The sequence below is a fragment of the Amycolatopsis sp. NPDC048633 genome (assembly GCF_040650695.1).
Lineage (GTDB): Bacteria > Actinomycetota > Actinomycetes > Mycobacteriales > Pseudonocardiaceae > Amycolatopsis.
In genome coordinates this window covers 343,175-397,953 of the sequence record NZ_JBEZHS010000004.1, presented here as the reverse complement: position 1 = coordinate 397,953, position 54,779 = coordinate 343,175, and the positions used below count along the sequence as shown (strand labels likewise).

At 72.6% G+C, this 54,779-nt stretch carries 55 protein-coding genes (2 of these 55 running past the window's edge); 28 read left to right on the top strand and 27 right to left on the bottom strand.

All coding sequences use genetic code 11. The features are described from left to right. Positions 1-652, top strand: the 3' portion of a protein-coding gene (locus AB0C38_RS12455; protein WP_360670890.1) for an alpha/beta fold hydrolase. Its footprint begins 203 nt before the window's first position; the window shows 652 of its 855 coding nt (coding positions 204-855); its start codon lies beyond the left edge, outside the window; its stop codon occupies positions 650-652. Positions 653-718: 66 nt separating this feature from the next. Here AB0C38_RS12455 and AB0C38_RS12450 read toward each other — a convergent pair whose 3' ends face one another. The 5 genes from AB0C38_RS12450 to AB0C38_RS12430 all read right to left on the bottom strand — a co-directional run bounded on the left by AB0C38_RS12450 (position 719) and on the right by AB0C38_RS12430 (position 4,711). Further along, entirely contained in the window at positions 719-1,120 is a 402-nt protein-coding gene (locus tag AB0C38_RS12450) for a hypothetical protein (protein ID WP_360670887.1), read from the bottom strand. Continuing rightward, positions 1,120-1,938 (bottom strand): heavy metal-binding domain-containing protein, encoded by an 819-nt coding sequence (locus AB0C38_RS12445; RefSeq protein WP_360670885.1) that lies wholly within the window; start codon positions 1,936-1,938, stop codon positions 1,120-1,122. The genes AB0C38_RS12450 and AB0C38_RS12445 overlap by 1 nt, the downstream gene beginning before the upstream one ends. Positions 1,939-1,947: 9 nt before the next feature. Continuing rightward, the gene (locus AB0C38_RS12440; protein ID WP_360670883.1) at positions 1,948-2,745 is read right to left on the bottom strand and encodes a heavy metal-binding domain-containing protein; all 798 of its coding nucleotides are present in this window, start codon (positions 2,743-2,745) and stop codon (positions 1,948-1,950) included. A 218-nt stretch (positions 2,746-2,963) separates the two neighbouring features. Then, positions 2,964-3,686 (bottom strand): heavy metal-binding domain-containing protein, encoded by a 723-nt coding sequence (locus AB0C38_RS12435; protein WP_360670880.1) that lies wholly within the window; start codon positions 3,684-3,686, stop codon positions 2,964-2,966. Then, positions 3,686-4,711: a carbohydrate kinase family protein gene (locus AB0C38_RS12430; RefSeq protein WP_360670878.1), complete on the bottom strand. Its 1,026-nt coding sequence runs from the start codon at positions 4,709-4,711 to the stop codon at positions 3,686-3,688. Before AB0C38_RS12430 ends, AB0C38_RS12435 begins: the two co-directional genes overlap by 1 nt. 113 nt (positions 4,712-4,824) lie before the next feature. Between AB0C38_RS12430 and AB0C38_RS12425 the strand changes: the two genes are divergently transcribed. Together AB0C38_RS12425 and AB0C38_RS12420 are read left to right on the top strand one after the other, a co-directional pair. Beyond that, positions 4,825-5,568, top strand: coding sequence for a DeoR/GlpR family DNA-binding transcription regulator (locus AB0C38_RS12425; protein ID WP_360670875.1), 744 nt, complete (start codon positions 4,825-4,827; stop codon positions 5,566-5,568). Then, positions 5,565-6,845 (top strand): 6-phospho-beta-glucosidase, encoded by a 1,281-nt coding sequence (locus AB0C38_RS12420; RefSeq protein ID WP_360670872.1) that lies wholly within the window; start codon positions 5,565-5,567, stop codon positions 6,843-6,845. The genes AB0C38_RS12425 and AB0C38_RS12420 overlap by 4 nt, the downstream gene beginning before the upstream one ends. On the opposite strand, the gene AB0C38_RS12415 is transcribed toward AB0C38_RS12420, so the two are convergent. After that, complete coding sequence (locus AB0C38_RS12415) at positions 6,842-7,567, bottom strand: nucleotidyltransferase domain-containing protein (protein WP_360670869.1); 726 nt, start codon at positions 7,565-7,567, stop codon at positions 6,842-6,844. The genes AB0C38_RS12420 and AB0C38_RS12415 overlap by 4 nt on opposite strands. Positions 7,568-7,577: 10 nt before the next feature. Further along, positions 7,578-8,291, bottom strand: coding sequence for an SDR family NAD(P)-dependent oxidoreductase (locus AB0C38_RS12410; protein ID WP_360670866.1), 714 nt, complete (start codon positions 8,289-8,291; stop codon positions 7,578-7,580). 205 nt (positions 8,292-8,496) lie between these two features. On the opposite strand from AB0C38_RS12410, the gene kstD reads away from it, so the two are divergent. Then, the gene (gene kstD, locus AB0C38_RS12405; RefSeq protein WP_360670863.1) at positions 8,497-10,230 is read left to right on the top strand and encodes a 3-oxosteroid 1-dehydrogenase; all 1,734 of its coding nucleotides are present in this window, start codon (positions 8,497-8,499) and stop codon (positions 10,228-10,230) included. Here the strand turns inward: kstD and AB0C38_RS12400 are convergent. From AB0C38_RS12400 to AB0C38_RS12380, 5 genes are all read right to left on the bottom strand, one after another. Beyond that, positions 10,227-11,255 carry an LLM class flavin-dependent oxidoreductase gene (locus AB0C38_RS12400; RefSeq protein ID WP_360670860.1) on the bottom strand — a complete coding sequence of 343 codons (1,029 nt, stop codon included), beginning with the start codon at positions 11,253-11,255 and terminating at the stop codon, positions 10,227-10,229. The genes kstD and AB0C38_RS12400 overlap by 4 nt on opposite strands. Before the next feature lie 334 nt (positions 11,256-11,589). Beyond that, complete coding sequence (locus tag AB0C38_RS12395) at positions 11,590-12,759, bottom strand: Glu/Leu/Phe/Val dehydrogenase dimerization domain-containing protein (protein ID WP_360670858.1); 1,170 nt, start codon at positions 12,757-12,759, stop codon at positions 11,590-11,592. Continuing rightward, the gene (locus AB0C38_RS12390) at positions 12,756-13,370 is read right to left on the bottom strand and encodes a TetR family transcriptional regulator C-terminal domain-containing protein (RefSeq protein WP_360670855.1); all 615 of its coding nucleotides are present in this window, start codon (positions 13,368-13,370) and stop codon (positions 12,756-12,758) included. Before AB0C38_RS12390 ends, AB0C38_RS12395 begins: the two co-directional genes overlap by 4 nt. Positions 13,371-13,409: 39 nt before the next feature. Next, positions 13,410-14,249: a hypothetical protein gene (locus AB0C38_RS12385; protein ID WP_360670852.1), complete on the bottom strand. Its 840-nt coding sequence runs from the start codon at positions 14,247-14,249 to the stop codon at positions 13,410-13,412. A gap of 684 nt (positions 14,250-14,933) precedes the next feature. Beyond that, positions 14,934-16,631, bottom strand: coding sequence for a TIGR03086 family metal-binding protein (locus AB0C38_RS12380; protein WP_360670849.1), 1,698 nt, complete (start codon positions 16,629-16,631; stop codon positions 14,934-14,936). 83 nt (positions 16,632-16,714) lie between these two features. Between AB0C38_RS12380 and AB0C38_RS12375 the strand changes: the two genes are divergently transcribed. Further along, positions 16,715-17,344: a helix-turn-helix domain-containing protein gene (locus AB0C38_RS12375; RefSeq protein WP_360670846.1), complete on the top strand. Its 630-nt coding sequence runs from the start codon at positions 16,715-16,717 to the stop codon at positions 17,342-17,344. 176 nt (positions 17,345-17,520) lie between these two features. Continuing rightward, positions 17,521-18,348 (top strand): hypothetical protein, encoded by an 828-nt coding sequence (locus AB0C38_RS12370; RefSeq protein WP_360670996.1) that lies wholly within the window; start codon positions 17,521-17,523, stop codon positions 18,346-18,348. Between the two features lie 72 nt (positions 18,349-18,420). Here AB0C38_RS12370 and AB0C38_RS12365 read toward each other — a convergent pair whose 3' ends face one another. Then, positions 18,421-19,164 (bottom strand): trypsin-like serine protease, encoded by a 744-nt coding sequence (locus tag AB0C38_RS12365; RefSeq protein ID WP_360670843.1) that lies wholly within the window; start codon positions 19,162-19,164, stop codon positions 18,421-18,423. A 103-nt stretch (positions 19,165-19,267) separates the two neighbouring features. Between AB0C38_RS12365 and AB0C38_RS12360 the strand changes: the two genes are divergently transcribed. Beyond that, complete coding sequence (locus AB0C38_RS12360; protein WP_360670840.1) at positions 19,268-20,047, top strand: alpha/beta hydrolase; 780 nt, start codon at positions 19,268-19,270, stop codon at positions 20,045-20,047. Here the strand turns inward: AB0C38_RS12360 and AB0C38_RS12355 are convergent. Then, a complete protein-coding gene (locus tag AB0C38_RS12355; RefSeq protein ID WP_360670837.1) occupies positions 20,034-22,772 on the bottom strand; it encodes an AAA family ATPase in 2,739 nt (912 codons plus the stop codon). The genes AB0C38_RS12360 and AB0C38_RS12355 overlap by 14 nt on opposite strands. Positions 22,773-22,883: 111 nt before the next feature. Here AB0C38_RS12355 and AB0C38_RS12350 point away from each other — a divergent pair, with 111 nt between their 5' ends. Together AB0C38_RS12350 and AB0C38_RS12345 are read left to right on the top strand one after the other, a co-directional pair. Then, a complete protein-coding gene (locus tag AB0C38_RS12350; protein WP_360670834.1) occupies positions 22,884-23,453 on the top strand; it encodes a hypothetical protein in 570 nt (189 codons plus the stop codon). Further along, positions 23,450-23,950 (top strand): YceI family protein, encoded by a 501-nt coding sequence (locus AB0C38_RS12345; protein WP_360670831.1) that lies wholly within the window; start codon positions 23,450-23,452, stop codon positions 23,948-23,950. The genes AB0C38_RS12350 and AB0C38_RS12345 overlap by 4 nt, the downstream gene beginning before the upstream one ends. On the opposite strand, the gene AB0C38_RS12340 is transcribed toward AB0C38_RS12345, so the two are convergent. Beyond that, a complete protein-coding gene (locus tag AB0C38_RS12340; protein WP_360670828.1) occupies positions 23,943-24,599 on the bottom strand; it encodes a rhomboid family intramembrane serine protease in 657 nt (218 codons plus the stop codon). The genes AB0C38_RS12345 and AB0C38_RS12340 overlap by 8 nt on opposite strands. Before the next feature lie 94 nt (positions 24,600-24,693). On the opposite strand from AB0C38_RS12340, the gene folP reads away from it, so the two are divergent. Next, positions 24,694-25,572 carry a dihydropteroate synthase gene (folP, locus tag AB0C38_RS12335; protein WP_360670826.1) on the top strand — a complete coding sequence of 293 codons (879 nt, stop codon included), beginning with the start codon at positions 24,694-24,696 and terminating at the stop codon, positions 25,570-25,572. Here folP and AB0C38_RS12330 read toward each other — a convergent pair. Further along, positions 25,562-26,614 carry a class I SAM-dependent methyltransferase gene (locus AB0C38_RS12330; RefSeq protein ID WP_360670823.1) on the bottom strand — a complete coding sequence of 351 codons (1,053 nt, stop codon included), beginning with the start codon at positions 26,612-26,614 and terminating at the stop codon, positions 25,562-25,564. The genes folP and AB0C38_RS12330 overlap by 11 nt on opposite strands. A gap of 195 nt (positions 26,615-26,809) precedes the next feature. Here AB0C38_RS12330 and AB0C38_RS12325 point away from each other — a divergent pair, with 195 nt between their 5' ends. From AB0C38_RS12325 to AB0C38_RS12315, 3 genes are read left to right on the top strand one after another with little or no spacing between them, the layout of a single operon-like run. Further along, a complete protein-coding gene (locus tag AB0C38_RS12325) occupies positions 26,810-27,937 on the top strand; it encodes a hypothetical protein (RefSeq protein ID WP_360670820.1) in 1,128 nt (375 codons plus the stop codon). After that, positions 27,934-28,845 (top strand): ABC transporter ATP-binding protein, encoded by a 912-nt coding sequence (locus tag AB0C38_RS12320; RefSeq protein ID WP_360670817.1) that lies wholly within the window; start codon positions 27,934-27,936, stop codon positions 28,843-28,845. Before AB0C38_RS12325 ends, AB0C38_RS12320 begins: the two co-directional genes overlap by 4 nt. Continuing rightward, on the top strand, positions 28,842-29,684 hold the full coding sequence (locus AB0C38_RS12315; RefSeq protein ID WP_360670814.1) for an ABC transporter permease: 843 nt from the start codon (positions 28,842-28,844) through the stop codon (positions 29,682-29,684). The genes AB0C38_RS12320 and AB0C38_RS12315 overlap by 4 nt, the downstream gene beginning before the upstream one ends. On the opposite strand, the gene AB0C38_RS12310 is transcribed toward AB0C38_RS12315, so the two are convergent. From AB0C38_RS12310 to AB0C38_RS12300, 3 genes are all read right to left on the bottom strand, one after another. Continuing rightward, a complete protein-coding gene (locus tag AB0C38_RS12310) occupies positions 29,674-30,480 on the bottom strand; it encodes a lipase (RefSeq protein WP_360670811.1) in 807 nt (268 codons plus the stop codon). The genes AB0C38_RS12315 and AB0C38_RS12310 overlap by 11 nt on opposite strands. 148 nt (positions 30,481-30,628) lie before the next feature. After that, a complete protein-coding gene (locus AB0C38_RS12305) occupies positions 30,629-31,066 on the bottom strand; it encodes a hypothetical protein (RefSeq protein WP_360670808.1) in 438 nt (145 codons plus the stop codon). Further along, positions 31,063-31,623 (bottom strand): sigma-70 family RNA polymerase sigma factor, encoded by a 561-nt coding sequence (locus tag AB0C38_RS12300; RefSeq protein WP_360670805.1) that lies wholly within the window; start codon positions 31,621-31,623, stop codon positions 31,063-31,065. The genes AB0C38_RS12305 and AB0C38_RS12300 overlap by 4 nt, the downstream gene beginning before the upstream one ends. Before the next feature lie 198 nt (positions 31,624-31,821). Here AB0C38_RS12300 and AB0C38_RS12295 point away from each other — a divergent pair, with 198 nt between their 5' ends. Next, positions 31,822-32,001 (top strand): hypothetical protein, encoded by a 180-nt coding sequence (locus AB0C38_RS12295; protein ID WP_360670802.1) that lies wholly within the window; start codon positions 31,822-31,824, stop codon positions 31,999-32,001. On the opposite strand, the gene AB0C38_RS12290 is transcribed toward AB0C38_RS12295, so the two are convergent. The 3 genes from AB0C38_RS12290 to AB0C38_RS12280 all read right to left on the bottom strand — a co-directional run bounded on the left by AB0C38_RS12290 (position 31,998) and on the right by AB0C38_RS12280 (position 35,565). Next, complete coding sequence (locus tag AB0C38_RS12290; protein ID WP_360670799.1) at positions 31,998-33,191, bottom strand: glycoside hydrolase family 64 protein; 1,194 nt, start codon at positions 33,189-33,191, stop codon at positions 31,998-32,000. The two genes, AB0C38_RS12295 and AB0C38_RS12290, sit on opposite strands and share 4 nt — an antisense overlap. Positions 33,192-33,300: 109 nt before the next feature. Continuing rightward, a complete protein-coding gene (locus AB0C38_RS12285; protein WP_360670797.1) occupies positions 33,301-34,245 on the bottom strand; it encodes an MBL fold metallo-hydrolase in 945 nt (314 codons plus the stop codon). A 60-nt stretch (positions 34,246-34,305) separates the two neighbouring features. Then, entirely contained in the window at positions 34,306-35,565 is a 1,260-nt protein-coding gene (locus tag AB0C38_RS12280) for a ricin-type beta-trefoil lectin domain protein (protein ID WP_360670794.1), read from the bottom strand. A gap of 513 nt (positions 35,566-36,078) precedes the next feature. On the opposite strand from AB0C38_RS12280, the gene AB0C38_RS12275 reads away from it, so the two are divergent. Genes AB0C38_RS12275 through AB0C38_RS12260 form a run of 4 tightly spaced genes read left to right on the top strand, consistent with a single transcriptional unit; the run spans position 36,079 to position 39,892 of the window. Next, complete coding sequence (locus AB0C38_RS12275) at positions 36,079-36,555, top strand: PTS sugar transporter subunit IIB (RefSeq protein WP_360670791.1); 477 nt, start codon at positions 36,079-36,081, stop codon at positions 36,553-36,555. A 6-nt stretch (positions 36,556-36,561) separates the two neighbouring features. Further along, entirely contained in the window at positions 36,562-38,178 is a 1,617-nt protein-coding gene (locus AB0C38_RS12270) for a PTS system mannose/fructose/sorbose family transporter subunit IID (RefSeq protein WP_360670789.1), read from the top strand. Positions 38,179-38,189: 11 nt separating this feature from the next. Further along, entirely contained in the window at positions 38,190-38,573 is a 384-nt protein-coding gene (locus tag AB0C38_RS12265; protein WP_360670786.1) for a PTS mannose transporter subunit IIAB, read from the top strand. Beyond that, positions 38,570-39,892, top strand: coding sequence for a hypothetical protein (locus AB0C38_RS12260; protein WP_360670783.1), 1,323 nt, complete (start codon positions 38,570-38,572; stop codon positions 39,890-39,892). Before AB0C38_RS12265 ends, AB0C38_RS12260 begins: the two co-directional genes overlap by 4 nt. Here the strand turns inward: AB0C38_RS12260 and AB0C38_RS12255 are convergent. After that, complete coding sequence (locus tag AB0C38_RS12255) at positions 39,864-40,631, bottom strand: GntR family transcriptional regulator (protein WP_360670780.1); 768 nt, start codon at positions 40,629-40,631, stop codon at positions 39,864-39,866. The genes AB0C38_RS12260 and AB0C38_RS12255 overlap by 29 nt on opposite strands. A 75-nt stretch (positions 40,632-40,706) precedes the next feature. Next, on the bottom strand, positions 40,707-43,790 hold the full coding sequence (locus AB0C38_RS12250; protein WP_360670777.1) for a BTAD domain-containing putative transcriptional regulator: 3,084 nt from the start codon (positions 43,788-43,790) through the stop codon (positions 40,707-40,709). 85 nt (positions 43,791-43,875) lie between these two features. On the opposite strand from AB0C38_RS12250, the gene AB0C38_RS12245 reads away from it, so the two are divergent. Continuing rightward, positions 43,876-44,490 (top strand): thioesterase domain-containing protein, encoded by a 615-nt coding sequence (locus AB0C38_RS12245; protein WP_360670774.1) that lies wholly within the window; start codon positions 43,876-43,878, stop codon positions 44,488-44,490. On the opposite strand, the gene AB0C38_RS12240 is transcribed toward AB0C38_RS12245, so the two are convergent. After that, entirely contained in the window at positions 44,439-44,612 is a 174-nt protein-coding gene (locus tag AB0C38_RS12240) for a hypothetical protein (protein WP_360670771.1), read from the bottom strand. The genes AB0C38_RS12245 and AB0C38_RS12240 overlap by 52 nt on opposite strands. A 138-nt stretch (positions 44,613-44,750) precedes the next feature. Between AB0C38_RS12240 and AB0C38_RS12235 the strand changes: the two genes are divergently transcribed. Beyond that, positions 44,751-45,731, top strand: a complete 981-nt coding sequence (locus tag AB0C38_RS12235) for a methyltransferase (protein ID WP_360670768.1) — start codon at positions 44,751-44,753, stop codon at positions 45,729-45,731. 19 nt (positions 45,732-45,750) lie between these two features. Beyond that, on the top strand, positions 45,751-46,995 hold the full coding sequence (locus AB0C38_RS12230; protein WP_360670765.1) for an MFS transporter: 1,245 nt from the start codon (positions 45,751-45,753) through the stop codon (positions 46,993-46,995). A 424-nt stretch (positions 46,996-47,419) separates the two neighbouring features. Here AB0C38_RS12230 and AB0C38_RS12225 read toward each other — a convergent pair whose 3' ends face one another. Further along, a complete protein-coding gene (locus AB0C38_RS12225; RefSeq protein WP_360670762.1) occupies positions 47,420-48,139 on the bottom strand; it encodes a TetR/AcrR family transcriptional regulator in 720 nt (239 codons plus the stop codon). Between the two features lie 119 nt (positions 48,140-48,258). Here AB0C38_RS12225 and AB0C38_RS12220 point away from each other — a divergent pair, with 119 nt between their 5' ends. The 3 genes from AB0C38_RS12220 to AB0C38_RS12210 all read left to right on the top strand — a co-directional run bounded on the left by AB0C38_RS12220 (position 48,259) and on the right by AB0C38_RS12210 (position 50,369). Continuing rightward, positions 48,259-49,635 (top strand): serine hydrolase domain-containing protein, encoded by a 1,377-nt coding sequence (locus AB0C38_RS12220; protein ID WP_360670760.1) that lies wholly within the window; start codon positions 48,259-48,261, stop codon positions 49,633-49,635. A 123-nt stretch (positions 49,636-49,758) separates the two neighbouring features. Further along, entirely contained in the window at positions 49,759-50,088 is a 330-nt protein-coding gene (locus AB0C38_RS12215; RefSeq protein ID WP_360670757.1) for a hypothetical protein, read from the top strand. Positions 50,089-50,099: 11 nt separating this feature from the next. Beyond that, a complete protein-coding gene (locus tag AB0C38_RS12210) occupies positions 50,100-50,369 on the top strand; it encodes a hypothetical protein (RefSeq protein ID WP_360670754.1) in 270 nt (89 codons plus the stop codon). A 4-nt stretch (positions 50,370-50,373) separates the two neighbouring features. Here the strand turns inward: AB0C38_RS12210 and AB0C38_RS12205 are convergent, their stop codons facing one another. After that, a complete protein-coding gene (locus tag AB0C38_RS12205) occupies positions 50,374-51,282 on the bottom strand; it encodes a kelch repeat-containing protein (RefSeq protein ID WP_360670751.1) in 909 nt (302 codons plus the stop codon). Positions 51,283-51,634: 352 nt separating this feature from the next. Here AB0C38_RS12205 and AB0C38_RS12200 point away from each other — a divergent pair, with 352 nt between their 5' ends. The 4 genes from AB0C38_RS12200 to AB0C38_RS12185 form a co-directional block, all read left to right on the top strand. Beyond that, entirely contained in the window at positions 51,635-52,609 is a 975-nt protein-coding gene (locus AB0C38_RS12200) for an ABC transporter substrate-binding protein (RefSeq protein ID WP_360670748.1), read from the top strand. 333 nt (positions 52,610-52,942) lie between these two features. Continuing rightward, positions 52,943-53,764: an ABC transporter ATP-binding protein gene (locus AB0C38_RS12195; RefSeq protein WP_360670993.1), complete on the top strand. Its 822-nt coding sequence runs from the start codon at positions 52,943-52,945 to the stop codon at positions 53,762-53,764. Beyond that, positions 53,757-54,464: an ABC transporter ATP-binding protein gene (locus AB0C38_RS12190; protein WP_360670745.1), complete on the top strand. Its 708-nt coding sequence runs from the start codon at positions 53,757-53,759 to the stop codon at positions 54,462-54,464. The genes AB0C38_RS12195 and AB0C38_RS12190 overlap by 8 nt, the downstream gene beginning before the upstream one ends. A 39-nt stretch (positions 54,465-54,503) precedes the next feature. Then, positions 54,504-54,779, top strand: the 5' end (the start) of a protein-coding gene (locus AB0C38_RS12185) for a branched-chain amino acid ABC transporter permease (protein ID WP_360670742.1). It continues 576 nt past the right edge of the window; only the first 276 of its 852 coding nucleotides appear in the window; the start codon lies at positions 54,504-54,506; its stop codon lies beyond the right edge, outside the window.

Here is a 54,779-nt window from a genome sequence, read left to right as displayed (position 1 = left end):
GCCGTCGGTGGACGAGTTCGCCTACACCTTCGACGCCCTCGCCGAGCTCACCCTCGGCCTGCTCGACGAGATCGGCCTGGACCGCTTCGCGCTCTACATCCAGGACTTCGGCGCCCCGGTCGGCCTGCGCATCGCGGCCGGGAACCCGGAGCGGGTCACCGCGATCGTCACGCAGAACGGCAACGCCTACGTCGACGGCTTGGGCGCCGGGCTGCCGCAGCGGCTCGCGGCCGGCACGCTGACCGAGGAGGACCTGCGCGGCATGGTCAGCCTCGAAATGACCAAGGCGCAGTACCTCGACGGCGTGCCCGACCCGGAGCTGGTCAGCCCGGACGTCTGGATCCACGACCAGGCCCTGCTCGACCGGCCGGGCGGCGCCGAAATCCAGATGGCGCTGCTCGCGGACTACCACCACAACATCGGCCTGTACCCGAAGTTCCACGAGTACTTCCGGACGAGCCAGGTCCCGGTGCTGGCCGTCTGGGGAGCCAACGACGGCATCTTCATCGCCGACGGCGCCCGCGCCTACGCCCGCGACCTGCCCGACGCCGAGATCCACCTGCTCGACTCAGGCCACTTCGCGCTCGAAACCCACCAGGACGCCATCGCCGGGTATGTCCGCGGATTCCTCGGGAGGGTGTTGACGCACTGAAATCCTGTACGTGGCTTGCCGGCGCGGCACGCGGCCGGCGAACAAGATCCTGCGGGTGACGGCGAGCTAGCCGCCGAGGAGACGCGAGAGCGCATCCCGTGCTCTCGCGTCCTTCGACGCCAACGTGGTCAGCGCCTGCGCCAGCGCCGCGAGCCAGTCGTCGACCGCGGTCTCCTTGCGGCTGATCACCACGCCCCGGACGACCTGGTGGATCTCCGCCGCGACCCCGCCGTGCTTGCCCGTGCTCAGCACCAGCACCCGGTCCGGGGTGTTCACGCGCACCGCGACCGCCTGGCCGTCGCGGCCCGCGACGCGGTCGGCGAACGTGCGTCGCCGGTCGACCTCGACCATGCCCGCCGGCAGCGCGTTGCCCAGCGTCTCGGACAGGACCCGGTGGTACGACTCGACATCCGCGCGGTCCGTACGCAGAGCCGCCACCAGCAGGTGGAAGTCCAGCTCGCTGCCCATCAGTCGGTCAGGGGCAGCACGAGCTGCGGCTTGGCGATGTGGTGGTCGGCGCGCAATGGCTTCACCGCCGTGCCGATCGCGAAGAACTCCGTCGTGTGGCCGCCCCAGCGGTGCGGCAGCGACAGCAGCTGCACCCCGACGATGCCCTCCGCCTCCAGCTGTTCGGCTTCGGTCTGCATCCGCGACATCGCGAGCTCGCGCGCGTCGTACAACGCCTCGGTGTACTGCGGGATCTCGACGTTCTGGCCGATGTTGCCCATCATCTGCCGGAACCGCTGGTGCGCGATGTGGTAGACGCAGGTGCCCATCACCATGCCCAGCGGCGCGTAGCCGGCCTGCACCAGCGTCCAGAAGTCCTGGCCGGACAGGTCCGAGGTGAACGGCTTCCCGGTGTTGTTGCGCCATTCGCCGGGTTCGTCGGCCTTCACCGCGGTGCCGACGGCGATGAACTCGGCGAGGTCGCTGCCGAACTCCTTGAACTCGATCTCCAGGCGGACCGCGACGATGCCGTCGGCGCCGAGGACGTCCGCCTCCGCCTCCATCCGGGACATCGCGAGCTCGCGGGCGTGGTACATCGCCTGCGAAAGCCTGTCCAGCTCCTGGTTCTTGTTCCACCGTCCCATCTGGAACCCGACGTGGTAGATGCTCGAGCCGAGCACCAGCCCGAGCGGCCGGAACCCGGCTTCGCGCACCAGGAGGAACTCGTTGACGCTCAGGTCGGACGTGAACAGGCTGGTCTTCTGGCCAGGTCGCATCTCGGCGAGCCGGCGCATCGCATCCTCGGGGATGTGCTGCGCGGAGGGGTCCGCGGTGGTCACTGAGCCTCCTCAGGAACGGTTCAACGGCAGGATCTTGAGCGCGCTGGTCGGGGCGGCGCGCCCGGTGTGGAAGCGGGCGATCGCGGTGCCGGTCACGCTGGCGATGCCGACGACCGCGAGCTCCTGCACCGGCCACGTCCGCAGCCGCATGTCGGAGACGATGCCGCCGTCGGCGCCGCTGTCGCGGATCGCGCGGGCGAACTCCGCCCGGGCCGCGGCCCGGACCTCGTTGACGACTCTCGTCGGTGCGTCGACTTCGGTGTTCCCGGCCCAGTTGCTGGTCTGGTACTGCATGTTGTAGTCGAACTCGCCGCGCGCGGCGACGCCGACCGCGACGCGCACCGGCACCCACCCGGCCTGCATCAGCTTGCCGACGTCCTGGCCCGGCAGGTCGGTGGTGAACAGCCGCCGCGGCCGTTGCGTGGTTTCGGCGCGCACGGCCGTGCCGAGGGCGACGAACTCCTGCGCCACGCCGTCGAGCGGGGTGATCGTGAACCGGATGTCGAGGACGCCGTCGGCGCCCAGCGCGGTCGCTTCCTGGCCGAGCCGGTCCAGCGCGGTCGCGTAGCCCTGGCGGAGCATGTCCGCCATCTGCCGGACCTGGTCGGCGGCCCACTGGCCCAGCGAGGTCCAGCCGACCTGCTGCACGACGCACCCCATGACCTCGCCGACGGGGGTGAAGCCGGCCGCTCCGGCGCCGACGGCACCGGGCACGCTGAGCAGCGACGTCTTCAGCCCGGACGCGGCATAGCGCTCGACACGAGCCCGCGCGACGGGCGGCAGGCCACGACCGTCCCATTCGGGCACTGGCTGACCTCCTTCGACCGGCTCTCGTCCCCATCGTGGCACGGATCCGCGCGGGCAGGAGGTGCGCGCGGGGTGATCAACGGGTATGTCCGGAAGGTCCGGTCGCAAGGGGCGCAAGGCGGACCGGACGCGGCGACGTGGCGCGGATCAACGCGCGGTGATGCGGGCGACCAGCGAGTGCGAGCGGGTCGCGGCGTCGACCGGAACCGCGGGAGCGCCTAGCGACCCGCGCCCGGCGGATTCCCGTCCAGCGGCAGCACCGGGAGCGACACCGTCGGCGCGGGGCCGGCGCCGAACCGGGCCACCGCCGTGCCGAACACGCTCGACACCGCCGTCGCTCCCGTGTGGCCCAGCGCCCAGGCCCGCAACGTCGTCGACGTCACCAGGCCGCCGTCCGCGCCCGACTCGCGCACCGCCGACAGGAACTCCGCCCGCGCCGCCGCCCGAACCCGGGTCACCAGCTCGGTCGGCACCGCCGCCTCCGCGCCCGGTCGGTCCGTCATGGCGATGTCGAACGCCGTCGCGCCGTCGATGCCGATCGCCAGCGTCACCGGGACCCAGCCCGCCAGCAGCAGCTTCGCCACGTCCGGACCGGATAGTCCTGTCGTGAACGGCCGGGGCGGGCGGACACCGCGGAGCGCGCGCACCGCCGTGCCCAGCACGACGAACTCGTGGACCGCCGCGCTCACCCGGGTCACCGTGCAGGCGATCGCCAGGACGCCGTCCGCGCCCAGCGCCGTCGCCTCCGCGCGCAGCCGGTCCAGCGCCGTCGCGTAGCCGCGGCGCAGGCCCGATGTCACGTCCTCGTGCCGCGACACCACGCAGCCCATCACCTCGCCGATCGGCCGCAGCCCCACCGCTTCGGCACCGACCGCGCCGGGCACCGAGAGCAGCGACGTCCGCAGTCCCGACGCCGTGTAGCGGCCGACGCGGGGGTGCACTAGCGCCAGCTGTCGTCGCCGAAGCCGAGCGTCACCGGGCCCCGGCGGGATGTCTCGGCGATCGTTTCGGCGGGCAGGACGTCGTCGAGGAACGCGTAGTCCGGGCGCCGGTTCCGCGCGTGCCACTCGGCGATCTCGTGCCAGCCCGGCGCGGCCAGCGCGCCGCCGAAGTGCTGGACCGACAGGCCGGCCGTGAGGCCGGCGAACCGGAGCCGGTCGGCCAGGGACCAGCCGGTCAGGGTGGCGGCGACGAACCCCGCGCCGAAGACGTCGCCCGCGCCGGTCGCGTCGAGCACGTTCACCGGCAGCGCCGGGATGTCCGCCGTCTCGCCCGTGGTGCCGTCGACGGCGAGCACGCCCGCGGCGCCGCGGGTGATCACCGCGACCGGGACCAGGTCGGCGAGCTTGGCCAGCGCCGCTTCCGGGGTGTCCGTGCGGGTGTAGCGCATCGCTTCGACGTCGTTGGGCAGGAACGCGTGGCAGCACGCCAGCTGGTCGAGCAGCGCGGCCGACCACGCCTCCGAAGGGTCCCAGCCGACGTCGGCGAAGACGAGGCTGCCGGCCTGGTGCGCGGTGTGGACCCACTCGGCCGTGTCGAGGCCGATGTGCGCGACGGTCGCGCGGCTCGGCGGCGGGGAGCCGGCCAGCTCGGCGACCGGGACGGGCGGCGGGTGGCCGTGGGTGACCATCGCCCGGTCGCCGGCGTAGGCGAGGGAGACGGTGACGGGGGAGTGCCACTCCGGGAACCGCCGCGACGGCGACAGGTCGATGTGTTCCTGCGAAAGCACGTCCCAGCAGTAGCGCCCGTACACGTCGGTGCCGAACGCGGCCGCCAGCGACGTCCGCAGGCCGAGACGGCTCAGCGCGACCGCGAAGTTCGCGATGCCGCCCGGGCCCGAGCCCATGCCGCCCGTCCACACCTCCGTGCCCGGCTCCGGCGGTCCTTCGAGCCCGGTGAAGACCAGGTCGAAGAACAGCAGGCCGGACAGGAAGACATCGGTGTCGGGGACGGAATCGGCCGGCACGGGCGCCTCCCGGAATCGAGGATGCGCACGAGCGTGCTTCAGATGCGCGGAATGCGCAAGGTTCGCTCAAACTCGTTCGCCGGTTGAGCGAGTTTGACTGCTATCGTCCCGGCATGCTGCCCCAGCGTCGTCACGAGCTGATCTTGCGGGCTCTCCGCGCGGAGGGCCCGGCGCCGGTCGGCGTGCTGGCCGAGCGGCTCGGCGTCAGCCAGGCGACCGTGCGCCGCGATCTCGGGCAGCTCGACCGTGAAGGCCGGCTGACCCGCGTCTACGGCGGGGCAATGGCGGCCGACGACGAGCCGTTCGCGCGCGTGGCCGCGGAGCGGGCCGACGACAAGGACGCCGTCGCCCGGCGCGCGGCCGGCCTGGTCGCCGACGGCGACACCGTGCTGCTCGACATCGGCACGACCGCGCACCGGCTGGCGCGGCACCTGCGCGACCGCGCGCTGACCGTGATCACCAGCAGTCTCGCGGTCTACGACGAGCTGAAGGACGCCGACGACGTCCAGCTCGTCCTCCTCGGGGGCGTGGTCCGGCGCAGCTATCACTCGATGGTGGGATTCCTGACCGAGGACGCGCTGCGCCAGGTGCACGCCGACACCGTCTTCCTCGGCACGAGTGGCGTCCGCGGCGACGGCCACGTGATGGACGCGACGGTCGTCGAGGTGCCGGTCAAGCGCGCGATGGTCGCCGCGGGCGACCGCGTGGTGCTGCTCGCCGACGCGGGCAAGTTCCCCGGCACCGGGCTGGCCCGGGTCTGCGGGCCGGACGCGCTCGACGTCGTCGTCACGACCACCGGCGCCGACGAGCAGACCTGTTCGGCCCTGTGCGAGGCCGGCGTCGAGGTGCTGCGATGAGGCTCGCGATCCTGGGCGGCGGCGGGTTCCGCGTGCCGCTCGTGCACGGCGCGTTGCTGACCGGCGGCGGGGTCACCGAGCTGGTCCTGCACGACGTCGAGCCCGGGCGGCTGACCGCGATCGAACGGGTTCTCGCCGAGCAGGCCGCGGGCGTCCCGGGCGCGCCGCGCGTGCGTACCACGACCGACCTGGCCGACGCACTGTCCGATGTGGACTTCGTGTTCTCCGCCATCCGCGTCGGCGGGCTGCGCGGCCGCCGTCTCGACGAGCAGGTCGCGCACGCGGAAGGCGTGCTGGGCCAGGAAACCGTCGGCGCCGGCGGGATCGCCTACGGGCTGCGGACCGTCCCGGTCGCCGTCGATCTCGCGCGAAAGATCGCCGAACTGGCGCCCCGGGCCTGGGTCATCAACTTCACCAACCCCGCCGGGATGGTCACCGAGGCGATGGCCGCGCACCTCGGCGGGCGGGTGCTCGGCATCTGCGACTCGCCGGTGGGGCTGTGCCGCCGTGTCGCGCGGGCCCTCGGCGTCGACCCGGCGACGGCGTGGTTCGACTACGCCGGCCTCAACCACCTCGGCTGGCTTCGCGCGGTGCGCGTGGGCGGCGAGGACGTCCTGCCGAAGCTGCTCGCCGACACCGATGCGCTGGAGTCGTTCGAGGAGGGGAAGCTTTTCGGCGCGGACTGGCTGCGTGCCCTCGGTTCCCTGCCCAACGAGTACCTGCACTATTACTACTTCGCGCGCGAAGCCATGAGCCCGCAGTCGCGCGGCGCCCAGCTGCTGGAGCAGCAACGCGGGTTCTACGCGGAACCTTCGCTGGCGTCGTGGGAGCGCACCCGCTTGGAGCGCGAAGCCACGTACATGGCCGAAACGCGTGAAGGAGAGCGTGACGATCTCGAAGGCGGCGGCTACGAGAAGGTCGCCTTGGCGTTGATGCGGGCCATCGCGCACGGCGAACGCGCGACGCTGATCCTCAACGTCCGCAACGGATCCGCACTCCCGGGCGTGCCGGAAGACGCGGTCGTCGAGGTGCCGTGCGTCGTCGATGCGAACGGTGCCCGGCCGCTGGCCACTGGGCCGTTGCCCGATCACGCGCTGGGCCTGGTGACGGCGGTCAAAGCCGTCGAGCGGGCGACGATCGAAGCGGCGACGACGGGCTCCCGCGCGTCGGCGCTGCGGGCGTTCGCGCTGCACCCGCTGGTCGACTCCGTCTCCGTGGCGCGGCGGCTGCTCGACGCCTACGTCGCCGCGCACCCGGAACTCGCTTACCTGGCTTAGGAAATCTCGCGCAGGAGGGGAGTCAGCCGGGCGGTCAGGTCCGCGTCGACGAGCTCGATCTCGCCGATCAGCAGCTCGGTGACGGCGTGGAACGGCCCGGCGAGGTCCCCGAGCCCGCCGACGAGCGTTGCCTCGAAAGGCCCTGTGACGTCGGCGGGCAGCTGGTCCAGGCCACGTCCCTCGCCCGCGGGCACGCCGTGCCGCACGCAAGCCAAGGCCAGCGCGTACTCCCGAACTCGGCCGATCATGTACTCGGCCTGCCAGCCCCGGCCGCGTTCGATGCTCGACCGCGCGTGCAGGGCGTGCAGCCAGGCCAGGTCGATCAGCCGCCGCGCGTCGGGAGGCGGCGACTGCGGACGGTCCTGCGGCGTGCCGAACAGCAGCCGGAACTTCGGCGTCGTCGCGCCGAAGTCCGCTTCCGGCCAGAACGCCAAGTCGACCTGCAAGGTGTTCGCCAACAGGAAGACGCGGAACACGGTCCGCTCGAACACGACATCCATGTGGTGCACCGCGCCGTGCTCGCGGTACATCCGCGCGGTGAAGTCCGCGAGCACCGGCTCGGGCTCGCCGGCGACGGCGAAGGCGAGGTCGATGTCCGACCACGCGTCTTCGGCGCCGAGCGCGGCCGAGCCGGTGAGCGCGGCGCCGGTGACGCGCTCGTCCGACCGGGCCGCCTCGACCAGTGCTTCGCGGAGCAGGGCCCGATCCCCCGGGGTGAACATGATCTCCAGGCTAGACCGCGGCCATCGCGTTGAACTCCGCTTCGGCTTCCTCACGGTCGTTGTACAGCGACCACGCCCGGTCCGCGATGTCGTCCGGGTCGAGGGTGCCCACCTTGAAGCCGTGGTCCTGCTTGGTGAACTCGCGGTGGATGTCGCCGCGCTCGATGAGGCCGCCGATCGTCAACGTTCCCGCGTAGACGCCCGTTTCGCGCAGTGCCGCGTGGAGCGTGAGGACGTACATGCGCAACGCCGCCGATGCCGGCGCCAGGCTGCCGAGCATCGCCATCGGGTACTTGCCGCTCAGGCCGCCGGCAAAGAGCAGCGAACCCGAGCCCCGCTTCAGCATGTCCGGCAGCACCGCTTCGACGAGCCGGGCCGCCGGGGACACGATCGCTTCGAACGGCGTGCGCAGGGCGTCGGCGCCCGCTTCGGTGAGCGGGGTGATGCCCGGTCCGGACGTCGCGTCGGCCGGGCCGAAGTACACCGTGTCGAGCTCGCCGGCTTCGGCCGTGATGCGCGCTAGAACCGCTTTCAGCTGAGCGGGGTCGGTCACGTCCGCCGCGTAGGTGTGCGTGGGGGTCCCGCCCAGGGACGCCCGGTAGCTCGCGTGCCGGGTGTCGGTGCGCGAGACCAGCGCTGTCGTGAAGCCTTCGCGGCCGAAGCGGCGGGCGATCGACAGGCCGAGCCCGGGTCCGACACCCAGTACGGCGATGACTTTCGGCAAGGGATCCTCCTCGAGAGAAATTGAGACTGTCCTCAAGTTATCCATAAGGTGAGGATGTCGTCAACTTGCTTGCCGGGTGCGGCGAATGTCGTCATGGGTTCGGATCAGTGGCCTACCGGGCTGCTCCAAGCGGGTAGAACATGTTCCAGTTTCCGGAGTGGACCGACACCATGACCTTCGCCGTTCCGCGAGCGAGGAGTGCGCCATGGATGCCGACCTGACCCGCCGCCAGATCCTGCGCGGCACCGCGGCGGGCGTGGGCCTCGCCGTGACGTCCGGGCTCGCGACGGCGCCGGCCGCCGGCGCCGCGCCCCTCGTGGGGGAGTACGACGTCGTCGTGGTCGGCTCCGGCGCGGCCGGGATGACCGCCGCGCTGACGGCGGCCAAGCGCGGGCTCAGCGTCGTCGTGGTCGAGAAGGCGCCGACGTTCGGTGGGTCCGCGGCGAGATCCGGGGCCGGGATCTGGATCCCGAACAACCCGGTGCTGCTCGCCGCCGGCGTGCCGGACACGCCGGCGAAGGCCGCGCAGTACCTCGCCGCCGTCGTCGGGCCGGACGTGCCGGCCGCGCGGCAGCAGGCGTTCCTGCGCAGTGGCCCCGAAATGATCGCGTTCGTCATGGCGAACAGCCCGCTGCGGTTCCGGTGGATGGAGGGCTACAGCGACTACTACCCGGAGCTTCCCGGCGGGTTGCCGAACGGTCGCTCGATCGAGCCGGACCAGTTCGACGGCAACCTGCTCGGCGCCGAGCTCGCGAACCTGAACCCGGCGTACCTCGCGACGCCGCCCGGGCTGGTCGTGTTCAGCGCCGACTACAAGTGGCTGAACCTGGCCGCGGTCAACGCGAAGGGCGCGGCGGTCGCCGCCACCTGTCTCGCCCGCGGCACGGCTGCCGCGCTGGCCGGGCAGAAGCCGCTCACCATGGGGCAGTCGCTCGCCGCCGGCCTGCGGGCGGGCCTGCTCGCGGCGAACGTCCCGGTGTTGCTGAACACGCCGTTGCTGGACCTGAACGTCGAAAACGGTGCGGTCACCGGGGTTCTCGTGCCGGGCGGAGTGGTGCGGGCCCGGCGTGGCGTGATCGTCGGCTCCGGCGGGTTCGAGCACAACGCCGCGATGCGCGCGCAGTACCAGCGGCAGCCGATCGGCACCGCCTGGACCGTCGGGGCCAAGGAGAACACCGGCGACGGCCACCGAGCCGGGCAGCGCGCCGGCGCCGCGCTCGACCTGATGGACGACGCGTGGTGGGGCCCGGCCATCCCGATCCCCGGCGACCCGTACTTCTGCCTGGCCGAGCGGACGCTGCCCGGCGGGCTGATCGTCAACCAGGCCGGAAAGCGGTTCGTCAACGAGGCCGCGCCCTACAGCGACGTCGTGCACACGATGTACGACAAGAACCCGACGGCGCCGGACATCCCCGCGTGGCTGGTCGTCGACCAGAGCTACCGGAGCAAGTACCTGTTCCGCGACACCCTGCCGCTGCTGCCGCTGCCGGACTCCTGGTACGCCGCCGGCGCGGTGGTCAAGGCGTCGAGCATCCAGGCCCTCGGCTCGGCGATCGGCGTGCCATCCGCCGCGCTTAAGTCCACTGTGGACCGGTTCAACGGCTTCGCCTGGTCCGGAGTGGACGGTGACTTCCGGCGCGGCGCGAGCGCGTACGACCACTACTACACCGACCCGCTGGTGCTGCCCAACTCCTGCCTCGCGCCGCTGTGGGCACCGCCGTTCTACGCGTTCAAGATCGTGCCCGGCGACCTCGGCACGAAGGGCGGCATGCGCACGGACGCCCGGGCGCGCGTGCTCCGCCCGGACGGCTCGGTGATCCCCGGCCTGTACGCGGCCGGCAACGCGAGCGCGGCGGTGATGGGGCACAGCTACGCCGGCGCCGGCTCGACCATCGGCCCGGCGATGACGTTCGGGTTCATCGCCGGGAACGACGTCTAGAACTCCTTCTGTACCAACGGAAGGACTTCGGTGCCGAGAAGTTCGATGGCGCGCATGACGTCCTTGTGCGGCACGCCCGACCAGTCCATCTGCAGCGCGTAGCGGTCCGCGCCGGTGAGCTTGCCGACGGTGATCAGGCGTTCGGCGATCTCCTGCGGGCTGCCGACGAACAGCGCTTGCGCGTTGTGGGTGTACTGGTCGAACTCGGCGCGGGTCGGGACCGCCCAGCCGCGGGCCTTCGCGCCGTACTTCATCGTTTCGAGCCAGTACGGGTAGAACTTTTCCTTGGCGTCCTGCGAGTTCTCGGCGATGAAGCCGATGGCGCTCATGGTGACGTGCAGGTCTTCTTTCTTGTGGTCGCCCGCTTCACCGGCCTGGCGGTAGAGGTCGACCAGCGGGGCGAAGCGCTCGGGGCGTCCGCCGATCACGGCGTACACCACGGGCAGGCCCAGCAGCCCGGCGCGGATGGACGACTCGGGGTTGCCGCCGGTGCCGATCGAGATGCGCAGGCGGTCGCCGTACGGCCGGGGCAGGATCCGCGCGTTCTCCAGCGGTGGGCGGAACTTGCCGGACCAGGTGAGCGGGTCTTCGCGGTCGATGCGCAGGAGGAGGGCGAGCTTCTCTTCGAAGAGTTCGTCGTAGTCGCCGAGGTCGTGGCCGAAGAGGGGGAACGACTCGGTGAACGACCCGCGGCCGGCGAGCAGTTCGGCTCGGCCGTGGCTGAGCTGGTCGAGGGTGGTGAACTGCTGGTAGACGCGGACCGGGTCCTCGGTGCTCAAGACGGTCACCGCGGAGCTCAGGGTGATCTGGTCGGTGATGGTTGCCGCCGCGGCCAGCACTGTGCCCGGGTTGGAGATCGCGTACTGGTCCAGGTGGTGCTCGCCGAGGCCGTAGAAGCCGAGGCCCAGCTCGTCGGCGAGTTTGATCCGCTCGAGGGTGTTGGCCAGCGTCTGCGCTACGGACGGTTGGTCGCCGGTGCTCGGGTCCGGTGCGCGGTCGCCGAAGCTGTAGATGCCGAGTTTCATAGAGCGTTCAACTATCTGGGGGCCGGATTCGTTCCCGGGTTGGCGGGGGCGAACGATCGTTCTTGTGGTGGGTGGGCGCGAACGGTCCGTTGGTGTCGCGAGAGGGCGAACGATCGTTCTTTCCGTGAGTGAGCCTGAGCGGTCGCTGCGGGTCGGAGGAGGGCGAACGATCGTTCTTTCTGGCGGGGTCGCGAGGTGTCCGGCGGAGCCACTGGTGAAAGGAAGAGCGAACGATCGTTCTTTCTGTTGAGGCGTGCGAACGATCCGCGGGCGCCGCCGGGTAGGGCGACCGGTCGTTCTTGCTGGGGGGCGCGCGAACGGTCCGTTCGCGCGCTCAGCCGAAGCGGGCCTGGATGGCATCGAGGTTCTTCTCCGAGAGCTGCAGGGCGGCGGCGCGGAGACTGAGCCCGTCGAGGGTGGCGCGCTCGAACATGCCCGTCACGAGTTCGCGCATCCGCGTCCGGACCTTGCCGAAGGCTTCGTCGGCGTCCGCGCCTACGTCGCCGAAGAGGGTCCACCACCACCAGGAGTTGGTCGCCGAATTGGCCACGAAGTCCGGCAGCACGCGGATGCCGCGGGCGTCGAGCAGGGCCTCGGCGTCGGCCGTCACCGGCATGTTCGCGGCCTCGACGATGAGCTTCGCGCCGATCTTGGCCTGGTTGTCGCTGTCGACGCAGTACGAGATCGCGGCCGGCACCAGGACCTCGGCCGGGACGTCGAGCCACGCTTCGGGCGGCAGGAGCTCGTCGCCCGGTTTGAGGTTGTCGCGGTCGATGCCGCCGAAGCGGTCGCGGTGGCGCAGCAGGTTCTCGACGTCGAGGCCGTCCGGGTTGACGATGACCCCGCGCACGTCCGAGACGCCGACCACCTGGAGGCCGGCTTCGGCGAGGAACCGCGCCGTGGCGCCGCCCATCGAGCCGAAGCCCTGGACGACGACGCGGTTCGGGCCGCCGAGCCCGAGCATTTCGAGCCCGGTGAGCGTGGCCTGGGCGACGCCGAGGCCACCGACCAGCTCGTCGAGCCCCAGGCCGCCGACTTCAATGCGGAAGGCGTCCGCCAGCCGTTCGGTCGCCGCCTCGCGGTCTTCGAGCAGCGGGTAGACCGCCTGGACCGAGCTGAGCAGGCCGATTTCCGTGATGACGCCGTCGATGACGTCCTGCCGCAGGCCGAGGTCCTCGCCCATGGTCCAGTAGCGCTCGATGAGCGGGCGCATGGCGTGCAGGTAGCGGGCGACGACGTCGCGGGCGCGCTCGTCGTACGGGTCGAAGTCGATGCCGCCCTTGGCGCCGCCGAGCGGGATGTACCGGCCGTGGGGGTCGTAGTTGAGGCCCTCCTTGAGGGTCATGCCTCGCGCCAGGCCCCGGACCTCGAAGAGCGTGCAGCCACGGCGCATCCGCAGGCCCCCGCTGGCCACGCCGCGGACCAGCCGGTCGATCACCAGGTAGCCCCGGCACCCGGTGACCGGGTCGGTCCAGGCCACTTCGAGCAACGCCGGCTCGGTCATCGGCCCTCCGCGGTCAGCGCCGGTTCGGCCTGGCCGAGCTCGTGGGCCAGCGCCTGGCCGACCCACCGGGCGCAGTCGTCGGCGGTGACGGTGCCCGCGCGCGCGACGAACTGCACGGCGAGCCCGTCGAGCAGGGCGGTCAGGCGCCACGCCGCACCGTACGGGTCCGGGCACCGGAACTCGCCGGCGGCGACGCCTTCGGTGATGAGCGAGACGACGGCGTCGCGCCACCGCAGGTCGAGCCGCTGGACGACGTCCCGCAGCTCGGTGTCGCGCATCGCGGCGGCGCCGGCCTCGATCCACAGGTGCCAGCCGGCGGTGGGCTTGGTCGGCCCGTAGAGGACGAGCACGGCGCGCAGCCGTTCACCGGCCGGGCCGGGGCGGGCGAGCTCGTCGCGCAGGACGGCGAGGTTGCGCTCGGCCGCGTGCCGGAAGGCCTCGATGATGAGGGCTTCGAGGGTGCCGAAGTGGTAGAAGACCAGCGCGGTGCTGACGCCGAGGTCCTTGGCGACGTCGGCGGCCCGCACCCCGGCGATGCCCCGCAGCCGGACCTGGTCGAGCGCGGCGAGCAGGATCTCCTCCCGCCGGACGGCGACCTCCTTGCGCTTCATGGGGTAACGGTACCTACCGCGGGAACACCCGGAAGTCGGTCAGGCACCCAGTTCCCGGACGAGCGCCCGCAGCCACGGCCCGGCGATCGCGGGTTCGGCGGAGATCGTCCGGACGAGCCGATCGCGCACCCGGTCGGACCGGCCGGCGTCGACGAGCGCGAACGCTTCGGCCAGCGCGCGGCGCGTCGCCTTGCCGTGGTCGGGGGTCCGGACGGTCTCGTCGGTCCAGCGCTGCCGCGGGAAGGACGGGGTCAGCTTCGGCTGGTCGTTGCCGAAGTAGAACCAGACGTCCCGCTCGAGCGACACGTTCCGAACAGCCGCGGCGGGCAGTTCGCGGGTCCAGGCGACGTCCTCCTGCCACCGCCAGACGTCCGGGCGGATCGGCTGGCGAAGGGTGACGCCGAGGAACCGCAGCTTGCGCCGGATGACGTGCCACGTTTCGCGGTCTTCGTCGATCCAGTCCCTGAGCTGGACGTACAGCTCGGTGAAGGTGTCGCCTTCGTAGACGAGGTCGGCGAACACGGTCGGCCGGGTCCCGCGGGCGAGCGAGTGGGGCGTGATCCCGGCGGCGGCAAGGTGTTCGCGCAGCAGCTGCACATCCCGGCGGCCGAACCCGTGCCGTGGCTTGAGAGAGAGCGGAAGCTGGTGCACGCGATCCTGCCACGACGTGTGTTCGAGGGCGCCGCCGAGCAGGTCGTGCATGCTGTCCAGCGACCGGCCGACGAAGTGGAGTTCGCCGTCACCGCAGCGGGCGAGGACCTTGGCGGTGCAGGTGGTGAGGTCGTCGAGGTACCAGAGATGCGGCTTTTCGGCGTTGTCGAGGAGCGACCCGACCTGGTCGGGACGCACCAGGTCCCACCGGAACGGTCGGTTCGTCATGGGGCCCAGGGTAGGTTCGGGAATTGTTGGGAGGCAACGGATTTTTGGGGGAGTCCGATGTGGTCGCCGCGGCAGGGATCGGCTTTCGGCTGCGGAGCGGTCGGGTGGGTTGAGGTGCCACTGCGGGAACGGTGAGCTATCGGCGGCCGCGGAAAGAACTCAGTGGAACGGTGGCTGCTGGGGGATTTGCATTGGTGGAAGGGATTTTGTGGTCGGGTGGCTCGGAGCGAAATCGCCGGGAGACCGAGAGAGTGAACAGCGGGGGAGGACTCGGCTGCGGTGGCGCTGGGTGGTCGCCGCTGCGGGGATTGCGGTGGCGGGGTGCTGCCGAGCGGGCCTAGGTGGGATCGAGATGACTAGCCGCGGCTGACAGCTGCCCGCCGGAGACGACAGTCGAGCCGCGGCGGGCGGTTCGGCCGGGACTGCTGGGCCGAGGAACCGCTCTCGCGGTTCCTCGGCCAGGGGCGTGGCCGCGGGTGGCGAGGCCCGGGGGCTGGGGGATGTGGCTGGGGTCCGGGAGGTGGGTCCGGAGGCGAGCCCCGGACGTGAGGCTCGGAGGCGGGCCCCGGTGGCCTCCGGAGGTGAGACCCTGGAGGCGGGCGCCGGAGGCAAGCCCTCGGAGGCGAGCGCCAGAGGTGATACCCCGGAGGCGAGCGCCGGAGGTTAGGCCCGGAGCCATGATCCTCAAGCCGTCCAGTTGGGGTTGCGGCCCAGGTAGCGCAGCAGCTCTGATGCCGCGTCGTCGGCTGCCGGGCCCTTCAGGGCCGGGGCGTACGCGAACCCGCGCAGGGGCTCCGCCAGCTCCTTTGCCGTCGGCAGCAGGGCTTCCGCCAGTTCCGTTGTCAGCGGGGACTTCTGGCCCGTTGCCGTCGCGATGTCCCATGCGTGCACCGCTGCGTCCAATGCCGCCGCTCCTACCGCCAGCGCCGCCGGGAGGGCGCCCTGCGGGAGGGGGGTCGGTACCGCCTGCGCATCCGGGGAGACCGTTGCGAATGCTGCGGCCGCCGCGGCCAGTTTGGGTTCCAGGAATGCCGGTACGTCCTCGAGCTCGCCCGACGGCTCGAACGGGTTGAAGTCCGGGCCCGGCTCTCCCGTGATGAATGCCGCGTAGCCCTGCTGGTCGCCGCCTGCGTGCTGGAGGACCTGGGTCACCGTCCACTCCGCGCACGGGGTCGGGAGCCCGCCGTCCGTCACGCCCGCCGCCGCTGAGCGCAGGGCCTCGTGGGCCGCCGTCAGGAGGGGCCAGGGCGACGACAGCCCCGCGAAGAAGCCGCGGATGTCCGCGACCAGGATTTCCGGTGCCTCGTGCGCCGAGTAGTGGCCGGCCGCGTCGCGGGGGCCGCCGGTGCCCGAGCGGGCGTCGTACCTGTTCCAGCTGACGATGTTCGCGTGGTCGCGCTCGGCGAAGCGGCGGATCGACTGGAAGTCGCCCGCGAACATCGCCAGGGCGGTCGGGACCGTGGTCGGGGCCGACGGGTGCGGCGGCGTCTGCGCGTCTTCGAAGTAGAAGCGGATCGACGAGCCACCCGTGCCCGTCAGCCAGTACAGCGCCACGTTCGCGAGCACGAAGTCCGCGTCGAGGTGCTCGCCGAACAGCTGGGCGTTCCACGCCAGCAGCGCCAGCGGGGAGTCGGCCAGCGCGAAGGCGAGGGTGTGCGGCTGCTGGCTGTGCAGCGTGTTGAAGGAGAACATGTTCTCGTAGAACCACTGCAGGTGCGCGAGCGCCGCCTGGTCGGCCTCGCTCAGGTCCGCCATCTCGGCCGGGTCGCCGGATGGGAACGAGAACAGCTGCGTGACGTGCACGCCAACGACCTTCTCCGGCGCGAGCCGCCCGATCTCCGGCGAGATCATCGAACCCGCGTCGTTGCCCGCCGCGCCGTAGGACTCGTAGCCCAGCCGGCTCATCAGCTCCGCCCACGCCGCCGCCGTGCGGTGCGTGCCCCAGCCCGCCGACCGGGTCGGGCCCGAGAACCCGAAGCCGGGCAGCGACGGGATCACCAGGTGGAACGCCGGCGCGGCGGCCGACTCCGGCTCGGTCAGCGGGCCGATGACGTCGAGGTACTCGGCGATCGAGCCCGGCCAGCCGTGCGTCAGCACCAGCGGTGTCGCGTCCGCCCGGGACGAGCGGACGTGCAGGAAGTGGATCGTCTCGCCGTCGATCTCCGTGACGAACTGCGGGTACGCGTTGAGCCGCGCCTCGAACGCCCGCCAGTCGAACTTCTCCAGCCAGTGTTCGGCCAGCGCGCGGACCCGCTCGTTCGTGACGCCGTACTCGGCGGGCAGGTCGTCCGGCCAGAGCGCCCGCTGGAGACGGCCTCGCAGGTCGTCCAGGGCGGACTGGGGGATCTCGGCGCGGAACGGGCGAAGGGCGGGGACCGTCATGACTGCTCCTCAAGGTGGAACGGAATGCTTCGTTCCGAACTGTACCAGAGCGGAATGATCCGTTCCAGTGCTAATCTCGACTCATGCCCGAGACCGCCTTGCCGGGTCGCCGCGCCCAGGCCGCCCGCAACGACTTCGTCATCCTCGACGCCGCCCGCCAGGTCTTCCTCGTGGACCCGAAGGCGCCGATCTCGCACGTCGCCGAGCGCGCGGGCGTCGGGATCAGCGCCCTCTACCGGCGGTACCCGAGCAAGGAGTTCCTGCTCTGCAGGCTCTGCCACGACGGCCTCCGCACCTTCATCGCCGAAGCCGAGGCCGCCGACGAGGAGCCGGACGGCTGGACGGCGCTCACCGGCTTCCTCGGCCGGGTGGTCGATGCCGACGTCCACTCGCTGACCGTCCACCTCGCGGGCACGTTCACCCCGACCGAAGAGATGGGCGCCGACGCGCGCCGGGCGAACGAGCTGTCGGCGGGCCTCTTCGCGCGGGCGCGCGGGACCGGGCGGCTCCGCCACGACGCCGTCACCGAGGACATCGGCATGATCCTCGAGTGCTGCGCCGCGATCCGCGTCGACGACGCCGAGCGCACCGCCGAGCTGCGCCGCCGCTACCTCGCGATGCTCGTCGAGGGGCTGGAAGCGGGAAAAGACCGCGACCTGCCGGGCCCGCCGCCGCGCCCGGGTGAGATGAACGGGCGCTGGCGACCGTCCTGACGGCCGTGCCGCGGCGCGTCCGGATGGCGGTAACGAATGCCGGTTTTGCGACGACTGATCAGCGTCGGCTGTCCACCAAGACCACGCAACATCTGTCAGAGCGGCATTCCCCGGACCGAAACGGCGAGATCACGACTATGCAACGTATCTGGCGAAGAACCACGATCCTGTCCTCGGTGGCCGCACTGGCCACGGCATTCATCGCGATGGCGCCCGCCGCACAGGCGGACGTGCCCTCCAGTTCCGTCGAAGTCAGCACCACCACGGTGCTCCCGGGACAGACGTTCACCATCTCGGAAACCGTGCACAACGACCGCGATTTCGCGATCAGCTTCGCCAAGGCGGCCCTTTACGGCACGCCGACCCCGATCACCGACATCGTCGACGTCGTTTCCTGCACCAACACGACGGCGGTCGGCTGTTTCCAGGCCGGGAGCAGCTACCGCGCCGCGTTCGGCGACCTCGAGGCGGGCGGCACGAAGACCACGGTGTGGACCTTGCGCGTCAAGGACACCGCCGCACCGGGCCCGTTCACGCTGCAGCACCAGTTCGTCGGCGACAACTACTCCTTCGACACCTACGACGGCCCGGTGATCACGGTCGGCAACCCGGCGACCAACGCCGACGTCAAGGTCGCGCTCGCCGCGACCGGCCACGGCGGCCTGAGCGCACGCATCGACTACACGGTGACCGTGACGAACACCGGCCCGTCGGCCGCGTCCGGGATCCGTGTCGTGGCAACGTATGCGTCGGGCCTGTCGTTCGGCAGCGCCACCGGCTGCACCCGCGTGGGCAGCACCCGGGCGCTGAACTGTGACGTCGCTTCACTGGCGTCCGGTGCTTCGGCGACGGCGAAGTTCTCGGTCAACGGCGGCCTGCTGGCGCTCGGCTCGTACACCACGACGGCGGTGCGCACGGCCAGCTCGCCGACGGATCCCAATGGTGCCAACGACAGCGCGTCCAAGACGTGCTCGGCGCTCACCGGGCTCATCGTGACCTGCTGAGGGCTCGCGAGAGGTGAACCGGGCTCGTGTCCTCCGCCAGGGACACGGGCTCGGTTCGCGTTTCCAGCCGTTTCAGCCGGTGACCGAGGCGTACAGCTTCGCGATGTCGTCGTCGAAGTACGCGCTGTAGGAGACGTCCGGGGTGTCGCCGCCGAGCTGGTAGCCGCCGATGACCCCGATGACCGCGCCGCCGGTCACCCACGGGCCGCCGCTGGTGCCGTCCGGGAAACCGGGGCACGCGACGCGCAGCTGGTAAGTCTCGAACCGGGTGGTGGTGCCGGTGCACACCACCGGGGAATCGGTGGTGTCGGGGTAACCCGTCAGGGTGATCGCGTGGTCGAATCCGCGGCCGGTACCGAGAACATTCGCGCCGGTCAGGCTTTCCAGCGAAGCCGGGTTTCCCGGCTGCTGAACGGTCAGGAACGCGAAGTCCAGATCCGGGTCGGCCGAGGACGTCCAGCCATCCGCGACGGCGACGCCGGTGACCGTCCACATTCCCAGCGGCGCGACGCCGTCGTGGTAACCGGGGGCGAAGGACATTCCGGATTGGACGCAGTGCGCGGCCGTCAGGACCAGGTCCCCGGCGCCGGAATGCACGACGCTCGCCGTGCAGAAATGGCTTCCGTTCGCGAACAAGGCCCCGACCGGGGAAACGGTTTTCGCCGATACCGGCGGAGTGGCCGAAGTGGACGGAGAACCGACCGCGGCATACGCGTCGTCGGCGGTCGTGTCCGTGCCCGCGACGAGGCCGGCGCCGAGCACCAGCACGGCCGCCGCGGCCGCGAGCGCGGGCCTCAGGAACTTGATCGCCACCACTCCAGATCACCACACCGCGGCCCGGATGGCAGCGCAACGAGGCGGATGCACAGCGACCTCACAGCGGCTGCCCGAACGCGGAGGCTTCGTTAGTGTCGAAGGCATGTCGAGTTCGGTCAGGTCACCCGACGGCACGGTCATCGGGTTCGAGACGCTGGGCGACGGCCCGCCGATGGTCCTCGTCCACGGCACCGGCGCGGACCACACCCGCTGGGCGGCGGTCCGCGAGCGGCTGGCCGAGCGGTACCGCCTCCACCTCGTCGACCGCCGCGGGCGCGGCCTCAGCCGTGACGAGGCTCCGGCGTACGACATCGGGCGTGAGGGCGAGGACATCGCCGCCGTGGCGGAGGCCGCCGGGGGCGGCGTCTACCTCGTCGCGCACTCCTACGGTGCTCTCTGCGCGCTGGAAGCCGTCCGGAAGACCGACGCCGTCACGCGGCTCGTGGCCTACGAGCCGCCCCGGCCGAAACCGGGCGAGCACGTGATCGGGCCGGACGCGCGCAAACGTATGCGAGCGGCGGAAAGTCCGGAGCAGGTCCTGGAGACCTTCCTGCGGGAGGCGCTCCGGCTGAGCCCGGCGGACGTCGAGGCGATGCGGGGCACGCCGGTCTGGCGGGCCCGGGTGGCTGCCGCCCACACCATCGTCCGGGAGCTGGACGTCGTCGAGAAGATGGTGTTCGACGAGCGCTTGGGCGAGATCGCGATCCCGGTCCGGCTCTTCGCCGGCACGGAGAGCCCGGAGTACCTGAGGCTCGCCGCCGACGCCGTGGCCGAACGCGTTCCGGGCGCCGACGTCGTGCCGATGCTCGGCCAGGCCCACCAGGCGATGGACTTCGACCCGGACCAGTTCGCCGGAGCGGTGTTCGGCTTCAGCGGGGCGTGAGACCGCGGCGGTGCGCCCACGCGGCGACCTCGGTCCGGTTCGCCAGCCCCAGCTTCGCCAGGACGCTGCGGACGTGGCTTTCCACCGTGCGCTCGGAAAGCACCAGCCGGTGGGCGATCTGCCGGTTGCTCAGCGCGTCCGCCACGAGCGTCGCGATCTCCCGTTCGCGCCCGGTCAGCGGGTCGGCCGCGCGGCGCACACGGTCCAGCACCGCCGTGGCGTCGCGCAGCCAGCCCGGCATCCCGAGCCGCCGAGCCTCGTCGGCGGCCTGCCGGGCCAGCGTCTCCGCCCGCTCCGGATCGCCGGTGGCCAGCTCGGTCGCCAGGTGGACGCGGTTGTGCACGACGTAGGGCCGGGCGCCGAGCCGCGCGTTCCACGCGATCGCCTCTTCGAAGAGCCGGACGGCGTCGTCGTGGCGCCCCAGCAGCGCGGCCAGGCGGGCCGACCAGTTGCTGGAGCAGTCGCTGCAGAACGTGCCCACGTCGCCCGGACCCCTCGGCGGGGTATCGGCCAGCTGCTCGGCGAGCCACGCCGCGGTGTCGATGTCGCCGAACGCCTCCAGCAGGGGCACCAGGTTCGGCCCGATCCCGGGTGAGTGGCCGATGAAGTCGGGGTCGCGCAGCCGCGGGCGCAAGGCGTCGTATCCGGCCTGGGCTTCGTCGCGCCGACCGGCGACCAGCGCGGTGAGCGGGCGGGAGATGATCGTGATCGGCAACGGCGGCGCGATCGCCAGCAGCTCCTCGTACCCCTCCGGCAGCTCGGCCGGGTCGCCGACGACGAGCGCCAGCTGGAGCGCGAACGCGAAGGACAGCCCGAGGGCGGACCGGTCTTCGGCCAGTTCGGCCATCGCGACCTCGTCGGCGAGCCGGTTCAGCGCACGGGCGTCGGCGAACGCGCCGCGGTAGGCCGTGACCGACGCCCGCAGCCGCAGCTCGTGCCAGCGGACCAGGGGCAGCCGGGTCGTCGCCGCGAGGGCCGAGATCGCGCCCAGCTCGGCGTCGACGACCGGGATCGTGCCGATCTCGAACGCCGCGTCCACCCGCCACTTGTGGCCCCACAGCGCCACCAGCGGCCGGCCGGTACCGCCGAGGGACACGGCGAGCGCGCCCAGCCGGAGCCGTTCGGCCAGGGCGAGCTCCGTCGGGCGGATCTTCAGCCGGGCGCGGACGGCGTCGATCCGCGCCTCCGGGTCCCCGGACAGTTCGGCGAGGTCCAGTGCTTCATCAGCGATCTTGACGGCTTCGGCCGTCTTCCCCGAGTCGGCGGCGACCGAAGCCGACTGCGCGAGCAGCTTCGCCCGCACGGCCGGGTCCGCGTCCGGGCCGATCGCGGCCAGCGCGGCCGCGGTCAGCTCGGCCATCCCGGGCAGCAGGTCGGGCGCGGCGGTGTCCCGGACGACGAGGGCCGCGGCCACGACCAGCGCCGGGTCGGTGGTCAGCCCGGCGGCCTCGCGCGCGTGCTCGAAGCCGCCGGCGAACCGGCCCGCCCGGTACTCCGCGGTCGCGAGCTCGACGAGCAGGGCGGCGAGGCCGTCCCGGCCGGCGCGGCGGCGGCAGTCGAGGGCGAGCGCCAGGAAGCGGGCGGCTTCGGTGAAGGCCAGCGACCGGGTGGCGTCGCGTGCCGCGGCCTCGGCCCAGCCCGCGGCCCGGTCGAGGGCGTCCGGCGTCACCGCGGCGCGCAGCCAGTGCCCGGCGACCACGCCGGCGAGCGCCGGATCGGGCCGCCGCTCCAGCGCCGCCGCCGTCCGGGCGTGCAGCTCCTCGCGGACGCCCTGGTCGAGGTCGGCGTAGATCCCGTCGCGCACGACCGCGTGCGCGAACCGCCGGGACCCGGCGTCGGCGGACAGGAGCACCCCGGCCCGCACCGCGCGGTCGAGCGCCGCGACGACGTCGGCGGCCGGCTGCCCGGCCACTTCGGCGACGACGTGCGCGTCGACCTCCTCGCCGAGCACCGAAGCGATCGCCAGCAGGTCACGCGTGCTCGGGTCGAGCCCGGACACCGTGGTGCGGACGAGGTGGCGCAGCTCGTCCGCGCCGCCGCCGGTCGCCGACGAGCGGGCGACCGCCTTGAGGTAGAGCGGGTTGCCGCCGGAGCGCCGCAAGGCGTCCCGGACGTCGACCTCCGCGCGGCCGGCCTCGGCGAGATACGCCCGGACGTCCGGCTCGGTGAGGGGCTCCAGGCGAAGGCTTTCTGTGCCCGGCCGACCCAGCAGGTCGGGCAGTGCCTCGAAAAGCGGCCCGGCCGAATCGGTGTCCCGGTACGTCGCGAGCACGGCGAGCCGCGACCGGCGCAGCTCGCCCGCGAGGTGCCGCAGCAGCCGCAGCGACGCCTCGTCGGCCCAGTGCAGGTCTTCGAGGACCACGACGAGACCGGCCGGCTCGGCCGCGGCGACCAGGGCGTCGGCGGCCAGCGCGACGAACCGGAACCGGGCCGCGACCAGGTCGGTGCCGTCGTGGTCGTCCAGGGCGGCGAGCGCCCGCGAGACCTCCGGCAGTGCCTGGAGCACCCGGCGCCACGGCCACAGCGGCGGGGCACCCGGGTCGTCGACGCACCGGCCCCAGACGGCGGCGCGGTCGGTGACGGTCTCGACCAGCCGGGTCTTGCCGATCCCGGCAGGCCCGCCGACGAGCACCAGCGCGCCGGAACCCGCGGCCGCCGCCGCGAGCCACGCCCGCAGGCCGGCCGCGGCACCGGCCCGCCCGACGAACGGCTCACTGCGCGTCACCCGAGCAGTATCCCCTCCGTGTCCGGTTTCAGTGGTGTCCTCCGTACCGGCACTGATGTCCGGCGCGCCGGTCGGGCCGAGAGTGGGCTCCACCAGCGGAAGGAGCACGTCATGCACGCCACCGTCCACCAGTTCCGGGTCCCGCTCGGGGCCGGGGCGCCGGAGCCCGATCTCGGCCCGGGCGCCCTCGGCGCCTGCACGCTCGCCCAGGTCGTCGGCCTGACCGGCGCCGTCGTCACCTTCTGGCCCGACGCCGCCACCGCGAGCGAAGCCGCCGCGCGGCGGCCCGCCGGGACCACCTGGCTCGACACCGGCGTCTACCGCGTCGCCGAGATCCAGCCGGCGTCGGCCGAGGCCGTCTTCGCCCAGGTGACCTGGTTCGACGGCCCGCGCGGCGCGGACCAGTCGGCCGCCGAGCTGCGCGCGGGCCGCGACCGGGTCTGGCCCGCCGTCCGCGCCCTCGACGGCGTCGGGACGACCTACGTCCTGCTGGCCGAGGACCGGGCGCTGGTCGTCGTCTCCTTCGCCGCGTCGATCGAGACGATCGAGGCGACGCACGTCGCGATCGCGAGCACCGAGCTGCTGCCCGGCGAGGACCCGGCGCTGCTGCCCGGCCCGGACCGCGTCGACCTGCACCGCGTGCTGCACGCGGCCCTGCCGGAGCCGGCGGGTGCGCGATGAGCCCGCACACCGTTCCCGCGCTCCGCGCCGGGACCTGGACCGTCCGAAGTGGACAGACGGCGGCGTTCGACGTCCGCAACTTCGGCTTCAACCACGTGCCCGGCACGATCCCGGTCCGCGCGGGCAGCGTCGAGGTGAACGCCGTCGGCGAGGTGACGGCGGTCCGCGCCGAGCTCGACCTCGGCGCGCTCGACACGGGGAACCCCAAGCGTGACGCGGACCTGCGGAAGCCGAACCTCCTCGACAGCGGCGCCCGTCCGGAGATGACGTTCGAGGCCACCGCCGTCCGGCGGCACGGCGACGGCTGGGAAGTGACCGGCGAGCTGCGGCTGCGCGGGACGTCCGGCCCGCTGACGCTCACCGTCGAACCGGTCGGCGAAGGCGTCCGCGCGACCGGGACCTTCGACCGGGCCCCGCTCGGCATCCGCGCGCCACGCGCGATGATCGGCCGGTACGTCCGGATCGTCGTCGACGCGGAGCTCGAACCGCCTAGGTGAGGTCCTTGGGCAGCAGGGCGGTCGCCGGGTCGGGGGTGGCGACCGCCTTGGGCCGCCGGTCGCGGAACAGCCAGCCGCCGACGATGCCGCCCACGAAGCCGAACATGTGGCCCTGCCAGCTGACGCCCTCTTCGGTCGGCAGCAGGGAGGCGAAGGTGTAGGCGAAGCACAGCGCCATCACCAGCCCGAGCACGATGTCGATCAGGTGCCGGTCGAACAGCCCGCGCACGATGATGTAGCCGAAGTAGCCGAAGACCAGGCCGCTGGCGCCGACCGTGATCGAGTTCGACGGCGAGATGAACCAGACGCCGAGCCCGCTGGCGACGATGATCAGCACGCTCACGCCGAGCCACTTCTTCACCCCGCGGTAGGCGGCGAGGAAGCCGAACACGAACAGCGGCCCCGAGTTGCCCTCGATGTGGCCCCAGCTGGAGTGCATGAACGGCGCGCTGAAGATCTCCGGCAGCGACGCCGGGTCGCGCGCCTCGATGCCGAACTCCCGGCTCAGGTCGTACCCGGTGGGGGCGTTGACGAGCTGGATCACCCACAGCACGGCGAGCAGGCCCACCATCACCCACAAGGCCTTCTTGGCTTCGGCGATCATCGCCTCGGCGTCGCTGCGGGCCGGGCCCTCGCTGGTCGTGCTCATGCTCTCCCCCTGCTCGGTCTGCGCCGAGGATAACCGGACGACGGGCGCGGACGCGGCGTTCCGGACCGACCCGTGACCTGGCAGGGTTGGGCGCATGACGTCACACCGGCCGGAGGTGGTCTTCCGCGGCCGTCGCATGCCCGGGGATCGCGCGCTGGTCATGGCCATCGTCAACCGCACGCCCGACTCCTTCTACGACAAGGGCGCGACGTTCGCCGGGCACGCGGCGCGCGACTCCGTCGACCGCGCGGTCGCGGCGGGCGCCGACATCGTGGACATCGGCGGGGTCAAGGCCGGCGAGGGGCCCGAGGTGGACGTCGACGAGGAGATCGACCGGGTCGTGCCGTTCGTCGCCGAGGTGCGGGAGCGCCACCCCGGCTTGGTGATCAGCGTCGACACCTGGCGGCACGAGGTCGGGCGCCAGGTCTGCGAAGCGGGCGCCGACCTGCTCAACGACACCTGGGCCGGCGCCGACCCGAAGCTGGCCGAGGTCGCCGCCGAGTTCGGCGCGGGCTACGTCTGCTCCCACGTCGGGGGCATGCCGGTGCGCACCGACCCGTACCCCGCGCCGACCCCGGACCGGCCGTTCTGGCCCCGCTACGACGACGTCGTCGCGGACGTGGTCGCCGAGCTGACCACGGCGGCCGAGCGGGCGGTCGCCGCCGGGGTGCCGCGCGGCGGCGTGCTCGTCGACCCGACGTTCGACTTCGGCAAGAGCACCCGCCACGGCCTCGAGCTGCTCCGGCACTTCGACCGGCTGGTGGCGACGGGCTGGCCGGTGCTCGTCGCGCTGTCGAACAAGGACCTGATCGGCGAGACCCTGGGTGTCGAGGCCCACGACCGCCTGGCGGGCACCCTGGCGGCGACGGCGATCGCGGCGCACGCCGGTGCCGCGGTGTTCCGCGCCCACAACGTCCGGGAGACGCGGGAAGCCGTCGAGGCGGTCGCGGGCCTCGTGTCCACTATGGACTGAGTCGCCAGAGTGACGTGACTTCGGCGGCCCGCGCCCGGTGCAGCGGGTCGGCCGGGTCGACGGCGCGGGGATGCCGGGCCGGGGTCTCGGTCCGGCCCGTGACCCGCAGGCCCGCCACCGCGATCCAGGCCAGGAGCTCCTCGCGCGTGCGCAACCCCAGGTGCTCCGCGAGGTCCGACAGCACGAGCCACGCCTCGCCGTCCGGCGTGAGGTGCCGGCGCGCGCGGTCGAGGAAGCCGCGCAGCATCCGGCTTCCCGGGTCGTACACGGCGTGGTCGAGCGGGGTGCGCGGGCGGCCCGGCAGCCACGGCGGATTCGTGACCACCAGCGGGGCCCGGCCGGGCGGGAACAGGTCCGTGCACACGACCTCGGTGCGGGCGCCGAAGCCGAGCCGGGCCAGGTTGTCGGTCGCGCACGCGGCCGCGCGGGGATCGGCGTCCGTCGCCACCACCCGGGCGACGCCGCGGTGGGAGAGCACGGCGGCCAGCACCCCGGTGCCGGTGCCGACGTCGAAGGCCAGCGAACACGCGGGCAACGGCGCCGCCGCGACCAGGTCGACGTACTCCTGGCGGATCGGGGCGAAGACGCCGTAGTGCGGGTGGATCCGCGCGCCGAGGGCGTCGACGGCGACCCCTTTCCGGCGCCATTCGGCCGCGCCGAGCACGCCGAGCAGCTCCCGCAGCGGTATCGCCGCCGGGTCCGTCAAGACGCCGTACACCGCGGTGCACGCGGCGGAGACGTCCGGCGCCCGGCGCAGCGGGATGACGTGACCGGCGTCGAGGGGCACGTAGAGGAGCGAGAGCAGCCGCGCTCGCGAAGCGCGATCGGCGCGGTAGCGGGCGTAGTCGTCCGGCGGGGGCGCCGGGATCCGCCGGTTCATGGCGTCGAGCAGCTGCCGGGCGGCCGGATAGCCGCCCTGCCAGAGCAGGGCGACGCCGTCGGACACCGTGCGCAGGGCGGCGTCGGCGGAGAGGCGGTCGTCGGCGAGGACCGCCCGCCGGTCAGGAGGGGAGAAGAGCCGGCGAGGGGGTTCGCCGGGCATGACGAGGAGAGCCACAGAAAGGGGGTTTCCGTTCTTGCCGCGGGCACGACTGGGAACCCGCGATAGGTGCGGGGGATGCGTGGGTTTCCGGAGCGGAACTAGCTCAGGACGGCGGCATGAACGGGGTTCGTCACCCGCCGACCATAGCCCTGCGCCGGGGGCCATGGCGTACAAAGGACGAAGAGGTGATGCCGGATGACGCCCTCGGTGGTGCGGCACGCGAAGCGGCGCCGATGGGCGGTCGTCGCCGCCGTGGCCGCGGTGCTCGTGTCCGTGCCGTCCGTCGTCGCCGCCCTCGCCCCGGCGGGGGAGCAGGTCGACGCGGGCCGGCTGCGCGAGCTCGTGCTGGCGTCCGCCGCGCGGCCGTACCAGGGCTACGCCGAAAGCGACGGCTCGCTCGCCCTGCCGGAGCTGCCGAACCTCGCGCCCGTCACCGCGCTCTTCTCCCTGCGGACGCCGATGCGCGCGTGGTACGCCGGGCCCGACCGCTACCGCGTCGACATCCTCGGCACCGCCGGCGAGCACGACGTCTACCGGCTGCCCGACGGCGAATACACGTGGGACTACGGCGACAACACGCTGACCGAGCTGATCGGCGATCCGGGCGTCCGGCTCCCGCGGGCCGGGGACCTGCTGCCACCGGAGCTCGCGCGGCGGATCCTCCAGGCGGCGAAAGGCGACCCGGTGAGCGCGCTGCCGGGGCGGAACGTCGCCGGCGTCGCCGCGTCCGGGCTGCGGCTCGTCCCCGCCGACCCGGCCACGACGATCGGGCGCGTCGACGTCTGGGCGGACCCGGTGACCGGCGTGGCCGTGCGCGTCGAGGTCGCCGCCCGCGGGCAGCAGGCCCCGATCCTGGTCACCGAGTTCCAGCAGCTCGAACAGACGACACCGGTCGTCGAAGCCCCACGGCCGGTGCTCGGTTCGGGCTTCACCGTGGCGAGCGCCCCGGACGTCTCGAACGCGCTCGGCGCGCTGGGCCAGGTGCCGCTGCCGGCGACGCTCGCCGGGCGCCCGGTGGTGTCGTCGAAGTTCGGCGGCGTGGAGGGCGCCGCGCTCTACGGCACCGGGCTGGCGGCCTTCGCGGTCATCGCCGTGCCGCGCGCGGTCGGGAACGCGGCGAGTGACGCCGCGGGGAAGGCCGGCGCGGTGCAGACCCGGCTTCCGGCAGGCACGGTGGTGCAGCTGTCGATCACGCCGTTGTCGCTGGCGATCGTCCGCGCTTCGGCCTTCCGCCGGTCCTACCTGCTCGCCGGCACGGTCACGCCGGACGTGCTGAAGACCGTCGCGGAAGAGCTGTCCACGGTGCGCCGGAGCGGCCGATGATCGTCACCCGCGCGCTGACCAAGCGGTACGGCACCACGGTGGCGGTCGACGCCGTCGACCTCGCGGTCCGCGAAGGCGACCGCTACGGCTTCCTCGGCCCGAACGGCTCGGGCAAGACCACCCTGGTCCGGATGCTGCTCGGCCTGGTCTACGCGACCAGCGGGGAGATCGAGGTGCTCGGGAAGCCCGTCCCGAAGCGGGTCGCCGAGGTGCTGCCGCAGGTCGGCGCGCTCGTCGAGGGCCCGGCCGCGTACCCGCACCTGTCCGGGCGCCGCAACCTCGCCCTGCTCGACGCCGCCGGGCGCGGCGGCGGGCGGCGTACCCGGCGGCGGCGGATCGACGACGTCCTGGAGCAGGTCGGGCTGGGCGCGGTGGACCAGCGGCCGGTGAAGGCCTACTCGCTCGGCATGCGGCAACGCCTCGGGCTCGCCGGCGCGCTGCTGCGCAAGCCCCGGCTGCTGATCCTCGACGAGCCGACCAACGGCCTCGACCCGCAGGGCATCAAGGAGATCCGCGAGCTGCTCGTCGAGCTGAACGCGGGCGGCACCACGGTGTTCCTGTCCAGCCACCTGCTGGCCGAGGTCGAACAGCTCTGCACCCGCGTCGGCGTCGTCGACCGGGGAAGGCTCGTGCTGGAGGAGGACCTGGAGACGCTGCGGGCGGCGACCGGCCGGGTGCTGGTCGGGACGCCGGACACCGCGGCGGCGGTCGCGGTTCTCGACGGGCAGCTCGAGTCCCGCGACGGCGACCGCCTGGTCATCCGGCACGGCGACCCGGCGGCGTTGAACGCGATGCTCGTCGAAGCGGGGGTGCGCGTGGCGTCGATCCACGCCGAGCAGCGGACGCTGGAACAGGTCGTCCTCGACGTGACGGGTCCGGGCTCGGACCGGTTCGGAGCCGCCGGATGATCCTCGTCGAGCTGCGCAAGCTCGTGCTGCGGCCGCGGGTGTGGGTCAGCGTGCTGCTGCTCTGCCTGCTGCCCGCGATCGTCGGCATCTTCCTGGCCACGGCCGACTTCGCGCCGCCACCCGGGCAGGGCGGGGCGTTCCTGTCGGCGGTCGTCGCCGACGGCGCGCTGTTCCCGGCGGCCGCGCTCGCGCTCGTCCTGCCGTTGTTCCTGCCGATCGCGGTCGCCGTCACCGCGGGCGACTCGATCGCGGGCGAGGCGTCCACCGGCACCCTGCGGTACCTGCTGGTGCGTCCGGCCGGCCGGACGCGGCTGCTCGCCGCCAAGATGGTCGCGCTCGCCGTGTACGTGACCGCGGCGATCGTCATCGTCGTGCTGACGTCGCTGGTGCTCGGCGTGATCCTGTTCGGCACCGGCGGGACGCCGGGCGTCGCCGGGCCGGGCGGGCAGCCGACCGGGGTGACGTCGTTGTCGGGGCAGTCGCTCAGCTCGTCCGGGCTGGGCCTGCGGCTGCTGGGCGCGGTTTCGTACATCGTCGTGTCGATGCTCGGGTTCGCCGCGATCACGGTGTTCCTGTCGACGGTGACGGACTCGGCGCTGGGGGCCGCGCTGGGCGGGCTGGCCGTGCTGATCACCAGCTCGGTGCTGGAGACCCTGGACGCGGCCGCGTCCGTGAAGCCCTACCTGCCGACGCACTACTGGCTGTCCTGGATCGACTTCTTCCGCGATCCCGTGCTGTGGCGGAACATCGACCACGGGATGCTGCTGCAGGCCGGCTACATCGTCGTGTTCTTCGGGGCCGCGTGGGCGAACTTCGCGACGAAGGACATCACGAGCTGAGGCACTCCGTCGGGGCTTCGAGCGGCGCGGTGCCGAGCGCCTGCAGGACGAGCTCGGTGACGGCGGGATCTGTGGGGAGGTCGCCGTGACCGGCCTGGTTGCCGGGGCAGACCTGCTGGAGGGCGACGTTGACGGCGCCGTCGAGCCGGGCGGACTCCGGCGGGGTGACCGTCTCGTCCCGCTCGGTCCACACCGAGAGCCACGGCAGCGTCGCCGGGATGGGTTCCTTCGCCAGCTCCTGCAAGAGCGTGCTGCCGGGGGCCAGCTGCACGCACGCGGTCGGGCAGCCGCCCGGGACGAGCGCGCCGCCGGCCGCGGCGAGCCCGGTGCCGTGCATCGGCGCGCCGAGCGTCACGACCCGGCGGGCCTGGTGGTCACCGCCGTCGCGGCTGACCCACAGCCGGGCCACGACGCCGCCGGCGGAGTAGCCGATGACGTCCACCGAAGGTGCTCCGCGCGCGTACGCGTTCTCGACGGCTTCGGCCAGGACTCCGGCCTGTTCGAGCAGGTCACCGGTGCCGTCGCCGGCCAGGGTGAGGACTTCGGTGGTGCGGCCGGTGGCCTGCCGGATGCGGGCGGCGAGCTCGTTGAGGGCGCCTTGGCCACCGCCGTAGCCGGGGACGAGCAGGACGGGCCCGGGCTTGTCCTGATCGGGCGTCCCGGCCCGCGGCGCGGCGCTTGTCCCGGTGGTGGCGAGCACGGCCGCGACGAGCACGGCCACCACGACGACGGCGACGCCGCCCATGAGCAGCCGCCGCCGCGGGCTGATTCCGCGCCACCAGGCCGTGATCCGCACCAACCCATCATGACCCGGCCCAGGCCGGAGGGGTGTGAGGGAAGCCGGATCTAGCGTGATCGGAGCCGGAACTCGCGTGATTGGGCCCGGAACTCGCGAGTTACGGCCCCGATCACGTGAGTTCCGGCCTGGATCACGTGAGTTGCGGCTAGAGGCTGGCCCAGCCGGTGGTGACCGTCGTGCCGTCCGTGGCCGTCACCTTCACCCGGGTCGCGCCGCGGGGGAGGTTCGTCGCGGTGAACCAGCCGTCGGGGTCGATCGGGCGCACGTGGGTTTCGCCCGCCGCCTCGATCACGGCGTCGCCCTCCGCGCCCGTCACCAGGCCGCGCAGCGTGATCCGGCCGTCCTCGTACTCGGCCTGCAGCTCCACCGACACCCGGGGCGACTCGAACGACAGCAGGCGGACGTCGCCGCCGCGGACCGTGCCGGCCGCCGCCAGGTCGGAGTCGGCGCCGAGCTCGGCCAGCTCGGCGTCGAGGTCACGGGTGGCCAGCGCCGCGCGGGCCTGGCGCAGCACGAGGTCCGGCACCGGGTCCGCCTGCTGCGCGGCCGCGCGCAGCTCGTCCAGGAGTTCGTCGTCGGTCACGTCCGGTCCTCCGTTCCGAGCCCGGCCGCGCCGGCCCGCTCCCGCAGCCGGCCCAGGCAGCGCTGCCGGGTCGGGCCGATGCTGCCGACCGGCATGTCGAGGGCGGCCGCCACCTCCGCGTACGACGGCGGGGGAGACGCCATCAGCACCCGCAGCAGCTGCCGGCACGGTTCGGACAGCGTGGCCAGCGCGCGCCACAGCGTGGCGTTGCGCTCGTCGAGCAGCACGGCCGCGTCGACACCAGCGCCGTCCTCCGGCTCGTCCTGCCAGTCCTGGTCGTCGGCCGGGCGTTCACGGCCGGCGCGGCGGATCTGGCGGAGGCATTCGTGCCGCGCGGTCGTCGAGAGCCAGCCGGGCAGGCGGTCCGGGTCCTTGATCTTGCCGAGGTTCTCGACGAGCTTCAGCCACGTCGTCTGGACGACGTCGGCCGCGTCGGCGTCCGAGAGCCGGTGGCCGCGGGCGATCGCCCACAGCAGGCTCGCGTACCGGGCCACCAGGGTGTCCCAGGCCGCCTGGTCACCGCGCGCGGCCGTTTCGAGCAGGGTCGTGGTGTCCACCGCACCTCCGATCGGCCCGCTCAGCCTAGCCAAGAGCGACCCTCGGGACAGGTACGCCATCGGGGGACTCCTTCCGGTCTTCCCCCGCTCATCCGAGCCGCGGGCCGTCCGGGAAATACACCCGTTCGCGCTGAACCGGCGCGCCGCGGCCGCCGTGTCCGAATCGGGAGTGTGGAGACGGAACCGGGGTGAGCTGACATGTGGATCCGGAAGATTCTGCTCGTCATACCGTTGCTGGTACTGGACCTGGCCGCCTGCGGGCAGCCGGAGGGTCTCGTCAAGGTCGGCAAGGCGGTGCCGGTGCAGCAGAGCACCGGCGTACCCGCCTGCACGTGGCTCGGGGATACGCCGGTGGCACCGGAAGTGGTGCGGCTCTAGTTGAACGGGTCGAGCGTCAGGTACGCGGTCGCCGGGTCTCCGTCGTTGACCAGGGACTCGAAGTGGCCCACGTCGTCGAAGGCGAACGCGTACGCCTTGCCGTCCGCCATCTGCGCGTGGATCTTCTTCGCGTACTGGTTGGTGACGGCGTCCTGGTAGAAGCCCGCCGAGCTGGTGTCGGGCTGGTTGGCGTTGGTGAGCAGCGTCGAGCGGTTGAAGCCTGCGCAGAGCGTGCGCGAGATCTGGCCTCGGACGTCGTTCGGTGCGTCGAGGTTCTTGTAGCAGCCGAAAACGCTGTCGGAGTCGGGTTTCTGGAACGCCGTCACGAACCCGCCGGAGGTGTTGGTGAAGTTCATGACGTTGCCCGAGACGCGGCCGTAGTACTTCACGTTCGGCTGGTCGGCCACCGGTGTCACGGTCAGCGTCGACGAGCTGTACTTCGTCCAGACGCGGTTGATGTAGTCCTGCAGCACGTTCGCGGGCAGCACGCCCATCTCGATGCCGTGGCCCGGGGCGAGCGCACGCAGGACCGTGCCGTCCGAGCGCGTCCGGATCAGGTTGGCCCAGCCGCCGGCCTGACCGCGCAATGAGTTCAGGAAACCGTTGTAGCCGCCCGCTTTCAGGTGGCCGGTGCTCTTCGTCGTACCGCCGACCGGCTGGACGCCGACCGCGTACGGCGCGGAGAACATGTCGACCTGGGTGCTGTTGAGCCAGAGCCCGCCGTCGTTGAGCGTGTACTCCGACCAGTTGAAGAGGATGTTGACGTTCGGGTCGGACGGGTTCTGGATCGCGGGCTGCACCAGGCCGCCGGTCGTGAGCTTGAAGACCAGCTTCTGCCCGTAGGAGAAGTAGATCCGGCCGGAGAACTTCGGGATCCGGATGGTGATCGACTGGCCGTTTGCCGGCCCGGCGATCGACGCGTCCGGCGCCGGGGTCGGCGGGTTCCCGCCGGCCGGCCAGGCGTGGAACGTGCCGTTCGCGTCCGCCCAGCCCTGCTGCCCGGTCGCCAGGTACGTGCCGAGGTCGTAGAGGTAGATGGGGTCGGCGCGGCCGGAGTTGTTGGTGATCTTCAAGGGAATCGTGGCCGGGACCGCGGCCGCGGCCGGGGCGAGGGCGGTCGTGAGCCCGGCGGCGACGGCGGCCGCCGCGGCCAGGGTGGCGAGTCGCCGGAAGAAGGGTCTGGTGCGCACGGGCGTCTCCTCGTCGAGGCCGGTGATCGCAAGTTGTCCAGACCATTGCAGGCGTCCCGGTGGACGGTTGTCAAAGGCTGATAAGTATTAGCCACCGTCCGGAGCAAGGCTAGGAGATGCGGCGGACCGGCTCCCCGCCCAGCAGGCAGTCGAGGTCGATCCGGCCGCCCGCCGCCGCGAGGACCGCGTCGATCGCCAGGTCGACGTCCAGCTTCCGGCCGTGCTGGTCGGCGTAGGCGCGCATCAGGTTGCCGATGTGCCGCTCGGGGTTGCGCCACGTCGGCCAGCGCAGCGACGCCCGGTTCGCCAGCTTCGTGAAGTCCGTCTGGCGCTCGGTGACCTCGAGCAGCCACTCCAGGTAGACGCGCATCGCGTGCAGCGCGCTGTGGCCCGGGGTCGCCACCGGGCCGTGGCCCGGCACGACGGTCCGCGGGCGGAACGTGTCCTGCAGCCAGGCGAGCGCGTCGAGCCAGCCCGGGATCGAGCCGTGCACCGCCAGCGGCGTGTCGCCGACGGACACGAGGTCGCCGGTGAAGAGCGTGCCCGAGCGCGGCTCGTGCACCACGAGGTCGCCCGCGGTGTGCGCGACGCCGGGCACCGCCACGACGTCGGCGACCGCGTCGCCGAGGTCGAGCCGCTGCCAGCCGGTCACCGGCCGGACGGCGTCCGGCTCCGGCGGCTCGAGCACGCCCCACTGGGTGTAGGTGAAGACGTTGCCGTAGGTCTGCGGGCCGGCCTTGACGAGGTCGACGCTGCCGGGGGCAGCCAGCGCCGTCCCGCCATCACGCAGCGCGACCCCGACTCCGTTGTGGTGCTCGCCGTGCGCGTGCGTGATGGCGACGGTCAGCTCCTGCTCGCCCGCGTACTTGCGGACGTCGCGCATCAGCTCCAGCGTGGCCTGCTCGGTGCCGCACGTGTCGACCAGCACGACGCCTTCGCTGCCCTGGATCCAGCCGCTGTTCGAGACGAACCACTCGGCGGGGCTCTTCACGTAGCCGACCACGCCCGGGCGGGCATGCCGGAGCGGGACGATGTTCGATGTGACGGCCGGCATGGTTCCTCCCCTGGACTTACGAACCGGTTAACGACGGGGGCGCGGGCAGGTTGCGCCCTTTTATCCGGCGAGCACCCAGCGCTGGTTCGCGGTGGTCGCGCAGGTCCAGATCTGCAGGCGGGTGCCGTCGGCCGAGGAGTTCCCGGTCGCGTCGAGGCACTTGCCCGACTGCGGGTTCAGCAGGGTGCCGTCGGAGCGCGCCTGCCACGTCTGCGCGCCGGTGGCGTTGCAGTCCCAGAGCTGGACGAGCGTGCCGTCGGCGGTGCCGCTGTTCGCGACGTCCAGGCACTTGCCGAGGGCGCGGATCGTGCCGTTCTGCCTGGTCCAGCGCTGGGCCGGGGTGGTGTTGCAGGTCCAGAGCTGGACGGCCGTGCCGTTGCCGGTGTTCGACGCGCTGACGTCGACGCACTTGCCGCCGAGGCCGGTGATGGTGCCGGCGGGATAGGGCGTGCCGCTCGCGATGAGGTACGCGCTGGTCGCGACGTTCCAGTGCGTCGCCAGGTAGCTGCCGGGCGCCGGGTTGGTGTTGAAGTAGTCGTCGCCGAGGCAGTCGAACTGGTTCTCCGGCGCGCCCGGGCAGACCTTCACGAGGGTGCCCGGCGGGTTCGGCAGACCGCCGTCGTCGTAGCACATGATGTCTTCGTCGTCCCAGCAGTGACCGAAGGCGCTGGAGTGGGGAGCGCTGCCCTGGACGGCGCCGAGGGTGTGGAGCAGCTCGTGCCCGGTCGCCTGCCAGGACCAGCAGCCGGTGCCGACCGTGGCGTAGTGCGGGCCGGCGTTGTAGGGGTTGCCCGAGCCGGGGCTGTCGTTGCCGCCGTTGCCGAACGCGAGGCCGCAGCCGTCCTTGTCGTACCAGACGATGTACTTGCGGTCGGCGCGGTTGTAGCCCTGCGCCTTGATGGCGTTGGTGATCGTGTCGACGGTCGCCATGTCGGACTGGGCGATGGTCACGTTGTTCACGGTGGCCCGGCAGCTGGAGTCGGTGACGTACCGGAGGTGCCGGACGCCACCGCCGAGCCGGCTCGCGGCCTCGACGAAGCCGTCGTCGATCTGGCTCGCGAAGGTCTGGAACTGGCCGACGAACTGGGCGTACCGGTCGGCCTGGGTGTTGCCGCGGACGTAGAGGGCCTGGACGCGCTTGCCGCTGGTGCCGTCGCCGTCGCAGACGGTGGATTTGGCGGTGACGGCGGCGGTTTGCTTCCGGAGGTGATCGGGGAGCTGCTCGGTGCCGTCGCCGGCCGCGGCGGCCGAGGGCAGCAGCGCGGTGGCGAAGACGAGGGCGGTGCTGAGCGCGGCGAGGCGCCAGGTTCTCGGGGTCATGGGAGTTCCGCCTTTCCCGATACGGCAGTGGACGAGAAGTGCGGTCTAGACCAATGGGAATGATAGAAGGGGGCGAAAGGGCTGTCACTGACAAGAACGGACAGCCTGGGGTGAATCGCTCACGGCCGGTGTGCTGCCGGACGGCATGAACGACTCTTTCATGGCGTCGGACGCGGTGAACGACCCTTTCATGGCATTGCGCGCGGCCTGACCTGGGTTTCGCTGTGCCGGCTCGCCCACCTGCGCATTTCTGTCGGCCGACCGATAAATGATCTTCCCGGCCCGCTGAGCGGTACGGCTCTTGACAGTCGATCTCGTACGTTCATACTGGTATATACCTTTATGGGAGGGTCCGGGGAAACCGAGGGGGCTTCGCGCTCGCGGGCCGACGGAAGGTCTGAGGGGTCCTTCCGTCGGCCGCGCGAAGTCGTCGTGCGCGCCGCTGGTCACAGACCGCGTTGACACAACTACTGGTGCGAACCAGGATGGGTGCTTCCGGCCGGGAGGAGACGCATGGCGGGGGCACACGTCCGGATCGACAACCGGCTGATCCACGGGCAGGTCACCGTCGCGTGGACCCGGCGGCTCGGGGTACGCCGGCTGCTCGTCTGCAACGACGACGTCGCCGCCGATGAGCTGCAGCGGATGCTGCTGCCGCAGGCCGCGCGGGGGCTGCCCACCGATGTGCTGACCGTCGCCGAAACGCTGAGCGCGGAAACCGGCCCGCACCTCATGATCGTCGCGAAGGACCCCGGGGACGCCTTTCGCCTGGTCGAAGGCGGGCTGCGACCCGAAACGGTCAACGTCGGCAACGTCGCGCCGCGGCCGGGGACCGCCTACACCATGGTCACGCGCTCGATCGCGGTCACCGCGGACGAGGCCGACGCCTACCGCAAGCTCGCCGCGACGGGCGTTCCGCTGGTCACACAGCTGATGCCGCACGACAAGCCCGCCGACTTCGTCCCGCTGCTCGACCGGAAAGGGCTCTAGCCCCGCATGCTCGTCGCGCTGGCCCTGACTCTGTGGGCGATCTACTGCACCTACGACGGGCTCGGCCCGTTCCTGATCTACGCCCAGCGCCCGCTCATCGCCGGCTCGGTCGCCGGGCTGATCGTCGGGCACCCGCTGCTCGGCCTGCTGATCGGCGCGACGCTGGAGCTGGCTGCCCTGGGCGTCTACACCTACGGCGGCGCGACCATCCCGGACTACCAGACCGGCGCGATCGTCGGCACCGCGCTGGCCGCGGGCGCCGCCGGTGACACGTCCGCGCAGGTCGCGATCGGTCTGGGTGTCGGGCTGCCGGCCGCGATCCTGCTCTCGGCGCTCGACCCCGTCGGCAAGATCATCACCACCGCGCTGGTCCACCGGGCCGACGGCTACGCCGCCGACGGCAATGCGCGCGGCCTCGCGCTGATCCACTGGGTCAGCCTGGTGCCGTGGGTGGCGGTGCGCGCGATCCCGACGTTCCTCGCCGCGCTCGCCGCGTCCGGCGGCCTGGTCAAGGACATCACCGCGAGCATTCCCGCCGGGTTCGTGCAGGGCATGACGCTCGCCGGATCGCTGCTGCCGGCCGTCGGGTTCGCGCTGCTGCTCGGCATGATGGAGCTGTCGCGGTACTGGTACCTGCTGCTGATCGGGTTCGTCGCGTTCGCCTACCTCCACCTGCCGCTGCTGGGGATCGCGCTGGTCGGCGTCGCGGTCGCGATGCTGTTCGTGACGCTCAAGCGCGACGAGCCGGCGCTCGCCGTCCCGGCAGCGCCGGAAGAGTCCACTGTGGACGCTCGGCTGACGAAGCAGGACCTGCGCCGCGTGTTCCGCCGGTACTTCTGGTCGAGCCAGATCTCCTGGAACTACGAGCGGATGCAGGCGCTCGGCTTCGCGTACTCGATGGAACCGGTGCTGCGCCGGCTCTACCCGGAGAAGGCCGACTACGTCGCCGGCCTGCAGCGGCACCTCCAGTTCTTCAACACCTCGGTGCTGATCGGCGGCCCGTTGATCCTCGGTTCGAGCGTCGCGCTGGAAGAAGCGGGCACGCCGAAGTCGGCCGCGAGCACGAAGGTCGCGCTGATGGGGCCGATGGCCGGCATCGGCGACACCGTCGTCTTCGCGCTGTACAACAGCATCATCTTCACCATGGGCGCGTCGTGGGCGCTGCAGGGCAACTGGCTCGGCCCCGCCTTCGCCGCGGTGATGGTGCTCGTGCCGTACGCGCTGGTGCGGCGCTGGCAGTTCGGGTTCGCCTACCGCGAAGGGAAACGGCTGGCCGGCCACCTCGCCGCCGGCGCGCTCGCGCGCGTCGCGCAGGGGGCCACCGTGCTCGGGTTCGTCGTGCTCGGCGGGTTCATCCCGTCGATCGTCAAGGTGGTCACCACGCTGACCTACCGGCAGACCACGACGGTCCAGGGACAACCGGTGACGCAGGCCGTCGCGATCCAGGACCGGCTCGACGAGCTGGTCCCGTTCCTGCTGCCGGTGCTCGTCACCGCCGGGGTTTACCTGCTGACGGCGAAGGCGCGGCTGCGGCCCGTCTGGACCATCGGCATCGTCGTCGTCGCCGGGGTCGTCCTGGGGTGGCTCGGCTGGTTCGCGCCATCGGCCCCGGCAAAGGGTTAGGAGACACCGCCATGTCCGTCCCGATCGTTCTCGCCGGGCACGGGCGGCTGCCCTCCGGCGTGGGGGAAGCCGCCGAGATGATCCTCGGGCCGCAGTCGCGGCTGAAGGTCTGCGAGCTGAGCCCGCACGACAGCCCGGAAGAGTTCGGCGTCCGGTTGCTCGCGCTGCTCGGCGAGGCCACCGAGGCACTCGTGCTCGCCGACCTGCACGGCGGCTCGCCGTTCAACGCCGTCCGCGCGCTCGCGCACCCGCGCCTGCAGCTGGTGGCCGGGCTGAACCTGCCGATGCTGCTGGAAGTCCTGCTGTACACGACCGACGACGTCACCGAGCTGGCCGGGGTGGCTCGCGCCGCCGGCCGCGACGGCGTCGTCGACGTCCTGGAATCGACCTGGTGACCGCCGCACTCCTGCTCGCCGCGCAAGACGTCCGGATCACGCCGGGCCCCGGGCACCCGCTCGGCGGCTACCTGGCCCGGGACGGCGTCGCGACCGGCACGCACGACGACCTCGAAGCGTCGCTGATCTGGCTGTCCACCGAAGACGACCCCGGGGTGCTGTGGGTGGCGCTCGACGCGCTCGCGGTCGACGCCGGGCTCACCCGCACCCTGGCCGACGCCGTCGCGGCCGCGGTGGGCATCGACCCGGCGCGGGTGCTCGTCTGCGCGTCGCACACGCATTCCGGGCCCGAGGGCTGGACCGGCCCGCTGCACCCCGGGCTGCCGGGGCGGCGCGACCCCGGGCTGGTCGGCCGCATGGCGGAGACGGTCACCGGGGCGGCGCTGCGGCTGCGCGCGTGCCGCGGCCGCGTCCGGGCCCGCTGGCACGCGGGGGCGACGGAGGCCGTCGGCGGCAACCGCTACCGGCCGGACGGGCCGCACGACACGTCGTTCGGGGTGCTGGAGCTGCGCCGCGACGACGGTTCCCCGGCGGCGCTGCTGTTCGACTACGCCAGCCACCCGACCGTGCTCGGGCCCGACAACCTCGCGTGGTCGGCGGACTGGCCGGGCGCGACGCGGCGCGAGCTGGCGGCGCTGATCGGGCAGCCGGTGGCGGCGTTCCTGCAGGGCGCGGCGGGCGACGCGAGTTCCCGGTTCGTCCGGCGCGGCCGTGACCACGCCGAGGTCCGGACGCTCGGCGGCCACCTGGCGACGTCGATCGCGCGGACACTCGCGGCGGCGTCGTCACCGGCCGCGACCGGCCCGATCCGCTTGTCCCGCTCGGCCCTGCACCTGCCCTACCGCGACGTGCCGTCCCTCGAGGACAGCCTGGAGCTGCGGCAGTCGGCCGAGCGCGGGTGGCAGCACGAGCTGGCCCGCCACGGCGAGGACCACCCGGCGGTCCGGATCGCGCAGACGCGGTACGAGGGCTGCGCGATGCTCGCCGCGATGGCGGCCACCGACCGGCCGACGGGCTGCGCGGAGGTCCCGGTCAGCGTGGTGTCGCTGGGGGAGATCGCGTGGCTGCACACGCCGTTCGAGCTGTTCGCGTCGCTGGGGCTGCGCATCCGGCGGGGGAGCCCGTTCCGGCACACGCGGGTGATCGGCTACACCGACGGCTACCTGGGGTACCTGCCGGACGCGGACGGGCACCGCGACGGGGTCTACGAGTCGTACGTGACGCTGTTCGGGCCGGACGCGGGGGACGTGCTGGTGGAGCACTGCCTGAAGCTGCTCCGGGCGCACGACGTCAAGCCGGGCTCCGGCGGGCCTGGGTGAACACGGTGTAGCGGTCCGCGCGATACAGCGAGCGGCCGGCTTCGATGACGCCGCCGCCCTGGTCGTGGAGCGTGCCTTCGATGATCAGGCACGGCTGGGTGGGCTCGATGCCGAGGAGGCCGGCGTCGAGGGCGTCGGGCAGGACCGCGGAGATCGCCGTGTCGTTCCATTCGGCGTGCACGCCCCAGCGTTCCTCGAGGGTGCGGTGCAGGGACTGCGTCTCCCAGTCGAACAGCTCGATGTCCGGGAACCGGTCGACGGACAGGTTGGTGCGCTCGACGGCGAACGGCTCGTCGTCGACGTAGCGCAGGCGTTCCAGCCGGAACACGCGCGCGCCCGGGGGCACGTTGAGACGCCCGGCGATGCGCGGGCCCGCGCCCAGCACCTCGGCGTGCAGCACCTTCGTCTTCGGGATCACGCCGCGGGCCTTCATGTCCTCGGTGAACGAGGTGAGCATGTCGATGTGCGCGGCCTGGCGTTCGGCGGTGAAGGTGGCGGTGCCGTGCTGGCGGTAGAGGACGCCGTCGGAGACCAGGCGGTTGACCTCCTGGCGCACGGTGCCGCGGGCGACGCCGAAGTGCTCGGCGAGGAACCGTTCGGACGGCATCAGCCGCCCGGGACCGGCCTCGGTCGCGACGCCTTCGAGGATCTCGCGGAGCTGGTCGCCCTTCGGCCGCCCCGGCTGCAGCGCGTCCGGGAGCCGGAGATCGCTCGCGGGGACGTGTTTCGGACGGGGCATGGCTTCAGTATGTCGCGCGGGCGGGCCGGAGGTAACACCACGCGGCGTCATGAACGACTTGTCCAGGGCCGGAGCTCAGCCCGTGGCGCTGCGGCCGAGGTCGGCCAGGAAGCGCTCCGCCAGCGCCTCCCCCGTGGCGTGGCCGACCGACCGGTACAGCCCGCGGGCCTCCCGCGCCGTCCCGTCCGCCAGCATCGGCCGCCCCGCCGCGCCCTCCACCGCCGCCAGCCCGAGCAGTGCCTGTGCCTCCAAAAGCCGGTAACCGCCCGCCCGCGCCGCGTCCAGCGCCGTCCGGGCGTGCTCGCCCGCTTCCGGGACCCGGCCGGCCGCCGCCAGGACCCACGCCAGCGTCGCCGACGCCTCCGCCAGCTGACCCCGCAGACCGGACTCGACCGCGAGCTCCCGGGCTTCGCTCAGCACACGCTCGGCCGAGGCCAGGTCGCCGCCGGCCTCCGACGCGCGGCCGAGGGCGATCAGGGCCGCCGCCTCCACCTGGCGGTCGCCGTCGCGGCGGACGCGGTCCAACGCCTCTTCCGCCGTCCGCGCCGCGGCGTCGTGGTCGCCGCGGGCGCCCTGCAACGCGCTCAACGCGGTGAGCGCCGTCGCCTCGCCGAAGCTCGAACCGAGGCCGCGGAACGCGCTCAGGGATCCCTCCACCGCTTCGGCCGCCTCCTCGAAGCGTCCCGTCTCCTGCAGCACCCAGGCGAGGTCGGCGAGGTTCGCGGCCTCCCAGAACCGCAGGTCCTCCCGGCGGCACAGCGTGACCGCTTCGCACAGGCAGTCCTCGGCCTGCTCCAGCCGGCCCAGCTGCCGGTAGTGGCAGCTCAGCGAGTTCAGCGCGAGTGCTTCGCCGGACCGGTTCGCCAGCTCGCGGAACAGCTGGATCGCGCGCCGGCTGTGTTCGACGGCCTCCGAGAGCCGGCCCGTCCACTCCAGCATCGACCCCAGGTTCGCGACCGCCGTCGCCTCGCACTCGCGCCAGCCGCACGCCCGGCTGGCCAGCACCGCCTTCTCCGAGTGCCGGATGCCCGCCTCGTGCTGGCCTTCGCGGAAGTACGCGCCGCCGATCGACAGGTGCACCAGCGCCTCGGCCGGCTGGGCGCCGTGCTCCCGCGCCGCGCGCAGCACGATCGGCGCGAGCTCCAGCCATTCCGCACGGCGCCCGTGGTCGTGGAAGAACCGCCGCAGGGCGTCGGCGAGGTACCACGCGGCGGGGTACGGCCCGCGCGTCGCCGCCAGCCGCAACGCCGCCGCGAGGTTCGGCACCTCGACGTCCAGCCAGGCCACGGCCGCCGCGGCGTCGGCGAACGCGACCGGGCTCGGCGTCGCCGGGGCGTCTTCGCGGGGGAGCGTCACGATCCGCGCGCCGAACAGCGCGACGGCGGCGTCCGCGGCCGCGCAGTAGCCGGTGAACAGCCGTTCCCACGCCTTTTCGCGCGCGGCTTCGTCTTCGTCGGCGCGGACGCACCGCTCGGCGTAGCGCCGGGCGAGGTCGTGGAACCGGTAGCGGCGGGGCGCGTGCGCCTCCAGGAGGTTCGCCGCGGCCAGCCCGCGCAGCCGCCGCGTCGCCTCCTCGGCCGGTACGTCCAGCAGGGCCGCCGCGGCGACCGTCGTGAAATCGGCGCCGGGCACCAGGGCCAGCAGCCGGAACACCTGCTGCAGCTCCGGCGGCAATGCCTGGTAGGACACCGAGAACGCCTTCGCGACGGCGCTCTCCTCGCCGCCGTCGAAGCCGAGCTGGGCCAGGGGGTCGCCGCGCAGTTCGTCGACGAGCTCGCCGAGGCTCGCGACCCCGGTGTTCGCCGCCGCGATCCGCAGCGCCAGGGGGTGGTGCCCGCAGAGCCGGGCCAGCTCGTCGGCCGCTCCGGGCTCGGCGGCGGCCCGCTCGCCGAGCAGGACGGTCAGCAGCGCGCGCGAGTCGTCCTCCCGCAGCTGCTTCAGCCCGAGCGACCGGGCGCCGGTGCGCGCGACGAGCTCGTCGAGCCGGTGGCGGCTGGTCACCAGCACCCGGCCCGACGACGGCAGCAGCGGCAGCACCTGCGCGACGTCGCGGGCGTTGTCCAGCACCACCAGCGCCTGCCGGTCGGCCAGCAGCGACCGGTAGAGCTTGCTCTGGTCGTCGATGCCCGGCGGCACGTCCCGGAGGTCGACGCCGAGGGTGCGCAGCAGCTGGGCGAGCGCGGCGGCGGGGGTGAGCGGCTCGTCGTCGGCGTCGAAGCCGCGCAGGTTCACGTACAGCTGGCCGTCGGGGAAGCCCGCCCGCGCGGTGTGCGCCCAATGCACGGCGAGTGCGGTCTTGCCGACGCCAGCGGTGCCGGTGATCACCCAGACGTCGCCGGGCTCGTCGAGCGCGGCCAGCTCCGGTGCCCGGCCGGTGAACCCGCGGACGTCCAGCGGCAGCTCGGCGGGCCGCGGCACGACCGGGGCCACGGCCGGCACCGGCTCGCCTTCGCCGCGCAGGATCCGCATCCGCAGGTCCCGCAGGGCCTGGCCGGGCTCGATGCCGAGCTCGTCCACCAGCAGCTCGTGCGCCCGCGCGTAGGTCTCGAGGGCTTCCGGCGTGCGGCCGCAGCGGTGCAGCGCGAGCATCAGCGCGGCCCGCAGCCGTTCCCGGAACGGGTGCTCCTCGACGAGCCGGCGCAGCTCCCCGACCACCTCGCCGTGGCGCCCGGAAGCCAGTTCCTGTTCGTACAGTTCCTCCAGCACGACGAGCCGGCGCTCGGCCAGCGCCGGGCCTTCGCGCCCGGCCAGCGCCTCGCTCACCCCGCCGAGCGGGGTGCCGTCCCACAGCGCCAGCGCGGCCCGCAGGTGCCGGACGGCGTCCGGCCCCGACGTGGCCCTGGCCCGGGCGACCTCGTCGTCGAACACGTCGAGGTCCCGGTCACCGGGCACGACCTCGATCACGTAGCCGGGCGCGCGCCGGACGATGACGTCGCGGCCGAGGAGCTTCCGCAGCTCCGAGATGTGCACCTGCAGCCGGCCGCGGACGCTCGGCGGCGCGTTCTCGCCCCAGGTCAGGTCGATGAGCCGGTCTTCGCTGACCACGCGGTTCGGGTTCAGCAGGAGCGCGGCCAGCACGGACGTCTGTTTCTGCCCGCCGGGCCGGACCGCGCCCGTTTCGCCGAGGACCGTGACCGGCCCGAGCAGGCGGTAGCGCACGTATAGCCCCCAGAAGGCCGACCGAAGCGGAACGGAAGTGCCGTGGCCGACCCTATCCCCGGCCGAGGAGAAAAGGGGGCCGTGGGTGGACACCGACGAAGCCGAGCGGCTGCTGTTCGTCTGCTTCCCGGACGCGGGGGAAGCAGCCGGGCGGTACCGGGCCTGGCGCGACCCGCGGATCGCCGTGCACGTCGTCGAGCTGCCCGGCCGGGGCGAGCGCCGGGACGAGCACCCGTACCGGGACATGTGGCTGCTCGTCGAATCCCTCGCGATGGAACTGGCCGGGGTACTGGCCCGCCCGCACGTGCTGTTCGGCGCGGGGCTCGGCGCGCTGGTCGCCTACCGGCTGGCGCAGCGGCGGGTGGCCGCGGGACTGGGGGTCCCGCGGGCACTCGTCGTGGCGCACCAGGCGCCACCGGACCGGGCCGCGCGGGCCGTGCCGCAGCAGGCGGCCCGCGCGGACGTCAGCCTGCTGGCCAGCGACGCGCACGTGCCCGTGGCGCCGCCGCTGCCGTGCCCGATCCGCGGGTTCGGCGAACCGCACGTGATGACGGGCTGGGGCGAGCACACGAACGCGGGGTTCGTGCTCGCCCCGGCCCGGGTGCGGGAGAACGGCGCGGTGCTGCGCGACGCCGTCCTGCGCGCGGGTTACCTGGTCTCGGCGTTGGCGGTGCCCGGTTTGGGCGAGTCACCGATGTAGGGACCGACGCCGATGGACGGGCCGGGCTGAGGCGGGGTCTCGGCCGCCTGGGCGGCGGGCGCGAAGACCAGGACGGCCGCGAAGGCCGTGCCGATGACGGCCTGGAGCAAACGGGCTTTCATGGTTCGTCTCCTCAGGTTCGGATTGCGGCTGATCTTGCCCGATCCGGCTTCCAAACCGCTTCCCTTTGCCGCCAGTGGTCATCCGGTCACCGACCGTCCCTTGTGGAGGGAATCCGGCGGCTGGCACCATGCGTCGTCATGGGGAGTGACGACGCGAACACGATTCTGCACCTGGCGAGCCTGGCGACACCGATGGCGTTGCGCGTGGCGGTGACACTGGGGTTGCCGGACCGGCTCCGCGGCGACGGAGCCGGCGTGGCGGAACTCGCGGACGACGTCGGTGTCGCGCCGGTTCCGCTCGGGCTGCTGCTGGGGCACCTCACGACGCTCGGGTTCTTCGAGCACACCGCGACCGGCTACCGGACAACGGACTACGGCGAGAACCTGTGCGGCGACAGCCTGACCACGGTGTTGCTGAACCTGGACACCGCGGGCGGGCGCGCCGAGCTGGCGTTCGTCGAGCTCCTGCACAGCGTCACCACCGGCCGGGCCGGGTACGACCGCCGGTACGGGCGGGACTTCTGGGCCGACCTCGCCGGGCACCCGCCCCTGCGGGAGTCGTTCGACCGGCAGATGGCGCACCGGCTGCGCGCCGAGGTCCCGCAGCTGGCGGCCGGCTACGACTGGGGCCGGTTCGCCACGGTCGTCGACGTCGGTGGTGGTCCGGGCACGCTGCTCGCCGCGATCCTGGCGGCCCACCCCGGGATCCGGGCGCGGCTGGTCGACCTCGACGTCTCGGCGGCGGCCCGGACCTTCGCCGAGCACGGGCTCGAGGACCGGGCTTCGGTGGTCGCGGGCAGCTTCTTCGACCCGCTCCCGGCCGGCGCGGACGCCTACCTGCTGTGCGACATCCTGCACGACTGGGACGACGAGCACGCCGGGCGCGTCCTGGACCGCTGCGTCGAGGCGGCTCGTCCGGACGGCCGGGTGCTGGTCGTCGAGCCGGTCGGCGGGCGGCGAGCCGGCACGGACATGGACCTGGCCATGCTCGTCATCTTCGGCGGCCGGGAGCGCCGGGTGGCCGAGTTTCGCGAGCTCGCCGCCGCTCACGGGCTCGCGCTTGACGCCGTGACGGACGTCAGCGATGGTCGATCGCTGCTGGAGTTCAGAATCGTATAAGCGCTGTTACAATTTCGCGGTGTCGCTGACCGGTGCCTTCGTCGACCTGACCCCGCTTCGCGTGTCGCCGGCCTTCCGGCGGCTCTGGCTGGGCCGGGTCTTCTCCGGCTTCGGGGCGCAGATGACGCTCGTGGCCGTGATGTTCCAGGTCTGGGAGCAGACGCGGAGCACGGTCTGGACCGGTGCCGTGGGCCTCGCCCAGGCCCTGCCGGTGGTCGTGTTCGGGCTGTTCGCCGGGTCGCTGGTGGACCGCGTCGACCGCCGGAAGTTCGCGCTGATCACCACCGCGGGGCAGGCCTTCTGCTCGGTTCTCCTTGCGGTGCAAGGGTTCCTCGGCGACGTGCCGGTGCTGCTCGTGCTGGGTCTGGTGGCGGCGCAGTCGTGCTTCGTCGCGGGCGGCGGGCCGGCGGCGCGCACGTTCGTCCCGCGGCTCTTGACGCCGGAGCAGCTCCCGGCCGGGCTGGCGCTGAACAGGATCGCGTTCCAGGGCGCGATGCTGCTCGGCCCGGCGCTGGCCGGCCTGCTGCTGGGCCGGTTCGGCGTGGGCGGTTGTTATCTGGTCGACGCGCTGACGTTCGCCATGGCGTTCTACGGCGTGATCGGCCTCCCGCCGATGCGCCCGTCCGGCGAACCTTCGCGGCCGGGGGTGCGCGGAGTGCTGGACGGACTGGCGTTCCTGGTGCGCACCCCGGTGGTCCGCGGAGCGCTGCTGACCGACTTGGCGGCGACGGTCCTGTCGATGCCGATCAGCCTGTTCCCGCTGGTGAACGCGGAAAGGTTCGCCGGCGACCCGCGGACGTTGGGCCTGTTCCTGTCGGCGATCGCGGTGGGCGGGGTGGTGGCCTCGGTGTTTTCGGGGACGTTCACCCGGCTGCCCCGGCCGGGCCTGGTGATGCTCGCGGGCTCGGCGGCGTGGGGCGGCGCGCTGGTGGTGTTCGGGGTGGCGCCGAACCCGTGGCTGGGGCTGGCATGCCTGGTCCTGGCCGGGGCGGCGGACACGGTTTCGGTGGTGTCCCGCGGAGCGCTGGTACAGCTGAACACGCCGGACGCCCTGCTCGGCCGCGTCGCGGCGGCGGAGCAGATCGTCGGGCAGGCGGGTCCGGATCTCGGGAATCTGCGGGGCGGGCTGGTCGCGGGAGTGACGTCCGGGACGGCGGCGCTGGTGAGTGGCGGGCTGTTGTGCGTGGTGGCGGTTGTGGTGGTGGGAGCGGGAACGCCGGGGTTGCGCCGCTTCGCGACGCCCGCCAAGGCGGCTGCGGGGTAGGGGGTTCGAGGGTTCGGCGCGGTTGGGAGGCGGCCGCGCTCGGTGGTGTGGTTTTGGCGCTTGCCGCCGCGGGTTTCGAGGCGGCTGCGCTTGGCGGTGGGGGGTGGTTCGGCTGAGGCGCCGCGGGTCGCGAGGTGGCCGCGCTCGGGGGCGTGGGTGTCGCGGTTCGTGGAGTGGTCGCGCTTGGCGACGCCGGGTCGCGCGGTTCAGCTGAGCACCGCCGGTTGTGGAGCGGCTGCGCTCGGCGGTGTGGGGTTGCGCGGCTTGGCGCCGCGGGTTGTGGGGCGGCCGCGCTCGGCGCTGTGGGCCGCGCGGTTCGGCGCTTGGCGCCGTGGGTTGTGAGGTGGTCGCGCCGGGTTGCGTGGTTCAGCTGAGCCGCCGCGGGTTGTGAGGCGGCCGAGCCTGGCGCCGCGGAGCCGGGCCGTCAGGGGAGGCGGGTCTGCAAGCCGTCCAGTACCCGGTCGAGGCCGTAGCGGAACCCGTCTCCTCGGGACCTCTCCGCCTCCTCCGGCTCCGCCGTCGCCAACGCGTGCAAGCGCGGGTACGGCTTCGTTGCCTCGATCAGCGCCGGGCGGAGACCGTCCACCCATTCCTGCTCGCTCCGGCCGCTCCGGGACAGCGTTGTCAGCCACGCTGCCTCCGTGGTCGCCGTGCCGATCACGTACGCCATCACCGTGGCCAGTGCCCGGTCCGCTTCGGCCGGCGAAAACTTTCCCGCTTCGAACAGGGTCAGCATCCGCTCGTTCAGCCGCATCACGTTCGGCCCCAGGTACGCGAGCCCCACCTGGCCCAGCACCGAGGCGATCCACGCGTGCCGCAGCAGTACCGCCCGGGCGCTCTCCGCGCAGGCCGTGACCGCCTGGCGCCACGTCCGGCCCCACGTGTCCGGGACCTCGATTTGGCCGTAGACCTCGTCGACGACCAGCTCCAGCAGCTCGTCCTTGTTCGCCACGTGCCGGTACAGCGACGTCGCGCCCGCATCCAGCCGCGCGCCCAGCTTGCGCATGCTCAGCGCCTCGATGCCCTCCGAGTCCAGCAGCCGCAGCGCCTCGGCCACGATCTGCGCGCGGCTCAGCGCGGGCTGGTCCCGGCGCCGCTGCGGGCGCGTCCACACCGACATCGCGGGCTGCTCTTCGACCGGCATCCGGCCTCCTTCCGTCCCGACCACCTTAGCGCACGTCGTACGCCTGTTGCGTACGCCGATCGAGTGTGCGTACGGTGTGCGCAACAGCGGAACACTGTACGCAGGAGGCGAACACCACCATGAACTTCGACCACACCCGCTGGCAGCGCCGGTTCGACGAGCTCCGCGCCGCTCACCACGTCCCGGGCGCGACCCTCGCCGTGCTCGCCGGCGGTGAGATCCACGAGCTCGCCACCGGGGTGCTGCACCGCGGCACCGGCGTGGCGACGACGACCGACTCGGTGTTCCAGGTCGGCTCGATCACCAAGATCCACACCGCGACCCTCGTCCTGCAGCTCGCCGAGGAGGGCCGGCTCGACCTCGACGCGCCGGTCCGCGACGTGCTGCCCGGCTTCACGGTCGCCGACCCGGAGGCGTCGGAGACCATCACCGCCCGGCAGCTGCTGTCCCACACCAGCGGTCTCACCTGCGACTTCACCCACGACACCGGGCGCGGCGACGACTGCCTCGCCGCCTACGTCGAGGCCGCCAGGGACGTCCCGCTCGACTGTCCACCCGGGACGGCCATCTCCTACAGCAGCGTCGGGTACAACGTCCTCGGCCGGATCGTCGAGGTCCTGACCGGCCAGACCTGGGACGCCGCCCTGCGGGACCGGCTCTGCGCACCCCTGGGCCTCACCCACACCGTGACGCTCCCCGAGGACGTGCTGCGGTTCCGCGCCGCGATGGGACACCTCGGGGAAGCGGGCACCGACCCCGACCCGGCGCCGGCCTGGAACCCGCTGCCGCGCTCGGCCGGCCCGTACGGCGGCGTCCTGTGCGCCACCGCGGCCGACGTCCTGCGGCTCGCCCGGATGCACCTCGACGGCGGCACCGCGCCGGACGGAACCCGGTTGCTGCGCCGGGAAACCGTCGAAGCGATGCAACGCCGCGAGATCGACTGCCCGGACAAGTGGACCGTCGACTCCGACGGCTGGGGACTCGGCTGGACGCTCTACGACTGGGACGGCACCCCGGGCTTCGGCCACGACGGCGCGACCATCGGCCAGTACGGCTTCCTGCGCGTCGCCCCGGAAGCCGGCGTGGCCGTCGTGCTGCTGACCAACGGCGGCGGCGCCCGCCGGCTCTACTCCGACCTCCTGCGCGAACTGCTCGGCGAACTGGCCGGCGTCCGCCTGCCGGAGCCGTTCGGCCCGCCCGGGGAGCCGCTCCCGGTCGTCGCCGGCGACCGGGCCGGCACCTACCGGCGGGAGGGTGTCGAGATCACCGTCTCGGACCGCGACGGCGTCCCGCACCTGCGGTACGCGTTCGTCGACGGCATGGCCGGCCTCGCGCCGCCGATCGAGTCGGACCTCGTCGCCGTGTCGGACACGGTGTTCGCCGGCCGCGCCGACGGCCCGTTCAGCGACGACTGGATGCCGGTCGTGTTCTCGACGCTCAAGGACGGCACGGGCTGCGTCTACGTCGGCATGCGCGCGGCACCGAAGATCGCCTGACCGGCGCCGCTGCACAGCGGGACCCGAAGTGTGCACGCCCGGTCATCCCGTGGGCTTCCGCCCGCCGGAGCCGGGAGGTAGTTCTTTCCCGACGGCACTTCCGGCCGTCCGGAAAGGACCGAAATGATCAAGCGAACCTGGGTGGCGACCCTGCTGGCCGTCGCCGCGGCCGGGCTGGCGGTCGCGCCCGCCGAGGCGACCGTCCAAAGTGGAAGCGGCACCATCGGCGACCCGTGGGTGCCGACCCACGCCGCGCACATCACCTGCGCCACCGCCACCCTCTTCGGCAACTACACGCCCGGTCAGGGACATTCCGACCCCATCGCGACGCTCGTGCAAGGCAACTACATCGGCGTCCGGTACATCACCTCGGACCACAACTCGGCCGACGTCTTCTGGCACGGCACGAGCAAATGGGGCTTCCTGCTCCGCGACTGCTTCGCCCTGAACTGAGGAGGAACCCCATGAAACCCGCACGCAGCATCGCGGCCGCGGCCCTCGCGGCCACCGCGGTGATCACCTTCGCACCCGCCGCGTCGGCCGGCACCGTGCACGAAATCTGCGCCCAGGACCTCTACGTCCGGACGCAGCCGGCCGGCGTCATCATCGGCACCCTCTACCGCGGCGACCACTTCGAGCTGTCGCGGTACTCACCCAGCGGCGACTGGGCTGAGGGCTACGCGATGGGCCACGTGAATCAACGCGGCTGGATCCAGGCCGGCTGGTTCTGCTGACCGCTCACGGCAGCTTGAGCGAAAGCACGTCCGGCACCGTGATCACGCTGCCGTAGAGGTTGGCACTCCCGCCGATGGCGAGGACCCGGTGCGCCGGGGTGGCCGCACAGACCAGCGACGACCGGCCGTGGGGGAGCAGCGTGCCCAGCAGCACCCATTCCCCCGTGCGGACGTCGAGGACCTCGGTCGTGCGGTCCCGGGCGGCCGGGTCCTCGATCGCGGGACCGCCGCCGACCACCACGATCCGGTCGCCCACCCGCACCGCACCGGGCGCGATGCGCCGCTTGCGCATCGGCGCGACTGCCTCCCAGCGATCGGTGTCCGGGCTGTACCGCTCCACCGAGTCGAGCGAGTTCTGTTGCCAGCTGGGCAAACCACCGAGCGCGTAGAGGTGCGTCTCGGTCGCGATGAGCCGGAACCGCGCCCGCGGGGTGGTCATCGGGGCCACCGGCGTCCAGTGCCGCGTGGCCGGGTCGAAGACGAGCACCGCGTCCGTCGCGTGCTCCTTCGGGTCGTTGTCCCCGACGAAACCCCCTGCCACGTAGAGCTTTCCGCCCAGTCCGGCCGCCGATGCGGCGCCGAGCGGTGCGGGCAGGGGCGGGCTCGGCCGCCATTCGTCGGCCGCCGGGTCGTACACCTCGACGACGTCGGTGGTGCGCTCGTCCGGCGTGATCCCGGCGACGGTGTAGACCAGTCCGCCGACGACGCCGGCCGCGTGGTTGCCGCGCGGGGTCGGCATCGGGCTGACGTAGCGCCAGGCGCCGCTGCCCGTGACCTTGCGCGTCTCCACGGAGCCGAAACCCACGTTCCCGTCGGTCCCGCCGAACACGAAGACGTCGTCCCCGACGGTCGCCACCTCGTGGGCGAACCTCGGCGACAGCATCGGCGGCCGGTACTTCCACGACACGTTCATCGTCTGCCCCTCACATTCCGCCGCCAGAGTCTCCGCGGACGATCTGTTTGTTACGCACCCGGCCAGAATTGGTTTTTCGCTGTCCGGTGCGGCGCGGGCGATCGGTTTCCGGATGGGTCATCCGCTGTAGTGCGCTCGGCTGGATGGCGGACTTCGATCACGCTGTGTGCCGGCTTCTCGTGGGTTTGTTTCCCCTGGTGATCGCCGTCCGGTCAGTGGATTACGCGTTTGAACGGTGTTCTGGATTTCTCGAATCGATATTTGCGGACCCGGAAATCGTCATCTACAGTCCGGCGATCACGGCTGTACGAGCCGGATTCCCGTGATCGAAATATTCTTTCCGAGGAGTGCCATGCCCAAACCCGCCTCGACGCGCCGGTTCGCCGTGCTCGCGCTCGTCCTCGCGCTGGTGAGCGCGTGCAGCCAGCGAGGCGGGTCCGGCAGCGGCGGTGCCATCGAGAAGCCGGCGATCCGGGTCGCGATCTTTTCCGCCGTCGACCTCGCCACGTTCTGGCTCGCGCAGGAAGGCGGCTATTTCAAGGCCGAAGGGCTCGACGTGCAGGCCGACACCGGCGCCAGTGGCCAGGAGGCGCTGACCCGGATGACGAACGGCCAGGACGACCTCGCGCTGTCCACCTACACCCTGTTCTTCCTGGCGAAGAACAACGGGACGGACGTGAAGCTGATCGCGGACGCCACCTCGGCGAGCCCGCGCAGCAACGAGCTGGTCACCGTGCCGAGCTCGCCGGTCAAGACGGTGGAAGACCTGAACGGCAAGCGGATCGCCATCAGCTCGAAGAACGCCGCCTCGGACGTGCTGACCCGGTCGGTCATGCGCGACCACGGGGTCGACTTCGACAAGGTGCAGTGGGTGCCGATGCCGTTGCCGGAGATGGGGACCGCGCTGGCGCAGGGCCGCATCGACGTCGCCTACCAGCCGGAACCGTTCCTCACGCAGTCGGCCAAGATCGCCGGCGCGTACCCGGTCATCGACGCCGCCAGCGGCAGCACGCAGTCGTTCCCGCTCACGGGCTTCGGCGCGACGGCGAAGTGGGTCCAGGCCCATCCGAAGACGATGCTCGCGTTCCAGCGCGCGATGCTCAACGCCACGCGCGCCGCGGTCGACCGGGCGCGGATCGAGCCGCTCGTCGTCCGCAACGCCAAAGTGGACCAGGACATCGCGAGCCTGATGGTGATGCCCGCGTTCGGGTCCACCCTGGACGCCCGCCGCATCCAGCGGGTGCCGGACCTGTTGCAGCAGCTGGGCGTCGTCCAGACAAAGGTCGACGCCTCCTCGATGATCGCCCCTCAGGCGAGCACCGGCTGACCGCGGACGGGAGGGAAGGGCGGGTGCGCTGAAGAGCGTGCCCGCCCTTCTTGCGCGGGTGGTTCGGGGTCCGCAGCGGTGTCATGAAAGACCCGTTCACCTCGTCTGAAGACATGAACGAGTCGTTCATGACGTCGGCGCACCCGCCCCTCTTGTGTCGTAAGGACTTCTCCCGGCACACCGCTTTTCCGAAATTCACGGACCGATCACGAAGATCCCGTTATCGGTGGTTCGCACCTTGACACGACCGGCGCCGCGCCCCACCCTCTTCATACCGACCGCGCGGTACGGCCTGGTCCACATGGTGGGACGGGAGAGACAGGAGAGTCGATGATGACGCTTCTCGGTGAGGCTCAGTCCGGTGAGGCTCCGCCTGGCGAGGGCCTGCTCGTGGTCGACGGCCTCACCGTGCGCTTCGGCGGGCTCACCGCGCTGCACGACGTCCGGCTGAGCGTCGACGCCGGCACCGTCGTCGGGGTCATCGGGCCCAACGGGGCCGGGAAGACCACGCTCTTCAACGTCGTCTGCGGCTTCGTCCGGCCCCAGGCCGGGCGGGTGCTGTGGCGTGGCGAACCGCTCGTGCGGCACCGCCCCGAACACCTCGCCGGGCTCGGGATCGTCCGCACCCTGCAGGGACTCGGGCTGTTCGCCGGGCTGACCGTGCTCGAGAACGTGATGACCGGCGCGGGCCGCCACTCGAAGACCGGCGTGCTCCCCGCCCTCGTCGGCGCCGGACGTTCGGCGCGCGACGAGGGTGACCTGGCCGCACGCGCCCGGACGACGCTCGGTGAGCTCGGGATCGCCGACCTCGCCGACCGGCTGCCCGGCGTTCTGCCTTACGGCGTGCGAAAACGCGTCGCCCTCGCCCGGGCGCTGGTGGCCGAGCCGGACCTGCTGCTGCTCGACGAACCCGCCAGCGGTCTCTCGGCCGCCGAGCTCGGCGAGCTCTCGACGTTGATCCTTTCGCTGCGCCGGCAGATGGCGGTCGTGCTCGTCGAACACCACATGGACCTCGTCATGCAGGTCTGCGACCGCGTCGTGGTGCTCAACTTCGGCGAGGTGATCGCGGCGGGCACTCCCGCCGAGATCCAGGCCGACCCCCGCGTGACCGAGGCGTACCTCGGCGACCCCGCCGAGGAGGCGCCCGGTGCTTGAGATCGACGAGCTTTCCGTGGCCTACGGCGCCGTCCGCGCGCTCGACGGCGTCGGCCTGGAGGTCGAGCGCGGCGGGATCACCGCCGTGCTCGGCGCGAACGGCGCCGGCAAGACGACGCTGCTGCGCGCGATCAGCGGCCTGCAGCCCGCCCGCGGCGGCCGGATCACCTGGGACGGCAAGGACCTCACCGGGCTCGCGCCGGATCGCATCGCCCGCGGCGGGGTGGCGCACGTGCCCGAGGGCGGCGGCGTGATCACCGAGCTGACCGTCGACGAGAACCTCCGTCTGGGCGCGCTGTGGCGCCGGGACCGGGCCGACCGCGAGGCCGCGCGCAAGGAGATGTACGAGCTTTTCCCGCCGCTGGAAGAACGTTCGGCGAAACCCGCCTCGACGCTCTCCGGCGGCGAGCGGCAGATGCTCGCCATCGGCCGCGCCCTGATGAGCCGGCCCGAACTGCTGCTGCTCGACGAGCCGTCGCTCGGCCTCGCGCCGCTCATCACCGCGCGGATCATGGGGATCCTGCGGGACCTGCGGAGCTCGACCGGGCTCACCGTGGTGCTCGTCGAGCAGAACGCGCACAGCGCGCTGTCCATCGCCGACCGCGGCTACGTCCTGGCGCTGGGCCGGGTCGTCGCCGTCGACACCGCCGCGGAGCTGCTGGCCGACGACGGCCTCCGCCACGCCTACCTCGGCTTCTGACGCTTCTCTAACCGGTTACCTGGAGGTGAACGGTCCGGTATGCAGGAATTCTTCGACCTGACCCTCGGCGGGATCTCCGCCGGCGCGGTCTACGCGGCGCTCGGGCTCGCGCTGGTCATCATCTACCGGGCCACCCGGGTGGTGAACTTCGCGCAGCCCGCGCTCGCCCTGATTTCCACCTACCTCGCGTACTCCGTGACGAAGGCGACGGGCAGCTACTGGCTCGGCTTCGCCGTCGCGATCGTCGCCGGGACGCTGCTGGGCGTCGTCACCGAACGGCTGCTGATCCGGCCGCTGCGGCACCGCTCCGAACTC

Coding starts and splice junctions, on each gene's coding strand:
- AB0C38_RS12295 (WP_360670802.1), top strand. CDS start 31,822: ATGTGGATCCGGAAGATTCTGCTCGTCATACCGTTGCTGGTACTGGAC.
- AB0C38_RS12210 (WP_360670754.1), top strand. CDS start 50,100: ATGAAACCCGCACGCAGCATCGCGGCCGCGGCCCTCGCGGCCACCGCG.
- AB0C38_RS12330 (WP_360670823.1), bottom strand. CDS start 26,614: ATGCCCGGCGAACCCCCTCGCCGGCTCTTCTCCCCTCCTGACCGGCGG.
- AB0C38_RS12270 (WP_360670789.1), top strand. CDS start 36,562: ATGCTCGTCGCGCTGGCCCTGACTCTGTGGGCGATCTACTGCACCTAC.
- kstD (WP_360670863.1), top strand. CDS start 8,497: ATGGATGCCGACCTGACCCGCCGCCAGATCCTGCGCGGCACCGCGGCG.
- AB0C38_RS12280 (WP_360670794.1), bottom strand. CDS start 35,565: ATGACCCCGAGAACCTGGCGCCTCGCCGCGCTCAGCACCGCCCTCGTC.
- AB0C38_RS12395 (WP_360670858.1), bottom strand. CDS start 12,759: ATGACCGAGCCGGCGTTGCTCGAAGTGGCCTGGACCGACCCGGTCACC.
- AB0C38_RS12255 (WP_360670780.1), bottom strand. CDS start 40,631: ATGCCCCGTCCGAAACACGTCCCCGCGAGCGATCTCCGGCTCCCGGAC.
- AB0C38_RS12265 (WP_360670786.1), top strand. CDS start 38,190: ATGTCCGTCCCGATCGTTCTCGCCGGGCACGGGCGGCTGCCCTCCGGC.
- AB0C38_RS12285 (WP_360670797.1), bottom strand. CDS start 34,245: ATGCCGGCCGTCACATCGAACATCGTCCCGCTCCGGCATGCCCGCCCG.
- AB0C38_RS12385 (WP_360670852.1), bottom strand. CDS start 14,249: ATGACGAACCGACCGTTCCGGTGGGACCTGGTGCGTCCCGACCAGGTC.
- AB0C38_RS12375 (WP_360670846.1), top strand. CDS start 16,715: ATGCCCGAGACCGCCTTGCCGGGTCGCCGCGCCCAGGCCGCCCGCAAC.
- AB0C38_RS12225 (WP_360670762.1), bottom strand. CDS start 48,139: ATGCCGGTCGAAGAGCAGCCCGCGATGTCGGTGTGGACGCGCCCGCAG.
- AB0C38_RS12200 (WP_360670748.1), top strand. CDS start 51,635: ATGCCCAAACCCGCCTCGACGCGCCGGTTCGCCGTGCTCGCGCTCGTC.
- AB0C38_RS12400 (WP_360670860.1), bottom strand. CDS start 11,255: ATGAAACTCGGCATCTACAGCTTCGGCGACCGCGCACCGGACCCGAGC.
- folP (WP_360670826.1), top strand. CDS start 24,694: ATGACGTCACACCGGCCGGAGGTGGTCTTCCGCGGCCGTCGCATGCCC.
- AB0C38_RS12360 (WP_360670840.1), top strand. CDS start 19,268: ATGTCGAGTTCGGTCAGGTCACCCGACGGCACGGTCATCGGGTTCGAG.
- AB0C38_RS12220 (WP_360670760.1), top strand. CDS start 48,259: ATGAACTTCGACCACACCCGCTGGCAGCGCCGGTTCGACGAGCTCCGC.
- AB0C38_RS12315 (WP_360670814.1), top strand. CDS start 28,842: ATGATCCTCGTCGAGCTGCGCAAGCTCGTGCTGCGGCCGCGGGTGTGG.
- AB0C38_RS12205 (WP_360670751.1), bottom strand. CDS start 51,282: ATGAACGTGTCGTGGAAGTACCGGCCGCCGATGCTGTCGCCGAGGTTC.
- AB0C38_RS12425 (WP_360670875.1), top strand. CDS start 4,825: ATGCTGCCCCAGCGTCGTCACGAGCTGATCTTGCGGGCTCTCCGCGCG.
- AB0C38_RS12195 (WP_360670993.1), top strand. CDS start 52,943: ATGACGCTTCTCGGTGAGGCTCAGTCCGGTGAGGCTCCGCCTGGCGAG.
- AB0C38_RS12345 (WP_360670831.1), top strand. CDS start 23,450: ATGAGCCCGCACACCGTTCCCGCGCTCCGCGCCGGGACCTGGACCGTC.
- AB0C38_RS12320 (WP_360670817.1), top strand. CDS start 27,934: ATGATCGTCACCCGCGCGCTGACCAAGCGGTACGGCACCACGGTGGCG.
- AB0C38_RS12350 (WP_360670834.1), top strand. CDS start 22,884: ATGCACGCCACCGTCCACCAGTTCCGGGTCCCGCTCGGGGCCGGGGCG.
- AB0C38_RS12450 (WP_360670887.1), bottom strand. CDS start 1,120: ATGGGCAGCGAGCTGGACTTCCACCTGCTGGTGGCGGCTCTGCGTACG.
- AB0C38_RS12420 (WP_360670872.1), top strand. CDS start 5,565: ATGAGGCTCGCGATCCTGGGCGGCGGCGGGTTCCGCGTGCCGCTCGTG.
- AB0C38_RS12240 (WP_360670771.1), bottom strand. CDS start 44,612: ATGAAAGCCCGTTTGCTCCAGGCCGTCATCGGCACGGCCTTCGCGGCC.
- AB0C38_RS12340 (WP_360670828.1), bottom strand. CDS start 24,599: ATGAGCACGACCAGCGAGGGCCCGGCCCGCAGCGACGCCGAGGCGATG.
- AB0C38_RS12215 (WP_360670757.1), top strand. CDS start 49,759: ATGATCAAGCGAACCTGGGTGGCGACCCTGCTGGCCGTCGCCGCGGCC.
- AB0C38_RS12275 (WP_360670791.1), top strand. CDS start 36,079: ATGGCGGGGGCACACGTCCGGATCGACAACCGGCTGATCCACGGGCAG.
- AB0C38_RS12325 (WP_360670820.1), top strand. CDS start 26,810: ATGACGCCCTCGGTGGTGCGGCACGCGAAGCGGCGCCGATGGGCGGTC.
- AB0C38_RS12390 (WP_360670855.1), bottom strand. CDS start 13,370: ATGAAGCGCAAGGAGGTCGCCGTCCGGCGGGAGGAGATCCTGCTCGCC.
- AB0C38_RS12235 (WP_360670768.1), top strand. CDS start 44,751: ATGGGGAGTGACGACGCGAACACGATTCTGCACCTGGCGAGCCTGGCG.
- AB0C38_RS12415 (WP_360670869.1), bottom strand. CDS start 7,567: ATGTTCACCCCGGGGGATCGGGCCCTGCTCCGCGAAGCACTGGTCGAG.
- AB0C38_RS12380 (WP_360670849.1), bottom strand. CDS start 16,631: ATGACGGTCCCCGCCCTTCGCCCGTTCCGCGCCGAGATCCCCCAGTCC.